At 45.3% G+C, this 57671-nt stretch carries 56 protein-coding genes and 2 riboswitches (2 of these 58 cut by a window edge); of the genes, 16 read left to right on the top strand and 40 right to left on the bottom strand.

Annotated features, from left to right (window positions below; translation table 11 throughout):
* From mqnC to metA, 4 genes are all read right to left on the bottom strand, one after another.
* Positions 1-826: the 5' portion of a cyclic dehypoxanthinyl futalosine synthase gene (gene mqnC, locus AC1DOV_RS12530; protein ID WP_430060069.1), read on the bottom strand. 311 nt of this gene lie to the left of the window's left edge; 826 of the gene's 1137 nt are visible here — the first part of the coding sequence; the start codon lies at positions 824-826; its stop codon lies off the left edge, out of view.
* A 166-nt stretch (positions 827-992) separates the two neighbouring features.
* Positions 993-2159, bottom strand: a complete 1167-nt coding sequence (locus AC1DOV_RS12525; RefSeq protein WP_430060067.1) for a trans-sulfuration enzyme family protein — start codon at positions 2157-2159, stop codon at positions 993-995.
* On the bottom strand, positions 2159-3325 hold the full coding sequence (locus AC1DOV_RS12520) for an aminotransferase class I/II-fold pyridoxal phosphate-dependent enzyme (protein WP_076267588.1): 1167 nt from the start codon (positions 3323-3325) through the stop codon (positions 2159-2161). Before AC1DOV_RS12520 ends, AC1DOV_RS12525 begins: the two co-directional genes overlap by 1 nt.
* A 30-nt stretch (positions 3326-3355) precedes the next feature.
* Positions 3356-4273: a homoserine O-acetyltransferase MetA gene (metA, locus tag AC1DOV_RS12515; RefSeq protein ID WP_339204404.1), complete on the bottom strand. Its 918-nt coding sequence runs from the start codon at positions 4271-4273 to the stop codon at positions 3356-3358.
* Positions 4274-4373: 100 nt separating this feature from the next.
* Positions 4374-4483: riboswitch (SAM riboswitch) on the bottom strand.
* A 307-nt stretch (positions 4484-4790) separates the two neighbouring features.
* Between metA and corA the strand changes: the two genes are divergently transcribed.
* The 5 genes from corA to AC1DOV_RS12490 all read left to right on the top strand — a co-directional run bounded on the left by corA (position 4791) and on the right by AC1DOV_RS12490 (position 9092).
* Positions 4791-5726 (top strand): magnesium/cobalt transporter CorA, encoded by a 936-nt coding sequence (gene corA / locus AC1DOV_RS12510; RefSeq protein ID WP_076267586.1) that lies wholly within the window; start codon positions 4791-4793, stop codon positions 5724-5726.
* Between the two features lie 147 nt (positions 5727-5873).
* On the top strand, positions 5874-6776 hold the full coding sequence (locus AC1DOV_RS12505; protein ID WP_076267585.1) for a LysR family transcriptional regulator: 903 nt from the start codon (positions 5874-5876) through the stop codon (positions 6774-6776).
* A gap of 45 nt (positions 6777-6821) precedes the next feature.
* Positions 6822-7631, top strand: coding sequence for a histidinol-phosphatase (locus tag AC1DOV_RS12500; RefSeq protein ID WP_441876792.1), 810 nt, complete (start codon positions 6822-6824; stop codon positions 7629-7631).
* Positions 7632-7794: 163 nt separating this feature from the next.
* A complete protein-coding gene (locus AC1DOV_RS12495; protein WP_477509000.1) occupies positions 7795-8640 on the top strand; it encodes an EamA family transporter in 846 nt (281 codons plus the stop codon).
* Positions 8641-8783: 143 nt separating this feature from the next.
* Positions 8784-9092, top strand: coding sequence for a winged helix-turn-helix transcriptional regulator (locus tag AC1DOV_RS12490; protein ID WP_076267582.1), 309 nt, complete (start codon positions 8784-8786; stop codon positions 9090-9092).
* 162 nt (positions 9093-9254) lie between these two features.
* Here the strand turns inward: AC1DOV_RS12490 and sdhB are convergent, their stop codons facing one another.
* The 3 genes from sdhB to AC1DOV_RS12475 are packed head-to-tail and all read right to left on the bottom strand — an operon-like array spanning position 9255 to position 12475.
* A complete protein-coding gene (gene sdhB, locus AC1DOV_RS12485; RefSeq protein WP_441908603.1) occupies positions 9255-10019 on the bottom strand; it encodes a succinate dehydrogenase iron-sulfur subunit in 765 nt (254 codons plus the stop codon).
* Positions 10020-10021: 2 nt separating this feature from the next.
* Positions 10022-11779 (bottom strand): succinate dehydrogenase flavoprotein subunit, encoded by a 1758-nt coding sequence (sdhA, locus tag AC1DOV_RS12480; RefSeq protein ID WP_076267580.1) that lies wholly within the window; start codon positions 11777-11779, stop codon positions 10022-10024.
* A 24-nt stretch (positions 11780-11803) separates the two neighbouring features.
* On the bottom strand, positions 11804-12475 hold the full coding sequence (locus AC1DOV_RS12475) for a succinate dehydrogenase cytochrome b558 subunit (RefSeq protein ID WP_441908277.1): 672 nt from the start codon (positions 12473-12475) through the stop codon (positions 11804-11806).
* A gap of 304 nt (positions 12476-12779) precedes the next feature.
* Here AC1DOV_RS12475 and AC1DOV_RS12470 point away from each other — a divergent pair, with 304 nt between their 5' ends.
* Positions 12780-13688, top strand: coding sequence for a LysR family transcriptional regulator (locus tag AC1DOV_RS12470; protein WP_076267578.1), 909 nt, complete (start codon positions 12780-12782; stop codon positions 13686-13688).
* Between the two features lie 101 nt (positions 13689-13789).
* Here AC1DOV_RS12470 and AC1DOV_RS12465 read toward each other — a convergent pair whose 3' ends face one another.
* The gene (locus tag AC1DOV_RS12465; RefSeq protein WP_076267751.1) at positions 13790-14452 is read right to left on the bottom strand and encodes a potassium channel family protein; all 663 of its coding nucleotides are present in this window, start codon (positions 14450-14452) and stop codon (positions 13790-13792) included.
* A gap of 18 nt (positions 14453-14470) precedes the next feature.
* Complete coding sequence (locus AC1DOV_RS12460; protein WP_339204413.1) at positions 14471-15811, bottom strand: TrkH family potassium uptake protein; 1341 nt, start codon at positions 15809-15811, stop codon at positions 14471-14473.
* Between the two features lie 90 nt (positions 15812-15901).
* A riboswitch (cyclic di-AMP (ydaO/yuaA leader) is annotated at positions 15902-16106 on the bottom strand.
* A 245-nt stretch (positions 16107-16351) separates the two neighbouring features.
* Here AC1DOV_RS12460 and AC1DOV_RS12455 point away from each other — a divergent pair.
* Complete coding sequence (locus AC1DOV_RS12455; RefSeq protein WP_477550096.1) at positions 16352-17980, top strand: CPBP family intramembrane glutamic endopeptidase; 1629 nt, start codon at positions 16352-16354, stop codon at positions 17978-17980.
* On the opposite strand, the gene uvrC is transcribed toward AC1DOV_RS12455, so the two are convergent.
* Positions 17946-19850 carry an excinuclease ABC subunit UvrC gene (gene uvrC, locus AC1DOV_RS12450; RefSeq protein ID WP_477550095.1) on the bottom strand — a complete coding sequence of 635 codons (1905 nt, stop codon included), beginning with the start codon at positions 19848-19850 and terminating at the stop codon, positions 17946-17948. The genes AC1DOV_RS12455 and uvrC overlap by 35 nt on opposite strands.
* A gap of 208 nt (positions 19851-20058) precedes the next feature.
* On the opposite strand from uvrC, the gene AC1DOV_RS12445 reads away from it, so the two are divergent.
* Positions 20059-20205, top strand: coding sequence for a YqzM family protein (locus AC1DOV_RS12445; RefSeq protein ID WP_144376731.1), 147 nt, complete (start codon positions 20059-20061; stop codon positions 20203-20205).
* Between the two features lie 77 nt (positions 20206-20282).
* Here the strand turns inward: AC1DOV_RS12445 and AC1DOV_RS12440 are convergent, their stop codons facing one another.
* The 8 genes from AC1DOV_RS12440 to AC1DOV_RS12405 all read right to left on the bottom strand — a co-directional run bounded on the left by AC1DOV_RS12440 (position 20283) and on the right by AC1DOV_RS12405 (position 28858).
* Positions 20283-22217, bottom strand: coding sequence for a dihydroorotate dehydrogenase (locus AC1DOV_RS12440; protein WP_477550094.1), 1935 nt, complete (start codon positions 22215-22217; stop codon positions 20283-20285).
* A gap of 98 nt (positions 22218-22315) precedes the next feature.
* Positions 22316-22558 carry a YezD family protein gene (locus AC1DOV_RS12435; protein ID WP_076267573.1) on the bottom strand — a complete coding sequence of 81 codons (243 nt, stop codon included), beginning with the start codon at positions 22556-22558 and terminating at the stop codon, positions 22316-22318.
* Positions 22559-22582: 24 nt separating this feature from the next.
* Entirely contained in the window at positions 22583-23467 is an 885-nt protein-coding gene (gene cysW / locus AC1DOV_RS12430) for a sulfate ABC transporter permease subunit CysW (RefSeq protein ID WP_339204419.1), read from the bottom strand.
* Between the two features lie 17 nt (positions 23468-23484).
* Complete coding sequence (gene cysT / locus AC1DOV_RS12425; RefSeq protein ID WP_441876767.1) at positions 23485-24318, bottom strand: sulfate ABC transporter permease subunit CysT; 834 nt, start codon at positions 24316-24318, stop codon at positions 23485-23487.
* A 34-nt stretch (positions 24319-24352) separates the two neighbouring features.
* On the bottom strand, positions 24353-25459 hold the full coding sequence (locus AC1DOV_RS12420; protein ID WP_076267570.1) for a sulfate ABC transporter substrate-binding protein: 1107 nt from the start codon (positions 25457-25459) through the stop codon (positions 24353-24355).
* A 389-nt stretch (positions 25460-25848) separates the two neighbouring features.
* Positions 25849-26805, bottom strand: a complete 957-nt coding sequence (gene dnaI / locus AC1DOV_RS12415; RefSeq protein WP_477550226.1) for a primosomal protein DnaI — start codon at positions 26803-26805, stop codon at positions 25849-25851.
* A gap of 21 nt (positions 26806-26826) precedes the next feature.
* A complete protein-coding gene (locus tag AC1DOV_RS12410; protein WP_477550093.1) occupies positions 26827-28359 on the bottom strand; it encodes a replication initiation and membrane attachment family protein in 1533 nt (510 codons plus the stop codon).
* A 208-nt stretch (positions 28360-28567) separates the two neighbouring features.
* Entirely contained in the window at positions 28568-28858 is a 291-nt protein-coding gene (locus AC1DOV_RS12405; protein ID WP_076267568.1) for a YuiB family protein, read from the bottom strand.
* Positions 28859-29022: 164 nt separating this feature from the next.
* On the opposite strand from AC1DOV_RS12405, the gene hemQ reads away from it, so the two are divergent.
* A complete protein-coding gene (gene hemQ, locus AC1DOV_RS12400; RefSeq protein WP_076267749.1) occupies positions 29023-29769 on the top strand; it encodes a hydrogen peroxide-dependent heme synthase in 747 nt (248 codons plus the stop codon).
* 130 nt (positions 29770-29899) lie between these two features.
* Here hemQ and AC1DOV_RS12395 read toward each other — a convergent pair whose 3' ends face one another.
* Together AC1DOV_RS12395 and AC1DOV_RS12390 are read right to left on the bottom strand one after the other, a co-directional pair.
* The gene (locus AC1DOV_RS12395; protein ID WP_475443435.1) at positions 29900-30169 is read right to left on the bottom strand and encodes a hypothetical protein; all 270 of its coding nucleotides are present in this window, start codon (positions 30167-30169) and stop codon (positions 29900-29902) included.
* Entirely contained in the window at positions 30169-31362 is a 1194-nt protein-coding gene (locus tag AC1DOV_RS12390; protein WP_076267566.1) for an NAD(P)/FAD-dependent oxidoreductase, read from the bottom strand. The genes AC1DOV_RS12395 and AC1DOV_RS12390 overlap by 1 nt, the downstream gene beginning before the upstream one ends.
* A 333-nt stretch (positions 31363-31695) precedes the next feature.
* Here AC1DOV_RS12390 and AC1DOV_RS12385 point away from each other — a divergent pair, with 333 nt between their 5' ends.
* Positions 31696-32697, top strand: a complete 1002-nt coding sequence (locus tag AC1DOV_RS12385; RefSeq protein ID WP_076267565.1) for an NAD(P)/FAD-dependent oxidoreductase — start codon at positions 31696-31698, stop codon at positions 32695-32697.
* A 117-nt stretch (positions 32698-32814) separates the two neighbouring features.
* Positions 32815-33054 carry a hypothetical protein gene (locus AC1DOV_RS12380; RefSeq protein WP_441876756.1) on the top strand — a complete coding sequence of 80 codons (240 nt, stop codon included), beginning with the start codon at positions 32815-32817 and terminating at the stop codon, positions 33052-33054.
* A 31-nt stretch (positions 33055-33085) separates the two neighbouring features.
* Here the strand turns inward: AC1DOV_RS12380 and sda are convergent, their stop codons facing one another.
* From sda to AC1DOV_RS12345, 7 genes are all read right to left on the bottom strand, one after another.
* Positions 33086-33229, bottom strand: coding sequence for a sporulation histidine kinase inhibitor Sda (sda, locus tag AC1DOV_RS12375; RefSeq protein ID WP_076267563.1), 144 nt, complete (start codon positions 33227-33229; stop codon positions 33086-33088).
* Positions 33230-33559: 330 nt separating this feature from the next.
* The gene (locus AC1DOV_RS12370) at positions 33560-34390 is read right to left on the bottom strand and encodes a metallophosphoesterase family protein (RefSeq protein ID WP_477550092.1); all 831 of its coding nucleotides are present in this window, start codon (positions 34388-34390) and stop codon (positions 33560-33562) included.
* Positions 34391-34417: 27 nt separating this feature from the next.
* A complete protein-coding gene (locus tag AC1DOV_RS12365) occupies positions 34418-34759 on the bottom strand; it encodes a DMT family transporter (protein WP_076267561.1) in 342 nt (113 codons plus the stop codon).
* Positions 34749-35543, bottom strand: coding sequence for an HAD family hydrolase (locus AC1DOV_RS12360; RefSeq protein ID WP_477550091.1), 795 nt, complete (start codon positions 35541-35543; stop codon positions 34749-34751). Before AC1DOV_RS12360 ends, AC1DOV_RS12365 begins: the two co-directional genes overlap by 11 nt.
* Before the next feature lie 14 nt (positions 35544-35557).
* Positions 35558-36904: an extracellular solute-binding protein gene (locus AC1DOV_RS12355; RefSeq protein WP_477550090.1), complete on the bottom strand. Its 1347-nt coding sequence runs from the start codon at positions 36902-36904 to the stop codon at positions 35558-35560.
* A gap of 53 nt (positions 36905-36957) precedes the next feature.
* Positions 36958-37800, bottom strand: coding sequence for a carbohydrate ABC transporter permease (locus tag AC1DOV_RS12350; protein WP_076267558.1), 843 nt, complete (start codon positions 37798-37800; stop codon positions 36958-36960).
* A gap of 32 nt (positions 37801-37832) precedes the next feature.
* Positions 37833-38702, bottom strand: coding sequence for a carbohydrate ABC transporter permease (locus AC1DOV_RS12345; protein WP_477550089.1), 870 nt, complete (start codon positions 38700-38702; stop codon positions 37833-37835).
* A 248-nt stretch (positions 38703-38950) separates the two neighbouring features.
* Between AC1DOV_RS12345 and AC1DOV_RS12340 the strand changes: the two genes are divergently transcribed.
* Positions 38951-39517: a GbsR/MarR family transcriptional regulator gene (locus AC1DOV_RS12340; RefSeq protein ID WP_477509009.1), complete on the top strand. Its 567-nt coding sequence runs from the start codon at positions 38951-38953 to the stop codon at positions 39515-39517.
* A gap of 159 nt (positions 39518-39676) precedes the next feature.
* On the opposite strand, the gene AC1DOV_RS12335 is transcribed toward AC1DOV_RS12340, so the two are convergent.
* The 4 genes from AC1DOV_RS12335 to AC1DOV_RS12320 form a co-directional block, all read right to left on the bottom strand.
* Positions 39677-40348 (bottom strand): YheC/YheD family protein, encoded by a 672-nt coding sequence (locus AC1DOV_RS12335; protein WP_477527487.1) that lies wholly within the window; start codon positions 40346-40348, stop codon positions 39677-39679.
* 79 nt (positions 40349-40427) lie between these two features.
* On the bottom strand, positions 40428-41015 hold the full coding sequence (locus AC1DOV_RS12330) for an NAD(P)H-dependent oxidoreductase (RefSeq protein WP_441876732.1): 588 nt from the start codon (positions 41013-41015) through the stop codon (positions 40428-40430).
* A gap of 86 nt (positions 41016-41101) precedes the next feature.
* The gene (locus AC1DOV_RS12325; RefSeq protein WP_477509011.1) at positions 41102-41713 is read right to left on the bottom strand and encodes a TetR/AcrR family transcriptional regulator; all 612 of its coding nucleotides are present in this window, start codon (positions 41711-41713) and stop codon (positions 41102-41104) included.
* Between the two features lie 205 nt (positions 41714-41918).
* Positions 41919-44084 (bottom strand): DNA topoisomerase III, encoded by a 2166-nt coding sequence (locus tag AC1DOV_RS12320; RefSeq protein WP_477550225.1) that lies wholly within the window; start codon positions 44082-44084, stop codon positions 41919-41921.
* A 281-nt stretch (positions 44085-44365) separates the two neighbouring features.
* On the opposite strand from AC1DOV_RS12320, the gene AC1DOV_RS12315 reads away from it, so the two are divergent.
* Positions 44366-45514, top strand: coding sequence for a metallophosphoesterase (locus AC1DOV_RS12315; protein WP_477550088.1), 1149 nt, complete (start codon positions 44366-44368; stop codon positions 45512-45514).
* 159 nt (positions 45515-45673) lie between these two features.
* Here the strand turns inward: AC1DOV_RS12315 and AC1DOV_RS12310 are convergent, their stop codons facing one another.
* Positions 45674-46564 carry a YhfM domain-containing protein gene (locus AC1DOV_RS12310; protein ID WP_477527490.1) on the bottom strand — a complete coding sequence of 297 codons (891 nt, stop codon included), beginning with the start codon at positions 46562-46564 and terminating at the stop codon, positions 45674-45676.
* Positions 46565-46663: 99 nt separating this feature from the next.
* Positions 46664-46948, bottom strand: a complete 285-nt coding sequence (locus AC1DOV_RS12305; RefSeq protein ID WP_477509014.1) for an iron chelate uptake ABC transporter family permease subunit — start codon at positions 46946-46948, stop codon at positions 46664-46666.
* Between the two features lie 372 nt (positions 46949-47320).
* On the opposite strand from AC1DOV_RS12305, the gene AC1DOV_RS12300 reads away from it, so the two are divergent.
* Positions 47321-48070, top strand: coding sequence for an MBL fold metallo-hydrolase (locus AC1DOV_RS12300; RefSeq protein WP_477509015.1), 750 nt, complete (start codon positions 47321-47323; stop codon positions 48068-48070).
* Positions 48071-48124: 54 nt separating this feature from the next.
* On the opposite strand, the gene uvrA is transcribed toward AC1DOV_RS12300, so the two are convergent.
* On the bottom strand, positions 48125-50638 hold the full coding sequence (gene uvrA, locus AC1DOV_RS12295; RefSeq protein WP_477550087.1) for an excinuclease ABC subunit UvrA: 2514 nt from the start codon (positions 50636-50638) through the stop codon (positions 48125-48127).
* 204 nt (positions 50639-50842) lie between these two features.
* On the opposite strand from uvrA, the gene AC1DOV_RS12290 reads away from it, so the two are divergent.
* Positions 50843-51547 (top strand): MerR family transcriptional regulator, encoded by a 705-nt coding sequence (locus AC1DOV_RS12290; protein ID WP_477509017.1) that lies wholly within the window; start codon positions 50843-50845, stop codon positions 51545-51547.
* Between the two features lie 3 nt (positions 51548-51550).
* Here AC1DOV_RS12290 and AC1DOV_RS12285 read toward each other — a convergent pair whose 3' ends face one another.
* From AC1DOV_RS12285 to AC1DOV_RS12275, 3 genes are all read right to left on the bottom strand, one after another.
* Entirely contained in the window at positions 51551-51880 is a 330-nt protein-coding gene (locus AC1DOV_RS12285; RefSeq protein WP_477550224.1) for a low molecular weight protein tyrosine phosphatase family protein, read from the bottom strand.
* 33 nt (positions 51881-51913) lie between these two features.
* The gene (locus AC1DOV_RS12280; protein ID WP_477550086.1) at positions 51914-53020 is read right to left on the bottom strand and encodes a hypothetical protein; all 1107 of its coding nucleotides are present in this window, start codon (positions 53018-53020) and stop codon (positions 51914-51916) included.
* A gap of 84 nt (positions 53021-53104) precedes the next feature.
* Positions 53105-54292, bottom strand: a complete 1188-nt coding sequence (locus AC1DOV_RS12275; protein ID WP_477550085.1) for a saccharopine dehydrogenase family protein — start codon at positions 54290-54292, stop codon at positions 53105-53107.
* Between the two features lie 115 nt (positions 54293-54407).
* Here AC1DOV_RS12275 and AC1DOV_RS12270 point away from each other — a divergent pair, with 115 nt between their 5' ends.
* Complete coding sequence (locus AC1DOV_RS12270) at positions 54408-55478, top strand: response regulator transcription factor (RefSeq protein ID WP_477550084.1); 1071 nt, start codon at positions 54408-54410, stop codon at positions 55476-55478.
* A gap of 434 nt (positions 55479-55912) precedes the next feature.
* Here the strand turns inward: AC1DOV_RS12270 and AC1DOV_RS12265 are convergent, their stop codons facing one another.
* From AC1DOV_RS12265 to AC1DOV_RS12255, 3 genes are all read right to left on the bottom strand, one after another.
* On the bottom strand, positions 55913-56329 hold the full coding sequence (locus tag AC1DOV_RS12265) for a VOC family protein (protein WP_076267544.1): 417 nt from the start codon (positions 56327-56329) through the stop codon (positions 55913-55915).
* 145 nt (positions 56330-56474) lie between these two features.
* Entirely contained in the window at positions 56475-56780 is a 306-nt protein-coding gene (locus AC1DOV_RS12260; protein ID WP_477509021.1) for a DUF7667 family protein, read from the bottom strand.
* 165 nt (positions 56781-56945) lie between these two features.
* Positions 56946-57671 carry the 3' end of a glycoside hydrolase family 43 protein gene (locus AC1DOV_RS12255; RefSeq protein WP_477550083.1) on the bottom strand. It continues 1356 nt past the right edge of the window, so 726 of the gene's 2082 nt are visible here — the last part of the coding sequence; its start codon lies beyond the right edge, outside the window — the gene reads right to left on this strand; the stop codon is at positions 56946-56948.

Raw genomic sequence — 57671 nt, 5'->3', positions numbered from 1 at the left:
ATTCCTCTGGCTTTGCTTTCTCAAGCTTCAGGTTTGTATTGTCTGGCTGGAAAGGCCACGAAATAAACGCCAAGAAACCCGTCGAATCATATTTGTTCGCGATGCACTCATCTTGAGCATCACGGATGCGCAGCATATGTAATGCGCGCTCTTCAACGGTCTCGCCAAGACCATAAACCATCGTTGCAGTCGTATTCATACCATGACGGTGTGCAGACTTCATTACATCCATCCAGTCCGTCCAAGAGCCCTTCATGCGGCTGATCTTGCGGCGAGTGCGATCGTCCAAAATTTCAGCGCCGCCGCCAGGCAAAGAATCAAGTCCAGCATCATGCAGTTGTCTAATCACTTCATCGAGAGAAAGGCCATCTGATACAACCTTCATCTTCTGAATTTCCGCTGGAGAGAACGAATGCATCGTTATGCCCGGGTAATGCTGTTTAATTTTGCGAAGCAGATCCAAATAATACGTAAACGGCAAATCTGGATTCGTACCGCCCTGCATCAAAATTTCAGTTCCACCCACATCGATCGTTTCTTGAATTTTGCTCAAAATCGTATCGTCAGGCAGTACATAACCCTCTTTAGAGCCTGGAGCGCGATAAAATGCGCAAAAACGGCAATAAACATCACATACGTTCGTGTAGTTTACATTTCGACCAACAACAAAAGTTGTTATTGGATCTGGATGATGCTTGAGCATGATTTGATTAGCTACATGCCCCATCTTTTCAATCTGATCCGAAGCTAATAATTCCATGCCTTCTTCGAGCGAAACACGCTCGCCGCGCAACGCTTTATCCAAAATATGGTCCAACGTTCCCATTCCGCAAGACCTCCTTATTCCCGTTCTATTTATGCTAACCATCACTTCATCCTAACATAGATCTCTAGTGCAAGTCACCCGCCGTATGATGGCATCTCGCCCTGAAATAAGGAAAAACACGGCATGTTCGTGAGAACATCCGTGCTTTCCTTTCTTTTAGTCCCAATTAGGCACGAAGCGCATTATCCAAATCTTCAATAAGATCCTCAATATCCTCTAGACCAACAGAGTAACGCACCAAGCCGTCCGTAATGCCGCGTGCATGACGCACTTCTCTTGGCATTGCTGCATGCGACATCATAGCTGGGTAAGAAAGAATGCTCTCTACTGCACCTAAGCTGACAGCTACTAAAGGAATTTGAACCTTGCTCAGCAAAGATTTGGCACGCTCTCCACTTCCAACATCGAAGGATACGACAGCTCCATACCCAAGCGACTGCTTCTCATGTATCGCCCGGCCGGGATGATTCTCTAAACCAGGATAATAAACCGCTGTTACTTCCTTATGCTCCGACAACCATTCAGCTAGTCTGCGAGCGCTTTGTTCGCTATATTCCATCCGAGCTTTCAATGTTTTCATGCCGCGCATCAACAGCCATGATTCTTGGGCGCTCAGAACCGTTCCCATTCCGTTTTGAAGCTGTTTCAAACGTTTGCCTAGACCTTCATCTGCGGTAACTGCAAGCCCAGCCAGCACATCGCTGTGGCCGCCTAGAAACTTCGTCGCACTGTGCAAGACGATATCGACGCCATGCTCAATTGGACGCTGATGATACGGAGTCATGAACGTATTATCAAGTAGTGTAAGCAGTCCATGCTCTTTTGCCCAAGCTGTCGTTTCTGCAATATCTGTGATTTTGAGCGTCGGGTTGGAAGGCGTCTCCATAAATACAGCTTTTGTATTTGGCTTAAGCGCCGCCTTAACCGCTTCAAAATCCGTCATATCAACAAAAGTAGACTCAATGCCCAGTCGATCCAAAATCGTCGTCAGCAAGCGGTAAGTTCCGCCGTAGACATCCTCTGTTACGATGACATGCTCACCTGCAGAAAGCAGCAAAAACGTGGTTGAGATTGCAGCCATGCCTGATGCAAAGGCGAATCCGCGAGCACCGCCCTCAAGCAAAGCGATATAATCCTCTAGCGCTTGGCGTGTAGGATTGCCCGAGCGGCTGTAATCATATTGCGGCGGATTGAAAATATCATGATGATGGAACGTTGAAGCTTGATAAATAGGTACGCTTGAAGCTCCTGTATGCTCGTCAATTTCTGCTCCGAAATGCAGCAGCTTCGTTGCAAACCGGCGATCTTGAGGTTGAATTTTGTCGTTGCCCATTAGTTGTTAACCTCCTCAATTTCGCGTTTGGCAGCTTCGAGTGCTTGCGCCAAGTCACTGATCAAATCATCTGCATGCTCAATTCCTACGGAGAAACGAAGCAGACGGTCGTCAACGCCTATCGCTTGACGAATTTCAAGCGGAATATCAGCATGCGTCTGAACCGCTGGGTAGGTCATCAAGGATTCAACTCCGCCCAAGCTCTCAGCAAATGCAATGAGCTTAATGTGACGAAGAATTGGCTCCACATAACGAGCGTCCTTTAATCGGAATGAGAAAATGCCAGTATTGCCGGATGACTGTTTGTTCTGAATTTCATGGCCAGGATGGTGAGGCAATGCCGGATAATAAACATCCTCAACGGCTGAATGCTCAAGCAAATAATTAGCAATTGCGGTAGCATTAAATTGGTGGCGCTCCATACGGAGCGCGAGCGTCTTCATTCCCCTCATTAGAAGCCATGAATCCTGAGGCCCGAGCACCGCTCCAATTGAATTGTGCAGGAAGGCCATCTCATCCGAGAGCTCCTTGCCTTTGGTTACAATAAGACCAGCAAGAACGTCATTGTGACCACCTAAATATTTAGTCGCGCTATGAATGATAATGTCAGCACCCAGTTCTATAGGACGTTGGAAGAAAGGCGTAAGCAGCGTATTGTCTACAATAGTAAGCAAGCCTTTTGACTTCGCCCACGCAGTTACTTTCTCAATATCCGTAATCATCATAAGCGGGTTAGTTGGCGTTTCGATAAGTACTGCTTTTGTGTTCGGCGTCCATAATGCCGCCATCGCATCAATATCGTTGGTATCCACATAAGATGCCGTCACACCAAATCTCGACATGATCCGCTCCAACAAGCGATAAGTACCGCCATATAGATCAAGAGATACGATCAAATGATCGCCCTGACTAAATAAGGCGAATATCGTTTGCAGCGCGGCCATGCCGGAGCTACAGGCAAATGCCGCATCGCCAGCTTCTAATTGTGCAGCCGCTTCTTCTAATACCGCTCTGGTTGGGCTTTTGGTACGCGCATAATCAAATCCTGTACTCTGTCCCAGCTTAGGATGACGAAATGCTGTTGATTGGTACACTGGAAAACTTACCGCTCCAGTTACAGGCTCTTTAATAGATCCAATCTGTGCTAAATGGCTCTCTATCTTCATCTTTATATAGCGCTCCCTTATTATATGGTTTTAAATGCCTCCACCCAAATCATACGGTGTTTGCTGGTAAACATAATAATTAAGCCAGTTCGAGAATAATAGGTTGGCATGCGCACGCCATGTTGATAACGGCGGGTTAGCTGGGTTATCACCTGGGAAATAATTTTTTGGTACATCTATTTGGTGCCCTTTGGCTTGATCGCGATCATATTCATATTTAAGTGAAGTTGGATCATATTCGGAGTGGCCTGTGACGAAAATTTGTCTGCCGTCTTTTGAAGCCACGATGTATACGCCCGAATCCGCTGATTCCGATAAAATATCGAGGGAATCAAGCTTCTCGATGTCCTCGCGGCGTACCTCTGTGTGACGAGACTGCGGCACAAAAAACATTTCATCAAAGCCTCTCAGCAAATTAACATTGCGTTTTTCAATCGTGTGCGGGAACACACCAAACATTTTGCTGTCCAAGCTGTATTTGGGAACATTAAAGTGATGATAGAGCCCAGCTTGTGCGGCCCAACAAATATGGAAAGTTGAAGTTACGCGCCTTGCGCTCCAATCCATAATTTCTTTCAGCTCTTCCCAGTAGTTTACATCCTCGAAAGGCATATGCTCTACCGGCGCGCCTGTAATGATGAGACCATCATAATATTCATCCGAAATTTCATCGAATGTTTTATAGAAAGATTCCAAATGATCGGCTGAGGTGTTTTTTGATGTATGTGTTCTTGGATGCAGCAGTACAACCTCAACTTGTAGCGGCGTATTGCCGATAAGTCTAAGCAGCTGCGTTTCGGTTGTTTCCTTGGTAGGCATTAAGTTCAAAATCGCAATTCTGAGCGGCCTAATATCCTGATGGTAGGCGATGCTCTCATCCATGACGAAAATGTTCTCGTTGTTTAATACCTCTTTGGCTGGTAAATTGTCAGGCACTTTAATTGGCATAGGTATCACTCCTCTAGAAGCAGTATGACCGCTTGAACATGAAAAAGACCCTTTCTGCTGTGAGAAAAGGTCGTATGCTCAGTAAATAAGCCATCCGCCTCTCTCATCTCTCAGAAACATTAAAGTTTCCGCAAGAATTAGCACCGTGCGTTTTACACGCCGGTTGCCGGGCTTCATCGGGCTAGTCCCTCCGCCTGCTCTTGATAAGAAAGTAGTCTATTCAATTTTCCGCGGTTTCATTTCACCTTCACTTTAATGCATTCTGACAATTGCGTCAAGATCCTCTATTCAGATCCTTGACATTTAGGTGAAAAAAACGATTGTTTTTAGGCTTGAATGTAAAGCTGACGCGGGAGTATACTAGACAAGAATTATTTCATTTATTTGACTTATAAAGGGGTGCATATGGACATGGAAGGCGACCGACCGAAGCCTGAAAACGATCGAATACGGTTACTGCCGGCCAAGTCCGATTCAGCCGGCAGTTTCCTCTGAAGAAAGAAAGGAGTGACTCCGGATGAAAATCCGCCTTGTTAGCAATGGCATGTTCACCACTATTGAAGATATTAACGAAACACTTATTCCCTCGAAAGAAGGATTTTACTGGATTGACGCTGATGTGGAGGATCTTGCTATTTTACAGCCCCTATTCAGCATGCACGATCTGGCAGTTGAGGATTGCCTCAGTGAAGAGGAGCAGCGTCCAAAAATTGAAATTTACGAAAGCCATTATTTTATTGTAATCAACAGCATACGATTTGATGACGAAGAAATCTTCCTAAGGGCACTCAATATTTTCCTTGGCCGCCATTTCATTATTACGGTCACCAAGCAAAAAATTAACGAGCTTCGTTCTCTAAAGCCTGTGCTGTGGGAACAAGAGGTTAGCCGGCCCGATTATTTCTTGTATCATCTCGTCGACATTGTTGTCGATAATTATTTCCTCGTTGGCGACCGCATTGATACGCGCATTGAAGCGCTTGAAGAAGATATATTAATGCACACTAAGAAATCGCATTTGAACGAAATCATCGGGCTCCGCGGTGAAATATTGTGGCTGAGGAAAGTGCTCGGTCCACAACGCGACGTCATTGCAACGCTTAACAAAAAAGATCTGAAGCTCATTGATGATCAGCTGCAAAAATATTTCAGCGATATATACGAGAACGCCTTGAAAATTGCCGAGTCCTTCGATACGTACCGCGATCTCATGGGCAACTTACGCGAAGCTTATCAGTCCAGCGTATCCAACCGTGCCAATGAAATCATGCGCGTATTTACAGCAATTACGACTATATTCATGCCGCTGACCTTTATAACCGGCATCTATGGGATGAATTTCGATTTCATTCCAGGCCTTCACCTTCGCTTAGGTTCATACATTTTACTTGGTATCATGCTGCTGCTTGGCATAAGCATGTTTTATATTTTCCGCAAAAAAGAATGGCTCTAGAGACCTGTGCCATATTCATTACAGAGCTGCACTCGTACGGGCAATTTATGCCGAACGAGCTGCAGCCTTTTTGCTGTAATGGCCGCTATCCTTTATAATAGTAGAATATGAGTTTGAGCATTAAGTACCTATGAGAGGGGGATTGACGTGAATATTAGTCAGCTTGAAACACTCCTTACGATATCCAAAACGATGAGCTTCAGGAAAGCTGGCGAGCTGCTGAATCTCACACAGCCTGCTGTTTCGGCACAAATCAAAAGCCTTGAGGATGAATTCAAAACGATTCTCATTAATCGCAATCAGCCAGTTACATTAACGGAACACGGACAAGTTTTTTTGGAGCATGCGGAGCAAGTTCTTTCGATCGTGGAAGAACTGAAGCAGAAGCTTTCCGATATGAACCTTACGCCGCAAGGACACATATTACTCGGAACTACGGCTTCAATAGCGATTCAGATTTTACCGCGCGTGCTATCCTATTTTCAAAACCAATTTCCTTTTATTAAAACAACGATTCATTCCATGCCCTCATCCCAAGTTATGGCCAGTGTCGAGAACGGGTCAGTCGATATAGGGATTACATATCTTTCTGAAAAAAATCCGAACGTTTCCTCCTCCGTCCTTTATTATGATACATTTGAGCTCGTCGTTCCTCCTTCCCATCCCATGAGCAGGTTGACGCATACGACAGTTGATACGCTTAAGGACATTCCAATGATTATGCTTGCTCCAGACACGCTTGGCAGGCGATTTGTCGATCAAATTTTTCGTAAATACAATATTCAACCCAATATCGTAATGGAGGTTTCCAGCAGCGAAGAAGTGAAGCGCATGGTTGAAATTAATTTAGGCGCCGCAGTCGTATCCAAACTTTCGATAGCAAACGAACTCCGTATGGGTACACTAAAAATGATAAAGGTCAACGAGCTTGAAATAAGTCATCCCGTTGGAGTGGTTTATAAATCAGGCCGTTACATCAATACCGCACTGAAGCAATTTTTAAGTGATCTAAAAGGCATGCCTGAGCATCAATTCATTAGCAGCGAGTAGTCGACAAGAAGCTTCCACTAGACAAACAACTAGGAGAGATAAAAAATGAAATTCGATTTACATACCCATCATTTTAGATGTGGCCACGCCGACGGCAATATCGAGGATTATATTTTAGCCGGAATTGAAGCCGGGCTTCAGGTTATCGGCATCTCGGATCACTCCCCCTTCTTTTATCATGAGAATGATCAGCCTTCGCCAGGCATTGCAATGGCAAGAAGCGAATTCACCAATTATGTTAATGAAGTATTGCGGTTGAAGGAGAAATACGCAGGCAAAATCGAGGTTATGCTTGGAGTAGAATCGGATTTCTTCCCTAAATATGTGGACAGCTACAAAAAAGCCTATGACGGCGTGCCCTTCGATTATATCATTGGTTCTGTTCATCAAGTTGGCGACGTCAGCATATTCAATCGCAATCGGTTTAAAAACTTAAATGAACAGCAGCATATTGAAGTGAAGCAAAGCTATTATGATCTTATCAAACAATCTGCACGCAGCGGCATGTTTGATATTTTGGGACATATCGACGCGATGAAGGGGTATTATCCCGCTTTCTCTGATATACCTGCTAATAAAGAAATTGACGATGCTTTGCAGACGATTGCCGAATGCGGCGTTTCCATAGAGATTAATACATCAGGCAGCACCAAAGATGTAGGCGGATGGTATCCATCGGATGCGATCTTAGAGCGAGCACTTCATTTTGGCGTAAATGTAACGTTTGGTTCGGATGCGCATAAGCCAAGCAGAGTTGGCGAAGATTGGGAGCTCGTACAGAAAAGGCTGAAGGAAATTGGCTTCTCACAGTGGGTTTTTTATCGCAAGCGCCAACAAGTTATTGTACCGATATAAGAGCTCATGAGGGGCTTTAGACAAAAAAAGTGGACCTGCACGTCGCAGGTCCCAAAAGGATATATTAAAAAGGGGGTCTTGTTTATTATAATAGCCCACTAATGTAATGAGACGATAACAGAACTATTTCATTTGTGTAACAAATTTGAGGGGTTGGAAAACGATGTGGCTCATTACAGCCATCAGCAGCGCTATTTTATTTGGACTAGCAGGCTGGTGGATGAAAGTATCACAAATGCGGGGCGGCTCTGCAAGAACGCTGCTGCTCGGATTGTATGCTTCTGGAACGTTAGGTTTTGGGGTGCATGCGGCGCTTGAAGGAACGTTTTTCTTTCTTGCTGATCCAAGGGTATGGATTGCAGGCATCATAATAGGAGCAGGCTCAGCATGGGGAAACGCTTTGTTTATGAAAGCATTGCATTTTGGACCCGCCAGCTTGACCTCTCCCCTAACGAATATGAACATTATCTTAGTTGTCGCTTTAGCGACCTTGTGGTACAACGAGCCGCTCAGCGCTTCGGAAGCAATAGGCATTATGCTGCTTCTGCTTGCTGTCGTCTTTATTGCTCATAAACGAAAGGAACCGCTCACGATTATAGAAAAAAGATGGTTCATTCTCGTCTTTTTGGCAGTCGTGCTCTTTGCGCTGCGCAATGGCGGATTAAAGGTCACCGATGAATTGGAACTTCCTAGCGCCCCGATCCTGTTCATCGCTTATGCCCTCTCTCTCTGCTGGTTTCTCATCCCGGTCAAAACGACCGCTGCACGTTCCGCAGAGCGAACTGGGCTTTGGCTCGGTATTGTTGCAGGTCTGTTCTCATACGGAGGATTGCAGCTTTATGCAGTCGCGATTGCTACTGGACAAGCGAATCTTGCAGCGCCTATCTTTGCTACGAACAGTCTTGTCGTAGCAGCTGGCGCTATTATATTTTATAAAGAGAAGTTGACGATCCTGCAGTGGACAGCCTTTGCTTGTACCATTCTTGGGTTAATTGTGATTCGATTGTAATTCGCGAACGCTTTTCCTGTATTTTCCTAACTTTAATATAGTAAATATAATATACGATCAAACAATCGCATTCCCACTGAAATTAACTTACTTTTAGTTTGTTCGTATGGTACAATAGTATTACAAAAAGCGGGGTGATACGGTTGGATTATTCGACAATGTGCCCAAAGTATGAAGCCGCAGCCGACATTTTAGGCAAGAAGTGGACTGGCAGAATTATTCGGGTATTGCTTGGAGGACCAAAAAGGTTCAAAGAGATTAAGGAACAAATTCCCGAAATGAGCGACAAAATGCTAACGGACCGGATGAAAGAGCTTGAAACATTAACGATTATCAAACGTCAAGTTTATCCAGAAATGCCTGTACGTATTGAATATGAGCTAACCGACAAGGGCAGGGAGCTTCAGCCAGTCATTGAGTCCATTCAAACTTGGGGCGAACAATGGATGTAAGATAAAAAACCGCTTAGGCGGTTTTTTTTATTGCCTTCTCTTCTTTTATCTGGAATTGACAAAGGATTATTTATCTACTATCATTGATAATAATAATCAATATCACAATATGCAAATAAAAAACCCCCGATCAGATCGAGGGTTTCCTATAAATCAATTGGACTACATGCCAAGCCATTTTTTGAATAGATGTTTGGTTGTATCTTTATTGATTGCTGCGATTGAAGTCGTAAGCGGAATGCCCTTCGGACATGCGCGAACACAGTTTTGCGAGTTGCCGCAGCCTTCGATGCCGCCATCTGTCATCAGTGCATCCAGACGTTCTTCCTTATTCATCTCACCTGTTGGATGAGCATTAAACAAACGAACCTGTGAAATTGCAGCAGGACCGATGAAGCTGTTCCGATCATTTACGTTCGGGCACGCTTCAAGGCAAACACCGCAAGTCATACATTTGGAAAGCTCATAAGCCCATTGACGCTTCGTTTCTGCCATCCGCGGTCCAGGACCCAGATCATACGTTCCGTCGATTGGAATCCATGCCTTAACGCGTTTCAAGGCGCCAAACATGCGCTCACGGTTAATAACAAGGTCACGAACTACTGGGAATGTTTTCATTGGTTCAAGACGAATCGGCTGCTCAAGCTTATCGATCAAAGCGCTACACGCTTGACGAGGCTTGCCGTTGATGACCATTGAACATGCGCCGCATACTTCTTCCAAGCAGTTGGAATCCCAGCATACAGGAGCCGTGCTTGCTCCATCTGCCTTTTTCGGATTACGTTGAATTTCCATCAAACCGCTAATTACGTTCATATTAGCGCGGTAAGGAATTTCAAACTCTTCCGTATATGGTTGGGACTCAGGAGTATCTTGGCGAGTGATGATAAACTTAACCGATTTTGTAGCTACAGTCGTTTCAGCCATCATTATTCTCCTTTCTTCTTGTCGCTCGAGTAATCACGTTTACGCGGCTTGATCAAGCTTACGTCGATATCCTCGTAAGAAATTTGTGGACCTTCCTTCGTCCATTTCGCAATCGTCGATTTCATGAAATGCTCGTCGTCGCGTTCTTGGAAGTCTGGTTTATAATGAGCGCCACGGCTTTCGTTGCGCAGTAATGCGCCTAGCGTCATTGCTTCAGAAAGCTCAAGCATGTTCCAAAGCTGACGAGTAAAGGCAACGCCTGCATTGTTCCATTGCGCAGTATCGTTAATGTTGATATTCGCATAACGCTGCTTCAGCTCTTTGATCTTGTGGATCGTTTGCTCCAGCTTGTCATTAAAGCGAACAACCGTCATATTGTTCGTCATCCATTCGCCTAGCTCTTTGTGAATGACATATGCATTTTCAGTACCCTTCATATTAACGATGCTGTTGTACTTGTCCGTTTGACGCTTGTTCTCGCGGTCAAATACGGAGGAAGCTACATCTTCAGCTGATTTCTTCAAGCCTTTGATATACTCAACAGCTTTTGGTCCAGCTACCATACCGCCGTAAATAGCGGATAGCAGAGAGTTGGCGCCAAGTCGATTCGCACCATGATATTGATACTCGCACTCACCGGCTGCAAACAGACCAGGAATGTTTGTCATTTGATTGTAGTCAACCCACATGCCGCCCATTGAATAGTGAACCGCTGGGAAGATTTTCATCGGGATTTTCCGTGGATCGTCGCCCATGAATTTCTCATAGATTTCAATGATACCGCCGAGCTTAACATCAAGCTCCTTCGGATCTTTGTGAGACAAATCAAGGTAAACCATGTTTTCTTGGTTGATACCAAGCTTCTGATCTACGCACACGCTGAAAATTTCACGAGTCGCAATATCACGAGGAACAAGGTTTCCGTAAGCAGGGTATTTTTCTTCTAGGAAGTACCAAGGCTTACCGTCTTTGTACGTCCAAATCCGTCCGCCTTCACCACGCGCTGATTCCGACATCAAGCGGAGCTTGTCATCGCCTGGAATAGCTGTTGGGTGAATTTGAATGAACTCGCCGTTTGCGTAGTTAACGCCCTGCTGGTAAACTGCGCTGGCAGCTGTGCCGGTGTTGATAACAGAGTTCGTTGTTTTGCCGAAAATAATACCAGGACCGCCTGATGCAAGAATAACTGCATCTGCACGAACCGTGTGAACTTCCATCGAGCGAAGATCCTGTGCCGAAACACCGCGGCAAATGCCGTCATCGTCAACAACAGCGCCAAGGAATTCCCAGTGCTCGAATTTGTTAACTAGTCCAGCTGCTTCCCAGCGACGAACTTGCTCATCCAGTGCATAAAGCAGCTGTTGACCTGTCGTTGCGCCTGCAAATGCTGTACGGGAATGCTTCGTGCCGCCGAAGCGACGGAAATCCAGCAAGCCTTCGGATGTACGGCTGAACATAACGCCCATCCGGTCCATCAAGTGAATAATGCCTGGTGCCGCATCACACATTGCTTTAACTGGCGGTTGGTTGGCGAGGAAATCTCCGCCGTATACGGTATCGTCGAAATGCTCCCATGGAGAATCGCCTTCTCCTTTTGTATTAACAGCGCCATTGATGCCGCCCTGTGCACATACTGAGTGGGAACGTTTGACCGGTACTAGTGAAAACAGATCAACGTGAACGCCAGCTTCTGCTGCTTTGATGGTAGCCATCAAGCCTGCAAGACCGCCGCCTACGATGATAATTTTATTTTTAGCCATAACGTTTCGCTCCTTGTCTACAAACTAACCGATATTCGTAAGTGCCAATGCAGCACTTGCAGCTTCTTTGAATTGATCTCCGCTGAATGCAATAAGCGAAAGAATAAACAATGCTGATACGACTACAAAAACGCCCATGCAAATATATGAAGAGATGCGTTGAGCTTTCGGGCCAATCGTAATGCCCCAGCTGATCAGAAACGCCCAAAGGCCGTTGCTGAAGTGGAAAACAGCTGCTAATACACCAATAACATAAAGTACGAAGTAAGTAGGGTTGCTCGCAATTTGATTCATCGTTGATCCCAGTTCCTCATGGGTGATGTGGCCGAGATAAACCTGAATCCGAGTTTGATATACGTGCCAGAAAACGAATACAAAAGTAATTACCCCAGTTACCCGTTGAGCGGTAAACGCCCAGTTCCGGCCGTACTTAAAACGTCCCGTATTCGTGTTCGATTGGTAAGCGACATACAAGCCGTAAATACCATGAAACAATAGCGGGAGGTAAATGCCGAAAATCTCGAGCAGCGGCAGCACGGGCATGCTGTTAATGAGAGTTACGCCTTTGTCAAAGCCTTCAGGCCCGCGTTCAAACGCCTGGTAGTTAGTCAGACCATGCACGACGATAAATCCGCCGAGTGGAATGATCCCGAGAAGCGAGTGAAGCTTGCGCGAGAAATACGAATTTCCTTTCATGTCATTCCTTCTCCTTTCAAAACTGTGAGTGCTAGCATGCTTTTTCTTAAAATATAAGAATGTATCGGTTTCCCCTTTATACATTGCTTATATTCCAGCGCAAACGAGGTGCTGTGCAGCCAATGGTTGTCATCAGCAGTTTACGCTTGGCAAATCATTCTACATTGTAACCCCAGCATGTATGTCCGTCAACAAAACTCGACACATATTAGCCACACTTCCCATCCTACTCCTTTTAAGCTTATAATGGAATTGCTTATTTTTTATAATTTCTTATAACAAAATGACATAAGGGGTTTCATTCATGAATGAAGAGATGCATGTCTTCACCGTTATTGTGGAACAGTCCAGTATGAACAAGGCTTCCGCCTTGCTAAACCTGTCTCAGCCTGCACTTTCTCGTAAAATTGCCAAGCTTGAGCAGGACCTGGGCTCTCCTTTGTTTCATCGCATCGGAAAGCGGCTGGAGCTTACTCGAATTGGGCAATTGACCTATGAATATGCTTTGGAGCTTCGCCAGCTTCATCGCAAATATTTGCAAACCGTCTCCGAGTTCACCTCAGCTGGACATACGACCCTTACTATTGGCGCAAGCTTGACGACGCTTCAAACGACTTTGCCCGATCTCATTCAAAGCTTAACTTCAACTCATCCGGAGATCGACATTAAAGCGATTACCGGCAAGACGCATGAAATCGTATCGCTCGTACGAGATCACAAAGCCGATATCGGCATTGTCGCCTCTAGTATTGAGGATTCAACGCTGCGGTGTATTCCGCTGTTTGAGGATCATCTATCGCTCGTGGTGCCTCGTAATCAGGTCATTACCGATAAAGGCACGCTGGGTATACAGGATGTGACCGGCATGCCGATGATCTTGTTCTCCAAAGGCACTTGGTACAGGTTGTTGACCGACGAGCTGTTTGACAAATATCATCTTCAGCCGGATGTGCGAATGGAAATTGATTCGTTTGAAGCTATCCTTCGGTTGCTGCATACTTGCCGTGCTGCGACGCTCCTGCCTCAATCGTATATGCGCAATCAACTGCTTGAAGACAATGATCTTACCGTCATTCCCATTCGAGAACTTGAGGATACAAAGCGTACCACCTCGCTCATTCATGCGGATTCGGCCGCCCTCAGCCCGTCCGTTCGTCTATGGATCAACGAGCTTGCAGCAGGCTTCCCCAGCAAAAAGGACAGCAGCTTTTAAAATAGCTGCTGTCCTTCAGCATTTCCAATATTACACTTCCAAATCCATTTCAGCCTAATCTGCTTTTTCTAATAATAAGCCTCTTCCACTACATTAAACAATTAACGGATAACGGATGCTTCGAAGTCTTCTATTTGCTCATTTGTTCCTATAATAACCATGACATCACGAAGTGAAAGGACATCCGTTGCTGTCGGTGCGATGATGATGCCATTGGGCTTATTTATGGCTACGATGCTGCATCCAAATCTAGCTCGCGGATTAAGATCATGCAATGACTTGCCATCCAAGCATTGCGGTACGGCAAGCTCGGCAATCGTATACTCTTTGGAAAGCTCGATATAATCTAATAGATTTGGGGATACAAGCTGATGCGCAACTCGAATACCCATATCGCGCTCAGGATAGACCACGCGGTCAACACCGATTTTCTCAAGCACCCGGCCATGCAGTTCAGTCAAAGCTTTCGCTACAACTTGCTTCACTTCCAAATCCTTAAGCAGTATGGTTGTCAAAATGCTGGATTGAATGTCATCGCCAATCGCGACAACTCCGCAATCAAAGTTTCTTACACCCAAGGAGCGCAGCGCTTCTTCATCCGTACAATCAGCTGATACTGCATAGGTTAGAATACCGCTCATGTCCTGAACGGCTTCCTCATCCTTATCTATTCCAAGCACCTCATGGCCAAGCTGGACGAGTTCGCGCCCTAAGCTCGAACCAAATCTCCCTAAGCCGATGATGACAAATTGTTTCTTTTTAATTCCCACTTGCAAAGTCTCCTATCCAATCGTAATTTTGCCTTCTGGATGCCGATAAAGCTCTTTCTCTGTACGAGGCCCAAGCGCGTATGCGAGCGTCAGGGGTCCAAGTCTTCCGGCAAACATGGTTAATGCAATGACTATTTTCCCAACAAGACTCAGCTCTGGCGTAACACCAACGGATAATCCTACTGTTCCAAATGCTGATGTCGCTTCAAACAATAGCTTTATAAAAGCTTGATCCTCCGTCATCGACAAGATCATCGTTACAATAATGACAAGCGATAAAGAGATCAAAGTAATCGTGAGTGCTTTAAAAATTCTGTCTTTGCCTAATCTGTAACGGAAAAGAACGATGTCCTCTCGTCCTCTAATCATTGCAAATACAGCGCCGACCAGCGTTGCAAAGGTTGTTGTTTTGATGCCGCCGCCCGTCGAGCCGGGCGAGGCGCCAATAAACATTAATATAATGGTGAAAAACATCGTCGCTTGCCGGATAGCCGTATAATCAAGCGTATTGGCTCCTGCCGTCCGCGGCGTTACCGACTGGAAGAACGAGGACAAAATTTTCCCGCCCCAGTCCAGAGAGCCCAGTGTCTTCGAATTCGAGAATTCAAAAATAAATATGACGAGTGTCCCTACTGCAATAAGTGTTCCTGTCATAGATAGCACGACCTTGCTGTGCAGCGACAGCTTGCGGTTTTTGCGGAACTCCATCAGGTCCGACATAACGACAAAGCCAAGTCCGCCCGAAATGATCAGCATCATAGCTGCAATATTGACGACTGGATCAGAAACGTATAAGGTCAAGCTGCGATAGTTCCCAAAAATATCAAAACCAGCATTGTTAAACAATGAAACCGCATGAAAGGCTCCAAAATAAATCGCTTTGCCCAGCGGCATATCAAATGCAAACCTCGAAGCAAACAACGCAGCGCCAATAAGCTCTATTGTCAATGAATACACAATAACGCGTCTAATCAAACGCACGATGCCTTCCATGCTCGACTGGTTCATGGATTCCTGCAGCAAAAGCCGCTCACGCAGCGAAATCCTCTTGCGAAGTACGAGCGCTACCAGCGTCGCCATCGTCATAAATCCGAGTCCGCCAAGCTGGAACAGGCACATTAATATGATTTGACCCCATATAGAGAAATAAGTTCCGGTATCAACGACAACTAACCCTGTTACACAGGTTGCCGAAGTTGCCGTAAACAGCGCATCTATAAAAGGCAATCTCTCACCGCTTACCGATGCAAAAGGCATGGATAATAATAAGGCACCCAGCAATATAATAAGAGCGAATCCACTTACCAAAATACGCGGGGGTGACCACTTCAAAACATTCCAACTAACCTTCATTCATTTCCCTTCTTTTTGATTATGTCATATTGTCATTTATTGTTTTTAAGCATAAAAAAAAGCACTGGAAACTCAAGTGCTCGTGCGATGAGTCCTGTTCCAATACGCCTTCGAGGTTAGCTGACGGATTCGGGCCTGGACAGGCAGCCCTATTCAGCGGAAGAAGACGATGCTTCACCGCTAAAATTCACCCCATGCTATCTAATGTTGAACTGCTTTGCTTTCAGCAGGCTCATCCATTTAGACAACTTTATGGTTCCCCCGATTTCCTTAGGAAATTCGGCTATGCTATGCAATTAGTATGACGATAACGATTATAATCCCTAAGCACTCCTGATATAAAGGTGACGTTTATGACAAACAGGACGATATTAGCTCAAATTAGGGCAATGGGACGAACCAGCACATAGCTAGCTTGCTGGACATCGTTATTTCGCATTTTTTTGAAAACAAACGGTCATTTTCATTGGATAATTTAGGGATTCATATGTTAAGGTAATAAAATGAGCTATTTATTATGAAGACAGTTGAGGTGAAACTATGATTGATTCTATTAAACCCAATGAATGGAAACGATTTATATGGGCAGCAGTTGCTTGCTTTATTATTTATGGGGCCGTACAAATCGTTCCAATGATTACGGCTATCTCATCTGGCGAAATGAATACCAAGGTCATTGCGAAATCAGCGGCGGAGGATAAGGCGTCTGCATTTGTTGAAAAAGAAACAGGCTTGAAGGTGAAATCGGCTAAAGCCGTACATCAAACCGATAAAATTATGAATGGCTACTTATCTAAATATGAGCTAGTCAAAGCATATACGGATAAATATGACCCCATGTTTCCTACAGATACGTTTCAGGTTGATCTTAAATTCGTAGGCGGCGGCAGCGGATATGTTTATCTACATATGCATAGCGGGAAAGTCGTAGCTTGGAACTTGAAGCTTGAGGGGGAACAGCTATCAGATGCAGATAAAGCAAAAGAAGCTATTGCCTTTCTAACTGCAGGAAATTTCAGCGGAACTGAATTCATAGGCGGGCAAATATTGCCTAATGGCGATTGGCAGCCCAAGCCTCCTGCAGGTTATTCCATTAAAAATGCTCATCTTAACGTATTGGTTAACGCTCTTGTCGTGAATGACCGTACGATCATTACTAAATATAAACCGGTATTCGAGGCACCATCCGATTACATAAACTATGTAGAGAAACAAGATAAAATAGCTGGATACCTTACCTCTATCGGTTATCTGTTCATGAGCTTCGTTTTATTCGTCTTAGCTATTATTTACTCCGTTTTGTATCGAAAACATACATCCTTTAAATACGGAATCGTATTAACGATCATTTATTTAATTACTTATACGATCATGAATTTAAACGTTCTGGATGGTATCCGGGCTACGCTCGGCGAGACGGATATGGCAGGCGCTACCGTTTCGATCACTGCCATCGTAAGTGTTCTGCTAGCGATTCCTATGGCAGGTTCCATTTATGTATCCATTGTTGCCGGAGACGGCCTCTGGAAGGCGCAGGGCCGCGCTTTATGGCCGCGCTTTGGTCAGAGAGGGTATGGCGATTATGTTTGGCGCAGCGTCGGCTTGTCCTATTTATTCGCGATCATCTTATTTGCAATTCAATCGGTTATCTTTATCGCCTTGAAGCTGTCCATTGGCACTTGGGAAACATCAGATGCCTCTCAATCCCCATACAATATGGGTGTTCTTTGGCTGATGCCCGTGCTTGCTTGGGCTGCCGCAATTGGCGAAGAAGCCGTATTCCGCTTCTTCGGTATTGGACTATTTCGCAGGTGGTTTAAAAACACGTTTGCCGCAGCACTGCTGCCTACCTTCTTCTGGGCGCTCGGCCATGTGATGTATCCTTTTTATCCGTCCACGACGAGATTGTTTGAGCTGATGATTATCGGGCTTTTGTTCAGCTTTATCTTCGTCAGATACGGCTTCATTACAGCCATGTTCACCCATGCCATCTTCAACAGCGTTGCAGTTGGCCTATCCTTGCTCACTATTGGAACAGCACCGAACATAATCTCGGCTATTTTCTTCTCCGTGCTTCCGGTACTGATTGCATTTGTTCTAAAATATTTAAGTCACAAAAAAGAGAAGAAGCAGTCTATGACGACGACTCCTCCCCTAGAGCAGCTATAATTTGCGAAGCTAATTTATCACCAATAGATAGAGGCCGGAAGTCTTCGACTGAGGCCTCTTTTATTTTTTTGATCGAGCCAAAATGCTTGAGCAGCAGCTTGCGTCGTTTCTCGCCAATGCCCGGAATCGAATCAAGCTTCGACTCCACCATGGATTTGGCGCGCTGCTCGCGGTGGAATGTAATCGCAAATCGATGCACCTCATCTTGAATGCGCTGCAGCAAATAAAACTCCTGGCTGTCCCTTGGCAAAGGAACAATCTCCGCAGGATCTCCAGTCATAAGCTGCGCTGTCTTATGCTTTGCATCCTTCACAAGACCGCAAACCGGGATGTATAACCCAAGCTCATTCTCAAGCACGTCGAGCGCCGCTGATATTTGCCCTTTGCCTCCATCGACTACAATCAGATCCGGCGGAGCTAATTCCTCTTTCACCACACGCTCGTAGCGGCGCCGTATGACCTCGCGCATCGTTTCGTAGTCATCTGGACCTTGTACTGTCTTAACCTTGTATTTACGGTACTCCTTGCGGTCTGGCTTGCCGTCCGTAAAGACAACCATAGCCGAAACTGGATTCGTACCTTGAATATTGGAGTTATCAAATGCCTCGATTCGGCGTACTTCATCCAGTCCTAGCCATCCTGCAAGCGACTCTGACGCTTTAACGCTTCGTTCCTCATCTCGTTCGATGAGTCTGAATTTCTCGTCCAGCATCACCCTTGCATTATCGATAGCCATCGTTACGACCTCGCTCTTGCGTCCGCGCTGCGGCATAAGCACCTTAACTCTCAGCCAGCTGTGCAAGGATGCAATGACATCGTCAGCGTGCGTAGCGGCTGCCTCATCAACTGCTGCCACTCCGCCCGCTGATTCCACCGCTTCCAGCTCAGGCGGTATTGGCAGCAGGATTTGCTTAGGCAATGCCGGATTATCGCTATAATACTGCGTAACGAATGTCATGAAATCATCATACTCTTCCCCGTAATAAGGAAAAGTTGTGCCGTGCCGCTCAATGAGCTTCCCTTGGCGCATGTACAATATTTGAACGCACATCCAGCCCTTATCTACTGCAAAACCAAAAATATCACGGTCAAGCGCATCGGACATCGTAATCTTCTGCTTCTCCATGACCGCATCGATTGCAATAAGCTGATCCCGAAGCTCCTTCGCCCGTTCAAATTCGAGCTTCTCGGCTGCTTCCTCCATCTTGCGCTGCAGCTCATTTTTCACGACATCTTGACCGCCGTTCAAAAACTTTGAAATTTCTTGAATCATCCGATCATATTCGCTCTGCTGTACATCAAATTCACACGGTGCAATACATTGTCCTAGATGATAATACAAGCACACCTTATCTGGAAGTGTCTTGCACTTGCGAAGTGGATATAGCCGGTCCAGAAGCTTCTTTGTCTGCTGAGCGGCATAAGCATTCGGGTAAGGGCCAAAGTACTTGCCCTTGTCTTTAATGATACGTCTTGTGACCTCGAGCTTCGGATGTTTCTCGTTCGTAATTTTGATATAGGGGAACGTTTTATCATCCTTTAACAGGACGTTATATCTTGGATGGTATTGTTTAATTAAGTTGCATTCTAAAATGAGTGCTTCCATATTGCTAGAGGTTACAATGAATTCAAAATCGCGAATTTCAGATACGAGCCGCTGCGTCTTGCCGTTGTGGCTGCCGTTAAAATAAGAACGCACGCGATTTTTGAGCACTTTTGCCTTGCCTACATAAATGATGACGCCTTCGCTGTTTTTCATGAGGTAACAGCCTGATTGATCCGGGAGCAAAGCTAGTTTGTTCCGTATCGTCTCTTTTGCCTCTGCAAGCTGCTGCTCTGCCTGCTCCCGATCCGTTTGCTGATGATCCATGCTCTCGCCTCCGACTGCCAAATGATTCTGTTCATATTTTATCATAACTCGGCTATACTTTGTTTTACAATTGTCACCGGTTCTGGCTTTACAACTGTTTATCTGTTTGAGTATACTAATATAAGTTGAATAAACCGATACTACATAAAGACGACCGTAAATTGGTTGTTACTTACGCAATCGGTCTTTTTCAAGGAGGACGTCAACGATGGAAAACGTAAGAGACCCGCGCGAGCATTTTAACGAAGAGCCTCGCCATGACTTGATGGACGTCGTGTTCGGCTTTGGCGGCATGCTCGGTTTAATGACCGTCATTTTCGCTGTTGCTGTAATCGTGAAATTCATCATTTCATAAGAAAAAGGAGCAGCGAGCTGCTCCTTTTTTTTGTTGCCTATCAACGATAGGCAGCTGATTAATCAGATATAATTCCGCTATGCTTGTTGCTTTCTCATTAAATAAGGATACAAGAAAATAAGTCCCAGTATATAAAGCAATAACGCAAACAACGCAGGTGAAAGATGCAAAAAATCGATATAACCGATGGATAGATGAACACTTAAGCCCGCATAGAAGCCCGGTACTCCGCCAAGCAGCAGCGTCCACCATATCCAGCGCGATCCCTGCTGGATTCCCCATAGCGCAATAATAAGAATGGCCAGCGCAGCACAGAACAACGCTCCGCCAAATCCTGCTCTATCATGGGCTATTAACGGGATGAGTTTCAAGTTCGCCCCATTCAGCTCGTTATGCGTCGTATTCAAATAAACCAAATCCGATTGTACGAACACCTCTGTAATCCCAACGCCTGCGATCGTTAAACCGCCTACAGCCAGTGCGAATCCCAAAACAACAAAACAAAATTGTCCATACATCGCCAAACGCCATAATAGATCATTGCGAACATTAACTGGCAAGCGATAGGGCTGATCCGGATTTCTACGCATGGATAGCAGAAACATCGGGAACAGAACAGCAGCAGCAAGCGCATGCAGCGGGTCGAAATAACCGTATCCAAGAAATAAGAAAAAGCTTAAAAACCCAACAATACCCGACGTCATCAGAGCCGTTCGAGCCCAGTGCAGACTATGCTTTAATCCATGTCTAGCCAGCTGAACATACAATATGCCGATTGTAATCATCGTACCGGAAAGCGTAATTCGGTCATGAGACATAAAATGCAGCAAATGATGGTTGACTTGCTTCAGCTCGTCCAACGTCATGTCTATAAAATTCAAGTCATAGGACAGCAGCACCGTAGTCGCAGCAATAATCCAAGACAATATCCCGCCAATAATCATGCCGATTCCAAGCAGGAGCATCCAGCCCCAATGCTTCCAGAATGATGGAGTCACTTGCGCAGGAAGATCTCGGACCTGCTCATAAATGACAGCTTCATTAATCCGTTTTGGCAGACCAGGCCCTGCATAAATCAGCCCGCTGTGAAGTAGAACGGCGTTAGCGCCTGCTTTCAGCAAATCTAACGCATCCTGCGGCTCATGCACGCCCCCGCCCGCTTTGATTAGCAAGTGGGAACAGCATTCCTTTCGCAGCAGCTTTATTTTGGCCAAAGTAAGCGCCTTGGCCTCTTTACCCACGCTTGCGCCATAGCCCTCGTTGTTATCTTCGCAAATTGCTTCTCCAATGACTACGCCTCTCCATACACCTTCTGCTGCCTGGAGCAGGGAGACCAAGCTGTCATTAGAAAAGTCAGGCGAAACATAAATAAACAAAGGTTTATTAGCATGCGGTTGTGCAGAAGCGTATCCGGCTATGCCTTTCAAAATAGTGAGGGCTTCTTCGAGGCTCCTTGATGAATGCAGGACATCAACATAAAAACCAGCCGCACCCGCTGCATTTAGCTGCACCAGCATGCTTTTAAGTTCGATTAGAGCCTGCTCGCAAGAAGCATGCGGCATTGGAGCAATTCTTGCCAGCTGCGGCAACGAATGTCCGGGCTTTCCCATACGCTCAGCATATTGCTCTACACCGTCGTTTTCATAATAATCTGGATATCGAATGGTTTCATTTAGGATGTCATTCGTTATAGGCTTATCACTCTTAATTTGCTTGACGGTGATTGGACCATGCTCGATAAAACCGATTCCAAACTGAGCCAGCGCTTTATGCGCCACTCCTTGCGGGTCTAGACCGCCTGACAATCCCACACTTGTAGTTAAGGAAATGCCTGCTAGCTTCTGCTCCAAGTAAGGTGATGGCTCCATATGCCCAAGTGTACGAATGACAAAAGTACCGCCTGGGATGCTGCTCAGCGTTCCCATTGCTTTTAGAGTCAGTGTTCTGCTGAGCCTAGAAGGAAGCCTGAATAAAAGAGGTCGAAACAAGGACTGATAGGACCAATCCGGCATTAATATTCTCCTTATGGATACTTTTCTTCCAGTATACAACAAACCCAATGCCTGCGCGGCATTGGGTTTGTTGTATTTTTATCGAATCTATTAGGGAGCTACTGCACAATTCTAAGCGCTTCACCCGTTGATGAATTGTCCCGCTGCTTCGATTGCTGTGAAGATTCGGACGGAACCTGCTGCTTCTGAGAGGGACCATCATAACGTGTTCTTTCCGTCCGGTCGATCTGTACAATTCTTCCATCATGAACAGTGATCGTTACATGCCCATAATTAAGACCCGTTACTTGTTCAGAAATACGCTCCAGCCATTGCGCATCTAACTCTAGCGGTTTTGCCATTTCAAACCCCTCCATTATTGTCATTTATTCAGCTTTCTCCGCTGGCTTCTGCGTGCCAGACTTCCACTCTACAATGCTCTTCACGATCATCGTTACGACCGCTAGCATGACGAGCAAAGAAGCAACGGCGAATGAGGCCGAAAATTGATATTCGTTGTACAAAATCTCAATATGCAGCGGCAGCGTATTCGTTTCTCCGCGGATATGGCCGGATACGACAGATACAGCGCCGAACTCGCCCATTGCTCGTGCATTACACAAAATAACGCCATACAATAGCCCCCACTTGATGTTTGGCAAAGTAACCTTCCAAAAGATCTGCCAGCCTTTAGCGCCTAAGCTTGCAGCTGCTTCCTCCTCTTGGACGCCCTGCGCCTGCATCAACGGAATAAGCTCGCGAGCAACAAAGGGGACCGTAACAAACACGGTTGCAAGTACGATTCCAGGAACTGCAAATATAATTTGGATGCCACGCTCATCGAGCCAAGGACCAAAAAAGCCCTGTGCGCCAAATAACAGCACATAGATCAATCCAGAAATGACTGGCGACACAGCAAACGGCAAATCGATTAACGTAATTAAAATATTTTTACCGCGAAAGCGAAATTTACTGATCGCCCAGGCCGCAGCAATACCAAAGACCGTATTCACAGGAACTGCGATTAATGCAACGATAAGCGTGAGCTTAAGCGCTGACAAAGCATCCGGCTCCGTAATTGAATCAATGTATACGCCTACACCTTTTTTTAATGCTTCAACAAATACCGATGCCAGCGGCAGCAGGACAACTAATCCAAGAAACAGCATCGCAATGATAATAAGCAGCCATTTGACGGGACCTGATTCTGTAATATGCCTCGGACGTTTGGAAGCTTCTGCATTCGTGTGTACTGTAATTGCTCCAGCCATTTGTATGAGCTCCCTTCTTAGTCTGATACTGTGCGGCGATTCATTCGCCACTGCAGTAAATTAATGACTAGCAGCATCAGGAAGGATACAACGAGCATTACGAGTGCAATGGCAGTAGCGCCAGCGTAATCGTATTGCTCCAGCTTCGTCATGATGAGCAGTGGAGTTATTTCTGTTTTCAGCGGCATATTGCCCGATATGAACACGACCGAGCCATATTCTCCGATACCTCTTGCAAAGGCTAGAGCAAAACCAGTTAATAGTGCTGGCAACAGCTCAGGCAAGATGACCTTCCAAAAGGTTCTTAAACGATAGGCTCCGAGCATAACTGCCGCTTCTTCCGTTTCTTTCTCCATATCCTGCAGCACTGGCTGTACCGTACGAACAACAAACGGAAGTCCAATAAATATTAATGCAATGGTAATACCGAGCGGGGAGTAAGCAACCTTGACACCGAGCGGTGCGAGCAATGAGCCAATCCAACCATTCGGTGCATAGATCGCAGTTAAAGCAATGCCAGCCACAGCAGTTGGCAGTGCAAATGGCAGATCCACTAAACTGTCGACGATTTTTTTGCCTGGAAACTGATAACGAACGAGCACCCAAGCGATTAATAGGCCAAATACCGCATTAACAAGTCCGGCAAAAAATGCGGTTAGAAAGCTGACTCGATAAGATGCAACGACACGAGCATTCGTAACCGTGCTCCAGAATTCAGACCAGCTGAGCTCTGCCGTTTTGAAAAAAACGGCAGTCAGCGGAATCAATACAATAATGCTGAGGTAAAACAATGTGAATCCAAGCGACAAACCAAAACCCGGCAGTACGTTACGGGGCTTGGAACCTTTCATGTGAAGTCAGCTCCAATCTTGTTTATGCTTTGCATTATGAGCCTGGTGTGTAAATTTTGTCGAAAATGCCACCGTCTGCAAAGTGTTTGGTTTGCGCTTCTTTCCAGCCGCCAAAATCTTTATCAATCGTGAGCAATTCTAGAGTTTTGAATTGATCTGCATATTTTGCAGCGACTGTCTCCGAAATTGGGCGGTAGTAGTTTTTTGCTGCAATTTCTTGGCCTTCTTCTGTGTAAAGGTATTTCAAGTAAGCTTCCGCTACTTCACGAGTTCCGCGCTCGTCTACCACTTTATCAACTACAGCAACTGGAGGTTCAGCAAGAATACTTAAAGAAGGATATACGATTTCGAATTTGTCTGGACCAAGCTCATTGATCGATAGGAAAGCCTCATTCTCCCAAGCAAGCAGTACATCGCCAATGCCGCGTTCTACAAACGTTGTTGTTGATCCGCGTGCACCGGAATCCAGTACAGGTACATGCTTAAATAATTGTGTAACAAACTCCTGTGCTTTCGCTTCGTCATTTCCATTTTGCTTAAGCGCATAACCCCATGCAGCAAGATAGTTCCAGCGAGCTCCGCCAGATGTTTTAGGATTTGGAGTAATAACTTCAACTTTGTCCTTGATTAGATCGTTCCAATCCTTAATGCCCTTTGGATTTCCTTTACGAACTAGAAATACGATTGTTGATGTATAAGGAGCGCTGTTGTGCTCAAACTTTGATTGCCAATCCGCATTAATTAGCCCTGGCTCAACGATTGCATCGATGTCATAACCAAGTGCAAGTGTTACAACATCCGCCTTCAGGCCATCAATAACTGCGCGGCCTTGTTTACCAGACCCGCCATGCGATTGTTTAATCGTCACGTCTTGACCTGTTTCCGCTTTCCAATGTTTCGAGAATGCCGCGTTAAATGCTACATAAAGCTCACGAGTAGGATCGTAGGATACATTCAAAAGCTCAACTGGCGGTTTTGGTTTATCCGTAGGTGCGTCTGTTGCAGCTGTATTAGTTGCCTCGTTAGTAGGCTTATTCGTTTCTTTGTTTGTTTTGTTGTTGCCGCCTTGACCGCAAGCAGCCAATACAAGCACTAATGCCAATAGAATAACAACGGAACGAACATGAGTAATTTTCTTCATCTTTCCATACACCCCTTTTTTTAAATTAACAGGTTTTCAGAAACATTTATGAAGTTTACTTCCTGTGAGGATGTTTCTCCTGGATAGGTGTTTGCTCCGGTTCGTCCGGTCGGAAAACATTATTCCTACCTGCTTAGTTGGTTATGGGAGAATCTTACCAGCGAGCCCCACTTTCTGTCAATACTTAATTTCAAATAATTGATAAGTCCTATAAGAAAGCTTTATATGCTAGCAGAACGAACGACACAGTATAAAAACAGCACTCATTCTGAATACGCTTTCAACCATACTGAGATAAAGCTTGATGCCGCTGCCAGCTTTAAACAAAAATAAAAGCTTTGGTCAACAAATTCCTGGAATAGGAATCCGTTAACCAAAGCTTTAATCAATTACTTTTGTCCGCGCTTGTTTTCACCGGTAACCATAACGACTTCAACGTAAGGCCGTATACGGTCCATTATACGCTGTCCCTTATGCAGCTCATCGCCATCCTTGCTCGTGAAGCTAAAATGCCTCTCTAGCGCCTCCAGCTCGTAGTTGGAGGTGTAGAACGTTGGCTTGCGCTGCATCCGATAATTCAAGATCGCGCCAAGTACATGATCGCGAACCCATGGATTTAAATTTTCCGCGCCCATATCATCAAAGATAAGCAGGTCGGTTTCCTTCATCATCTCGACCGTTTCCTTCAGCTTGCCAGGCTCATGCATGAGCGTCTTCAGATCTTCTACAAAGTCAGGCATGTAGACGATCACACCGGAATATCCAGCCTTCGCAAGCTCATGAAGCAAATAACACATTAAAAATGTTTTGCCTGTACCAAATCGGCCTGCCAAATACAAGCCTTCCTCCTGCAAGCCATGCTCTTTCGTGCGATCGATATATTTCTGAACCTGCCCAACCGCCTTTGCACGCTCAAGATCTCTCGTAATAATCTCAGCTGACGAGTAGCCGCGCTGCAGCGCCTTCTCGTCTATGTAGAAGCTTCTGATCCGGCTTCTAATCTGATCCTCATTCTGACGAGCGTTAAATTTCTTGCATGCTACCTTACGGTCATTTAACTGCGTTAGTCCATTCACCGTATCAGAACTAAGCAGCGTATAGTGGCCTTCAAAATCATTCGGGCAATTGTCTAAGCCCGGACAATTGGTACAGTTCCTATATTCCGTCACATATTGATAAACCCGATTCAAATTAAGACGGATCGTCTGTTCATCCAAATCCGGGTATTTAACGCGAAGCTTCTCAACAAGCGGTTCTGCAAGCAGCTCAGTCAGCTTATGCTCCGCCTTTTCCGTAAAGGCTTTGCCGGAAGGCCAAGCCTTCAGCAATTCGCCCATCGACTCCATCATCTGCTTACACCGCCTTTATCATTTACCGTCTAATTTCCGAGCCAGCTTCAACAGCTCTTCAAGCTCATCGGCCGAAACTGCCGAAGCCGATTGATCTTCCTGTACGATTGGAATAGAAGGCTTACGGGATGTGCCCCTGCTGCTGCCTCCGCTTCTGGAGCCGCCTTTCGAGCCGTTATAGCCTCCGCCAGCGTAACTGGTCGCAGCTTCCTTGCGGCGCTCCTTATCCTGCTCCACCTGCGCTTGCTCTCGCACATAAAGCACAGCTTTCTCGAATGTATCGATTTGTTTCACAAGCATGTTCGATGCTACGGCGTCCAAAAATGTTTTTGTCACCCGCTGCGCATCGTTAGCTCCAATAACATAATGTATAAGTACGTTTATAACGGGGGCAGCTAATTTATAATTGAGGTCGATGCGTTCAAACACACGTTCAATCCAATCCGGTACTGCTCCGGGGAAAAAGCGCTGAAGAAACCGTGTATGTGGTTCATTTCGCATCAGCATATTATACTGCTGAACATCACAGCGGCCGCTAAGCTGATTTGGAACTTGCAAATAATGCTGCTCCTGCACTTCGTATTCCTCGGTCAATTCATCAGGATCAACCGTCTCCTCGTCCGCAACAACTTGCGTGCGTGACAGCGCTCGCTGCCGTTCGCCTTCCCGCTTCTTGTCCTGCCTATAAAATTGATTAGCCCGCAGTTGAAGCTCGTCAACATTAAGTGTGCCGCTCTCTCCAAAAATGCCATCCTCATCAAGCAAACGACATATATCCACTACAGCCAAATTATATTTGTAAGCTACATAGTTTACCTGCGAGAGTTGTTCTTCATCACTTCGCAGCCGCTCCACGAACCGCCGATTTGCGGAATTACGAGGAAAACGCAAAATAATTTCTCCATAAGGTATGCCTGCTGTTGCTTGTGCCGGCCTAGCGGCTGATTGCCGCGATGGCGCAACCTCTGTCAACGCTTGCTCAAGCTCATTGTCTACGGACTGCATATTAAGCTTAAACAGCTCATAGAAAGGCACGGATATATTTTCTTTCGTTAACTTCGCTCCTGCCAGCTCATCCGGTTCATTAGCGCCAAATGATTCTCGAAGCGAGATTACCGCATACTTGCCAACCTTATCGCGCAAGAGCATCGTTAAATGCATGTTGCGAAAAAATTCGACTGGCGACAACGGCTGTGACATCTCGTATTCATAAATAACATCTGCATTATCAGGAACGCCTAAACGTGACGTTTGCAGCAATCCAACAGCCTCCAGCTTCGAAGCCTGTTCGATAAGATGCTTGCGTCCGCGCTCGTTCATCTCCAGCCCTAAGCCAAGAAACAGCTTGCGCTGCGGCTCAATCGAAGAGTAGCCCGAGGTGCCTTCGGCAATGCCATGATACAGCTGCTGGTAAAATGCGACGGCAAATGCGCCAATCATCGGCTGATAGATTAGCGACAGCATTTTGTAGTCGAGGCTGCTTAACGAAAAATCGCGAAAAATGTAATATCGGTGGTGTTCCGTGTACTGCAATATATTATTGATGCGCATAGCATCAGCTCCATCCTTCACTAACATTCTATCATTTTAACATAAAAACCGATGTTCAGGACGAGTCGGAAAATAGAAAAATCCCCCGAAGGAGGGATTTTTTTTTCAAATATAAGAAGGCATATCATTCGTTCCTTCTGCTTATCTTATATTTCTCCGTCAAAGCTGCTTCAGCATCCAGTGGACGCTGAAGGCGTTTTTGCTTGGCTTAAAACATTTTGTAGCCGCCCTTGCGCAGCGCCTGAATCGCCCATCCGCTTACGTATGCGCCGATTAGCGCTCCAATTACCGGTATGTAATCAAAAACCGTGTAGTGAGCAAAGTTTTCAATCGTCGTTGACGCCGACTGATCCCACGGAGCCCAAATGCCTAATACAATTAATGCGATAACAAATAAATATATCGGGAACCACGTTGTTTTTAACAACATATTCAAAATAAAGCCAATGCCGAACATCATAACTAAAAACAGCACGGTTGCAATAATTAATTGAAGCATCCAAACTTCCCCTTTCACACTCTCGTTTATTAGTTTAATTAATGGTTAGATGGAAGTCAATTATATGAGGACAAATGTCACAAGACCGCCATTTGCTCACTCCGCCCTCCTTACGATACAATGATTAGAGCATCATTATGGAGCTTGAAGGGAGCATTTATACGATGAGTGAAGCAGCACAAACATTAGAAGGCTGGTACGCGCTGCATGATTTCCGCAGTGTGGATTGGACCGCTTGGCGCTTAGCCGATGAAAGTGAACGCAGCCGCGCGCTGGACGAGCTGCAAACGTTTTTGCAGCAATGGACCACAGTGGAGGAAAATAAAGAAGGCAGTACAGCCGTTTATTCAATCGTTGGTCAAAAAGCAGACTTCGTATTCATGCATTTGCGTGAAACACTAGAGGAGCTTAACGAACTTGAAACGGCGTTTAACAAAACAACGTTCGCAAGCTTTACATATCCGGTATTTTCATATGTCAGCATTGTAGAGCTGAGCAACTACATGGCACAACCGGGCTCTGATCCGATGCAAAACCCGGATATTATCGCTCGATTGAAACCGACTCTGCCAAAAGCAAACCACATCTGCTTCTATCCGATGAACAAGCGCCGAGATGGACAAGACAACTGGTATATGCTCGCAATGGACGAGCGTAAAACGTTGATGCGCAGCCACGGGATGATCGGTCGTCAATACGCTGGCAAAGTTAAACAAATCATTACTGGCTCTGTCGGCTTCGACAACTGGGAATGGGGCGTTACACTGTTCGCCGACGATGCGTTGCAATTCAAGAAGCTGATTTATGAAATGCGCTTTGATGAAGTGAGCGCTCGTTACGCTGACTTCGGCGATTTTTATGTCGGCAATTTCTTGAACGCAGAAAAATTCCAAGCTTTGCTGAAAATATAATAGAAAGAAAGCCCAAGCCTCTTCTTCAAATGGCTTGGGCTTCTTTTTTTTCCGAGAGAATCAACTGAATGAAAAAGGCTTCCGCCTTGGAGCAATTTCGTTGCTACTCCAATGAGCGAAAGCCTTTATTTTAATTATCGTCGTCGTCTTCGTCATTATTTTCAAGACCAAGCCGCTTCGCTTCCAAATACTCTTGCGTAGCTCGGTCACGAGCGCGGCCTTTGTCCTTCAACCGCTCGATCGCCGGCTGAATAAGGAGGTCAACTTCCTTTTGCACCGTATAGGCCAAGTCGTATCGTGTTTGCGATTCTAAGAAGGAGCCTACTTCCATCAATGCATTGTAACGATCCAGCTCATCTCTGGTCAGCAATCCGCGGACTTGTACGCTGCAATGTCTCATTATAGAAACTTCCCTTTGCGAAGTACAAGCGAAATGCCGCCGATGATGAACAGGTAACGAAGGTCGATCGCTTTTTTCAGCCAAGCGGCTACGCGGCCTTTATATTTTTTGCCAAAAGCTACTCCGATTGCTTCGCCTTTGCCAAGTGATGCTACCGTTCCTTTGTTGCTGAACGTGAAGCTCTTCGGCGGTTGATTGCGAATGGAAGCGACAAGGTTATGTGCGCATACGACACCTTGCTGCATTGCAATTTGAGCAGTCGGCGGATAAGGACGGCCTTCTGGATTAAACATCAGCGAGTTGTCGCCAACGATATAAATGTTCTCATTGCTCGGCGAGCGAAGGAATTCATCCACCTTCACGCGTCCGCGCATCGTTTCGAAGCCAGCTTCCTCAATGAGGCGATTGCCGCGAATACCGCCAGTCCAGATCACGGTAGCCGACTTAATTTCTTCGCCTTCGCCAACGATTACACCCTCTGGCGAGCACTCCTTAATGGCTGTGCCAATACGGAACGTTACACCCTTCTTGGTCAGCACATCCATCCCATACTCTACGAGCTCAGGATCAAAGCCTGGCAGCGCCGTTGGTGCTGCTTCGATGTTGTAGATTTTTACAAGCGCAGGATCTACGTCAAATTGCTTGCACAGCTCAGGAATACGGTCGGAGAGTTCTCCAACAAACTCGATTCCCGTAAAGCCTGCACCGCCAACAACAAACGTCAAATAATCCGTACGATGCGGTTCACGTTTGAAGCGCGCGAATTGGTACTCGATATGCTCGCGAATCAAACGAACAGAGTTGATGCTGCGGATATTCATTGCATGTTCGCCTAAGCCTGGAATTCCGAAAGTCTCAGGCTCACCTCCAAGACCAATGACCAAATAATCATAAGACAAAGTACCGTCTTCAAGAATCACTTTTTTATCTTGCGGACGAATTTGAACGACCGTTGATTTCACGAAGTCGATTTTAAATTCATCGATCAATTTCGAAATGCTCACCCGTGCATTTTCCGGATTATCCGTGCCTGCCGCTGGCATATGAAGATGTGTTGTAATATAGTGGTAATCATGTTTATTAACTAACGTAACGTCAGCTTCATTGTAATTTAATTCTTTTTGCAGTCGAAGTGCGGTCAAAATGCCGCCGTACCCTGCGCCAAGAATAACGATTTTAGGTATGTTACTCATCGTTTAATCCCATCCATTCCTTATTTATCTTTGTATTTATACTTTGTGAAAAATTACACATGCTAAACCGAATATTTATAATGATGAGTTCAGTGTGTTCTAATTAAAGTGCTTTTATCAATGAGCCTGTGGCATTAAACCGACAACTTTCGACGTTTTATGCAACCACTCCCATGCATAACATACATCAGAAATTCTACAGAGTTTTCGGGCAAAGTTCAAGGGCAAAATATACGAAATTGTTTAGAACTCTATACAAATTAAATATTTCCTTCTTATATCTGGAAAGTTTATAATTGAAGTCGTAAAGCTTATAACGTGGAGGTGGCTACAATGTCAAACCCTGAATCAGCAGTAGATCCCGTCGATATTTTAATCATCGGAGGCGGGCCTGCAGGAATGTTTGCTGCTTTCTATGGCGGTATGCGCCAAGCTTCAGTTAAGCTCATTGAAAGCATGCCCCAGCTAGGCGGTCAGCTTGCAGCGCTTTATCCTGAAAAATACATTTATGATGTTGCTGGATTTCCTAAGGTAACGGCACAAGAACTAGTTGACCGTCTACGAGAGCAGCTTACTCATTTTCAGCAGGAAATCTGCCTTGAGGAAAAGGTATTAAACGTAAACAAGCTTGATGAACGTCTCTTTGAAATTATAACAGACAAAACAAAACATTATGCTAAAGCGGTCATTATTACTGCCGGTGTTGGTGCATTTGAGCCGCGAAGGCTTGAATTGCCTGAGGCCGCTGGATTTGAGAAGAAAAACCTTCATTATTTTGTGGGTGATTTGCAGCGTTTTCAGGGGAAAAAGGTGTTGATAAGCGGCGGCGGTGACTCAGCCGTTGACTGGTCGCTCATGCTGGAGCCCATTGCTGAGAGCGTTACGCTAATTCATCGTCGTGACAAATTCAGAGCGCATGAGCATAGCGTTGAGAATTTAATGAATTCGAAAGTTAACATCCTTACACCAAAAGAAATTACAGCGCTTCATGGTGAGGAGAGCATTACGAAAGTCACGTTATCCGACGTCAAAACATTAGAGACAATTGAACTTGAAGTCGATGCCGTCATCGTCAACTTTGGTTTTATTTCCTCACTCGGTCCGATTGCTGACTGGGGTATTCAAATTCAAGGCGGGTCGATTATCGTTGATACCCGTATGGAAACGAATATTGCTGGAATCTTTGCAGCCGGCGATGTGACTACTTATCCCGGTAAGCTTAAGCTGATCGCTGTTGGTTTCGGAGAAGCCCCTACTGCTATTAACAACGCTAAGGTTTATGTTGATCCCGGAGCAAAGCTCTCCCCAGGACATAGCAGCAACATGAAGCTTTAGCGCATTTATATTGATCATAACGGTAAAAAAATAAACATAAGGGTATCCTAACCTTGGCTTAGCTCATTCATACACCTATTGCATTCATATGCACGGTGAGCCTAGGAGGATACCCTTATGTTTTGTCCTGTTTGTAATGGCTTTCAATATTTGCATGTTCGCTGCTCCTCTTGCGATAGCGCAGTTATCGATTGCGGTCGTGCATCTGATCTGACGAGCCCTTACGCTCCCTATGAACAGATCGAAGACGAGCCGCTCATAAATAGTGTGCATGTGCAAAACTCTTTATCTTGCAAGCATCTTGTATATTGTCAGGCCTGCAAGCTTACTGCCGAGGTTTGGGTGAAGGAAATGTAGTCGCTCTGCTATCTTGAAAAATCGCGACTTTTTATGCTGTAATTTTGATGTTTTCTGGTTTGAGTCGTCTGCGTGTCATTTCGATGGCTAACATTCGAATAAACTCGGGTTCCAATTCAAACTGCACAGCTGCATAATAAGTGTCTACTAACATTTCGTCAGACAGTAGCTCCATACTACACACCCTTTCTTCCATACTTTGGTTACTACATTTTCATAGTAGCATGGCACTATTAGAAGGACAACAGTCCCGGTTATACACAAGATGTTGTGGATACGATGTGAATAGCATGTGTATATACGTCGAATTTTAAGCATTATCAAGGTGGATAATGTGGATAGAGTTATCCACAGGTCTTTTTTACATCCTCTCAATAAAAAACTTTAATCGCTTTATATGAATCTATTAATGGAATATATTGAAACCTCTCCCTATTTCCTACACTAGCCCACATACAATCACATAAAAAAAGCCCCAATGGGGGCTCATATGAGAAATGATTCCTTACCAATTCAATTCATACTGCTCGTTTTCGATCCATGAGGAAGTCGTATAGTCTCTGCCGCGCACAATAATCTTATTTGCGTACACATCAACCTGATAACCTTGGCTGCCCTCTTTGTACTCATCCTCATTCGTCCATAAATAAGCGACCGATGCCGTATTAAATATGGTCGCCGTTTCACCTTTTCCTTCAAAGCAGGTATGTCCCGCTTCCAGCTCCCAATGGGTATGTCCGTTAAACATGATGGTCTGAGGATGCTTTTTCAGTATTGCTTTCAATTCTTTGTCCTGAGTCACACCATACCAGCCCTGCTCCTCGAGCGAGCCGGCAACCGTATCCTTCAGCGGCTGATGCAGGAACAAAAATACCGGCTTTGATGCTGATGCCTGCTCACCAAGACGCTCATCAAGCCAGTCAAGCTGCTCTGTACTCAAATAGGCGAAATCCTTTAATCCTTGCTCCGAGCCAAGAAAAATAAAATGATAGCCCTCCAGCCATCTATCATAATATGGACCTTTCATGCCGGTGCTAGATTCATAGAGTTTAAGCTGATTGCTCCATTCACCTAAAAAAATATCATGATTACCATACGTAAGCAGCATCTCTGGCAGTCCTGCTTTGTTTGCTTCCCAAATGCGGGTAAACTCCTCATATTCAGGTCGGAGTCCATGATCCGTCACGTCTCCAACATGCATTATGCCTATACTGTTAGAGGCATGTGCCGCAATATCAAGAAGCGCTTGCTCGAAATGCTTATTGTGAATATGTTCCCGGTCATTCGTAACATGGGTGTCCGTAATGACTTGAAAACTAATAATTGGAGACAGCATTTTATTTTTCTCCCTTTCTGCTTGCATTTAATGGTTTTTTACACTCATATTCAAGCCCACTACTCCAACAACGATAACAGCGATCCAGAGCAATGAGGTAATAGGCAGCTTTTCATGAAAAATCGTAACGCTGACAATCGTAATGAGAATAATGCCAATACCTGACCAGATCGCATAAGCAACGCTCACATTCATATAAGACAGAGCGAAGTTTAGCATCGTGAAGCTGACACCATAAAACAAAAACATGAGTACAGAGGGCCAAAATCGTGAAAAGCCCGCTGAATATTTCATAGAAACGGTTCCCGACAGCTCTAATACGATAGCGAGAAGAAGAAATGTCCATCCCCAGCCCATTTCACTCTTCATTCACTCGTCTCCTAATCGTTAGCTCGCTATAAGAAGCAATAACTTCATCTGCATTAGGAAGCGCCTTGTGGACGCGAGATCCTTCGGCAACGTCTGCAATACCAACTTTTACACAAGCTCCAGCTACAAGTCCCATCCGCATATCTCCATTAGTGTCGCCTATAATCGCAGCCTCCGAACAATCCAATCCAAGCTTATGGCAGGCCAGCTGCATCATATCCGGAAACGGCTTGCCTCGCTCAACCAAATCAGTGCCGATTACGACATCAAAATAATTGCGAATTCCAAGCCACTCCAAATGTTTATTTGCAGCCTCCGTTTCATCAGCAGTGACAACGCCAAGCCTAATGCCATGCTCTCTGCAGCTATCCAGAAAATCAATGCTTCCAGGCAGCGGGAGAGCTGGGCGCGAGAGCTCCAGCTCAATATCCGCTTGCTTCTTGCAATGCTGAACAAGCTCCATCGCTTCGGCCCACGATACGCCTTGGCTGTACAACGGCCAAGCAAGCACTGCATACAAGTCATTCATCGTGCCCATAGCAAGCGGGCCATTTCGATCATAATCGATGATCTTGTAGTCAGCATCATGTTTCGTGCCCCAAAGGCTAGGAATTCGATCAAGCTGAAAAGGAATTCCACGGTGCTCTAGCTGATTCTTTAGCTCAATGAATATGAACTCGCTCCAGCTGCCCCACATCCCGATGAAATCCAGCAGCGTTCCATCCTTGTCAAACAAGATGCCTGACACCTTGTATGCTCGATTATTTATTATTAAGTCAGGCATATTCGCCATTCCTCCTATTTTAATCTGTCGAGCTCCTTCTGTGCTGCTTCCTTCGCTTCCTTGAGCGCTTTCTCAGCAGAAACATTTCCGATTTGCACTTTATCAGCTGCAATCTTAAGCGCATCGTTTATTTTGCCGCCTGTCGGGTCCTGGAATGGCGCAGATGCATGAGCTGCCTGCATAAGCGGCACTTTAATTTGAGGGTTTTTCTCGCTGAATGCTTTGTATTCCTCGTCCTCAAGTGCGGATGAGCGAACTGCGATATAGCCCGTACCAATCGACCATGATGCGGTATTTTTCGTTTCAGAGAAGAACGTAAGCCATTTGTATGCCGCCTCTTTTTGTTCTTCACTAACGCCAGCTGGAATGCCTGCCATAATTGCACTTGCAACAGGTTTGCCTGCACCTATGCCGTCCCAGCCCGGTTGCTCCATTGCCCCAACGATATTGAAATCAAGATCACCTTGATCGCCGCTTGAGCCCGTATAGCCTGCAGCTTGTCCCTTCATAACATCGTCGATCGTTTTGTACCAATATTCCCATCCTTGGCCGCCGGAGTGGATCGTCATCACTTTATCTTCATGAATCCATTTGCGGAACATCTCCCATGTCTCTACCCATTCCGGAGAGTCAATCATCACAGTTTTGCCATCATCACTTAGAACGGTACCGCCTTTGCCTAATACAGCATCCATCATATTTTCCATGCCCCACATTGGCTCCCAGCCATAGAAGCTTGTTTTTCCATTCGCTTTAACCGCCATCTTCGACGCCGAAGCAGCTAAGCTTTCCCATGTCTTAAAATCTTCTGTTGTAAGTCCGCTCTTCTCAAGTGCATCCTTGCGATAATACATGACCTGCGTCGTGCCATACATCGGAAGGAAATATTGTTTGCCGTCCAGCTGTCCTTGCTCAAGAAATGTTTGTACAAAGTCTTCTTTATTGAAAGAAGAGTCAGCACCAATTAATTCGCTCATGTCAGCGAATAATCCTTTTTTTGCCCAGTTCATATTAGAGGAAAGAACAGCAGCAGGCGCTTGCTTCGCTGCAATCGCAGCTTGGAGCTTCTGCTCGGTTTCGGAGTAATCCGCTTGGGCGATCCCTTTCACGATTACCTCCTGCTGCGAGTTGTTGAATAAGTCGATTTTTTCCTTCATCGTTTCGCCAAGCTTGCCGCCAAGCCCATACCAGAACTCAATCGTAACTGGCTCTTTAGGAGCAGGAGCTTCGCTTGCCTCATTGGTTGGATCTGCATTAGCTCCATTATTCGTTTTCGTATTTCCTGCTGTTTGTCCACACGCTGCCAGTACCGCAAAACTGGTTACCATCATCAGAGCTAAACCTTGCTTCATTTTCAACATTGTAATTGATTCCTCCACTCGATTTGTATAAAACAACAAGCAAAGCCTATTTTCTACCCTTTGTTCACGCCAACTGACATATTGAAGCTTTTCATAATCGTCTTCTGCGCAAAAAGAAACAGCACAAGCAGCGGGATAATCGTAAAAGAACTTGCCGCCATAATAAGCGGCCACTTCAAGCCATAGGCTCCTCCTTCCACAAAGAAGCTTCTAAGGCCAGCCGAGACTAGCTGCAGATTCGGATTTTTCGTGATCAGCATCGGCCAAAAATAGTTATTATAATGTTCAATGAACGTAATAAGAGCGAGCACAATAAAGGAGGAACGCGTCACCGGAATAAGAATCGACCATAAAATCCGCATGGATGACGCACCATCGATTTGCCCTGCCTCTACCAGTTCATGCGACACCTGTAAAAAAGCTTGTCTGATCAAAAAAATGGAAAAGACGCTGACGCAGTTGGATAAAATGAGGCCAGCATAGGAATCGAGCAGGTGGAGCTTGGCCAAAATCATATAGCTCGGCAAGTAAACCGCTGTGCTAGGAATCATATAACCAAGCATTATGATTGCTGTGATGGCTTTTTTCAATCGAAATCGCATATGCGTCAAAGCATAAGCCATCATCGCAGAATTCAGTGCCTGCAGCAGAACAATGACTGAAGCTACGAGAATGCTATTCGTTAAATACCGCCAGAAAGGCGCTTCTAGCCAAGCAGCCAAAAAGTTGCTCCACTGAGGAGAACTTGGCCAAAAGGTCGGCGGGAATTGCCATATTTCATCATTTGTTTTGAGCGCGCTTGTAATCATCCAATAGAATGGAAAGGCCATAACGGCACTGAAGAGCAGCAATAACAAATGCCTGATCGTACGTCGAAAAACATTTTGAGCTTGCATAACAATCTTTCTCCTCTCCATGCGGTTGACGATTATGAGCTGTAATGAACGGTTTTACGGCTGATGGCAAAGGATACGATCGATAGCACCATACAGATAGCTACGAGCACAACCGCCACAGAGGAAGCTTCTCCGATATCAAACGACTCAAAAGCCGATTGATAATACATATATAGAAGCGTTCTTGTTGAACCGGCCGGGCCACCCTGCGTTAACACGTTAATTTGATCATAAGCTTGCAGCGCCGATATCGTTTGTACAATAAAAAGAAAAAAGGTCGTTGGCGATATTAGCGGAATCGTAATATATCGAAGCTTGCTCCAGCTTCCCGCTCCGTCCAGCTCTCCAGCCTGCAATAGCTCTCGCGGCAAATTTTGCAAGGCGACTAAGAAAAACACCATCGACCAGCCCATCAGCTTCCAGATGGTAACGATCAGCACCCCTGCAAGCGCCCATCTCGTATCTTGAAGCCAGCCAATTCCGTCAAAGCCGAACCATCTCAGCACCGTATTGGCCATTCCTACTTTAGGTTCGAATATCCAAGACCATACAATAGATACAGCAATCGTTGGTGTAACCCAAGGAGAGAACAATAACGTCCGGTATATAACCGAGCCCTTCATCTTCCGGTTAAGCAACAACGCTAGCGCGAGTCCAAAAGCCATCACCGGTAGCACACTACCAAGACAAAAGAGGAGTGTTACGCCAAGGGATTGATAGAATGCTGAATTATTGAACAAATAAATATAGTTTTCAAAACCTACAAATGTTTTAACGGGACTCATAAAATCCCAATCCGTAAAGCTCAAATAAAAAATAGTTCCCAGCGGGATCAACCAAAATACAATCAATGGAATCATAGCCGGCAGCGTGAACAATAGAGCCTTCCATTCCTTAGCCATATCGCGTTTTATCATCTCCTGTTTATCGTTCAATTTTTTCTTAATGTTTGCTATAATTATCATTAATAACTCATTTTCACCTCTATTGTTCAAAAATTATTGTACACTCAGTTTAGAACAGCCACATTATCTGAACGTTAACGTCTGATAAAGATCTTGTAAAAGAGTTGTTTTCCTGAAAGATTCACTTTCAACTAATATTGTTGCTGTATAATGAATCATAAAATCTTAATCTTGTAGGTGATGTTGTGAAAAGAGCTTCCACCAGCGATCAGAATAGTTTGCCCACGACTCAGGAGCAAATAAGAGGAAAGATAATAGACGCTATTGCCCAGACGATGGATTTATATGGTGCTAATTATTCATTCGGACAGCTTTACGGCATCATGTTTTTTGAAGATAAACCGATGACACTTGAAGAAATGAAGCAGCAAATGAATATGAGCAAAAGCAATATGAGCTATGCCGTTCGATCCTTGATGGATTCAAAGATGATAATGAAATTGGATGAAAAACTGGAACGCAAAGATTTATATGTAGCGGAGACTGACTTTTTCCAAGCCTTCCAAAACTTCTTTGCTGCTAAGCTGCAGCGCGAGATCGATGTCATGCTCGGTGCAATAAATGAGGTTATTCCTCCGTTGTCTGAAATCATCTTAGATATTGATACGGAGGCTGAGGAGCGGCTCCTATGCCTAAAGGACTTGAACAAACTGCGCCACGGTATTGAGTATTACAGCTGGCTTCAGCAATTCGTCGACGGGCTTCGTAACGGAGAGTTTTTCCGCCAAAATGAGACCAAGCCCGATCTTTAGCTATGAATAAAGCAAAAACGGCTTCGGCACCCTCTGGATGCTGAAGCCGCTTTGACGGAGAAATATAAGAGAAGTATGAGAAAATAATCTACTTTCTTATATTGAACAAAAGGATGCTAAGAAGTGATTTCCACTTCTACGCATCCTTTTGTTTGCCTGTTATTGCGGCCTTGTATTCACTTCAAATATCCATATTTTACCTTGTTTATCAATACCGTAATCAAACCCTAACTGGCCAATTCCGGGGTACTTGGCTTCAAGCACATTTGTCGATAATACGGTAAGCTCACGCATCTTCCGCTTCTTTTCCCCTACCTGTGCTGAAGATAGGGATCTGCTAATCCCGTCTGCTGCTGAAACCAATGTGCCGCCTCGGCATAAATTAGTTACGAACAGCCCTTTTCTAGCAATTCGCCCTACAATTGCACGATAGACCCAGCCGTTATCCGTCTTCACATATTTTACTCGGTAATCAATAGGCCTGCCGTCCACCGTTGCCAAATATATCCCTTTTTGAATAATATAAGCACGGCCTTTACGTTGATTGTTAAGCGATCCTACTAAAGCCGCAAAACTAGCGAATCGTTTCGTCTGCGAATAATAAGTATAGGTATACCCATCGCCGTATCGCGTAACCTTTATAACGCCGTGTCCGCCAGCACCGACTACTGGCTTAACAACAACCATTTGATGTGTATCCAACATGCTTCTGAGGTTATTGGCCGTAAATCTCCTAGTTGGAGGAATATGCGGTGCGATGCTGGAATGAGAGAGCAGTATTGCCGTCTTAGCCCATTTGCTAGCTAATTGCCTACCCTGATTATCACCCAATGAAATCTTTCCCCTTTCCTACCTCTTCATCCATAGCATATGACAGAACACTATCTGTCTCTTGGATGAATGACATAGGTTAGGAGCCTTTATTACCAAGCTTACCAACAATCGCTAGCCATTTGCCTCGTTTCGTATCCGTAGAACCTTTTACTGGACCAATATTCGTAATCCGTACTGGATTAATTCCACAAAATTGAAGTGTTGCTTTCTTCATTGCGCGATGCCCTGGCTGACCGTATACAAAGCGGTTGTACCATACTGGTGTATCCAGTGTAACGATCAAGCGAGCTGTTTTGCCAGACAACAGCTTATCCCAAAATATAGAGCCTTCACGATATTTAAAAGCGAAACCTGGCAGCAGCACCCGATCCAAAAAACCTTTGAGCAAAGCCGGCAGCGTCCCCCACCAAGTCGGATAAATAAAGACGAGATGATCCGCCCACTTCATCGATGCTTGAGCTTCTAGCAAATCCGGTTCAAGCTCTGTACGCTTCGCATAGCCGAAGGCAAGATTAGGATTAAAGCTTAGCTCATGCAGCTGTATGATTCGAACCTCAGCGCCCCCCTGCACCGCGCCGTCAGCATAAGCCTTTGCCAAAGAGCTGCAATAGCTGGTAGGGTTGGGATTTCCTTGAATGATAAGTATTTTTTTGTTTGAGCTCACTTTGGCTCCACCACCGTTTCAGTTAATAAAATAATTGCAAGAAATCTAATCATCGGTACTTATCCTTGTCGTGATTCTCTTTGACACTATTCAGAAGTTCCGTCTTGTAAAATGAGCAGCATAAATGTATAAAAATCTTCTTTCTCGAATGCACGAGCTGGTGATGAAAGCGTGTCGGCTAACATAATGTTCCGAACGCACATGCCGTATGAAAGCATTACGCCTTGCTCCGCTGCTTTACGCGCATCCACGGTTTGAGCAATGAGACCCTCTTTTTGTCCGCTTTCTATCCACTCTAGCAAGGTCGCTGTTGAACGCTCGTGAAATTGCTGCAGAACACTTGCAATACCTGGCTTATCCTTCTGACTAAGCAGATAAGTTAAGATTTGATTAGCTACACTATCCTTCTGCTGAAGCTGATCAAGCCCCTCAGTAATAGCAAGCAATGGAGCTGTAAGACTGCAGCTTTTCTCTATCGTAAGCAGGAAGGAATCATTAATGAGCTCCACTTGCGAAGACAATATAAGTCCAAAAAGCTCTTCTTTGCTTTTTACATAATGATAGATGGCACCTTTGGACAATCCGGTACTAAGCATAATTTGCTGCAATGTGGTATGTCGGCAGCCTTTTTCCTGAATGAGCTGCTCTGCTGTTTCCAACAATAATTTATAACTCGCATTTGCAGTGTAATCTACCATAAGCAGCCTCCTTTATTATTACTTGTTTATTATTAGTTGCAATCGACGATAACTTATTTAGATGGCCAGCAGACCGTCGGTCGGTTTGTTGATGTCTTTATAATACAGACCGCTGGTCGGTTTGTAAAGTGGTATTTTATTTTTTCTTTTCACAAAAAAAACCGGCAAGCAGCCCTTTATGGGTTGCTTGCCGGTTTTCTCTAATTTATTTGCCTGATTGTTTTTCGAGTGCTGCCTTAAGCTTATCTGCCAAGCTATTGGACATCGACGTATTATCGCTATACTGTTCAATCAGTTTCTGGTTTTGCTTGCGATTCACTTTGCCGCTTTGCTTATCGCCAAGCATTTCTATGACATTGCATGGTTTGCATTGTGCAAATTTCCCTGCTTTGCCGTCTTTAATCTCCATTTTCTTATGGCATTGCGGGCAGCGCTTATTGGAGAGCATTGTCTCTGCTGAACGGCGATAGCCGCACTCACGATCTGAGCAGACGAGCGATTTGCCTCGTTTTCCGTTAATTTCGAGCAACGGCTTCTCGCATTCAGGACAGCGTGAATGGGTCAAATTATGCGGTTTATATTCCTTCGTCTCAGCAATAACCTCAGAAACCCATTTCGCAGCCTGCTGTCTAACATTTTTCATAAAGGCAGCCGGGTCGCCTTTACCTTTCGCAATGCGCTCCAGCTCCTGCTCCCATTTTGCTGTTAAATCAGGACTTCTAAGCTCGTTTACTACGAGTTCAATCAGCTGCTTTCCTTTACCCGTTGGCATCAGCTTGTTTTGCGTCCGAGTTATCGTATCTGTTCCGAGCAGCTTTTCAATAATATCAGCTCTTGTTGCCGGTGTTCCAAGACTGTGCTTCTCCATGCGAGTAAGTAGTGTCGCTTCTGTATAGCGTGCTGGCGGCATTGTACGAAGCTCGCGTACCTTTTCCTGCTTCACAGGAAGCGATTGTCCGATGGATAGCGGCGGAAGCAGCTGAGCAGGCTGTCCGTCGGATTTCCCTTGACCTGAGCCCGCACCGTCGTCGTCATCCTCATCTTGAACGGAAGAATAAGCATCTGATTGATAAATTTCCTTCCAGCCCTTTTCTTTCTCGATCTTCCCTTTTGCGTATAACATATCCTTGCCTACAGCAAGCACGACACTCGTCTCATCGTAACGATAAGGTCCATAAAATAATGAAATAAACCGTTTTACGATTAAATCGTATAATCGGCGCTCATCATTGCTTAGAGCAGACAAGTTTACGAATTGTTCTGTAGGAATAATAGCATGATGATCTGTTACTTTACTGTCGTCCACAATTCGCTTCGTTATCGGAAGCTGCATTCTGACAAGCTTGCGAGCCAGCTGTGTGTAGGGGCCAACAGCGATACTCTCTAAACGTCCCTTTAAGGTAGGAACCATATCGCTCGACAAATATCTGGAATCTGTACGCGGATACGTAACCAGCTTATGCTGCTCGTAAAGCTTCTGAAGCACGTTGGACGTTTGTTTGGCCGAGAAGCCCAGACGTTTATTTGCATCCCGCTGCAGCTCCGTAAGGTCATAGGCCTGAGGATGCGGCTCCGATTTCTCCAAGGTGCGAAGCTTGCTTACCTTTGCAGTTCCCTGCTTAATACGAGCGGCGATCGCATCAGCATCAGCACGGCTCCATACTCTTCCATCATGTGCATCCTGCTCCCGCCAATGCGCAGAGAATGAGCCAAAATCAGCGGACACATTCCAATATGGCTGCGATTGAAACGATTGTATTTCTTGTTCCCGCTCCATCAGCATGGCAAGCGTTGGCGTTTGCACGCGTCCAGCTGCTAGCTGTGCGTTGTATTTGGTCGTTAATGCTCTCGTCACGTTTAATCCAATCAACCAATCCGCTTCTGCTCGGCAAACGGCCGAAGCATACAAATTGTTATAGTCCTTGCCTGGCTTCAAGGTGTTGAAGCCGTCCTTTATCGCTTTGTCCGTCTGAGATGAAATCCAAAGACGCTTAAACGGCTTACGCCAATGAACAAGCTCCATAATCCAACGAGCGACTAACTCGCCTTCTCGGCCAGCATCCGTAGCGATGATAAGCTCACTAATATCTTGCCGTTTACAAAGCTGAGCTACTGTACGATATTGCTGTGATGTTTCCTTCATAATTTTTAAATTCATTTTTGGCGGAAGCAGCGGCAAATCTTCCAAATTCCAAGTTTTATATTTCGGATCGTAATCCTCAGGTTCAGCCAGTGTCACCAAATGACCCAGCGCCCAAGTTACAACATATTTAGGGCCTTCCATGTAGCCTTTATGTTTCTGTCCGCAGCCGAGTACACGGGCTATCTCCTTCGCCACACTCGGTTTTTCTGCCAGTACAAGCGATTTCATTCGGATTATTCGCTCCATTCCATTTAGATGCCTCATTCGCATCAATCATTATGACGAAACGATACCATAGGCTCGCAGCCTGCGCAACGCCTGCAGCCTTAACCCACAGCATGCTGTAAAACGTTTATGCATCGATTTCGCATCCTTCCTATCGTATTGAAACACTTGGCGATTAGCAATCTATTCCTGCTATTCTTGTGAATTTTACTGCTATATTCTCGGTGTGATATAGTAGGTTCAGCTTATAAGAAAGCAGATTAAGAGCTAGGGAGCGTTGATGGATGAAGCTGCGTGTTGTTGCTATTGTTTTTGGTGTTTTGCTCTTATACAGCGGCATTTCCTTCTATATTGGCTGGAATGGGTGGCTGTTGTTATCTCATTTATTTCATTTCGAAAATGCGACAGTGTATACGATCATTGCTAGTATCATTGCATTTTCGTACATTATCGGCCGGCTCGCTTACCGTGCGCCTTTTAAACCGGTTGCCGAGGTATTGAAGCTGATTGGTTCCTACTGGTTTGCCGTATTGGAATACGCCGTAATCATCTTGCCACCTGCCAATGTTGTTGCCCTTATCTTAAAAGCAGCTGGCGCTGAAAAATCAATCTATATTGTCGGTGTAGGCGGACTGACCTTGCTTATTATGGCTGTACTCCTTATCCGCGGTTCATGGAATGCATGGAGCCCAATTGTTCGAACCTATCACGTTCAAGTGCCAAAACCTGCTGGAAAATTGAAGAAGCTGCGCATCGCCATGGCTTCTGATCTTCATTTGGGAACAATCGTAGGCAATCGGCATTTAGTTAGGCTGGTGAGCAAGGTTAAAGAAATTAAGCCAGATCTCATCTTGCTTCCTGGCGATATTCTTGATGATGATATTGAGCCTTTTCTTCGCAAAAACATGTCAACTGAACTTGGCAAGCTCAAAGCGCCACTAGGCGTTTACGCCGTAACTGGAAATCATGAATACATTGGCCGAAAAGTGCCGGAATTTATTGCGGCAATGGATGCAATCGGCATTCGTGTACTTATGGACGAGACGGCGCTCATTGCTGACAGCTTCTATGTCATCGGTCGTAAAGATAAGGCGGCTGCGGGATTCAGCGGCAAGGGAAGACTCCCTATACAGGATCTGATTGCTCCTCTAGATCAATCTAGGCCGCTAATCATGCTCGATCATCAGCCTTCCGACATCGCAAGCGCAGCAGATAACGGCATCGATATCTCCGTATCCGGCCACACCCATCGCGGCCAGATGATGCCTAATCATCTGATTACGAGAAAGCTGTTTGAGCTCGATTGGGGTTATTTAAAAAAAGGCGGACTGCATGCCATCGTATCATCAGGCTTCGGAACTTGGGGGCCGCCGGTACGAATTGGCAGCCGGTCTGAGGTCATTCATATCGAGGTAGAATTCACAACCGTTTAAAAGGTTAACGAAAATAGCGGCAGCAATGATGTAAACCACTCTCATTTCCGGCTAACCAGCCTATGACGAGGGTATACACACAATTGCTGCCGCTATTTTTATATCTTTATTGTAGACTCCGAGTTGCAGCTTTGGCGGTGTGAATCCGCTAATTAACGATTAATCTACATCAGCTATGCGCCATTCAGCACCTTTTTCCTTGCTCTTATGGAACACATACACTGAGCTTCCACCGCTGTCTTCATTGTTCCTGATCTCCGAAACTTGAACGACAGCCTCAAACAACGACTTTTGCTCTTTAATAGCTATTGGTTGTTCGACCTTTATGCTTGTAATTGTGAATCCGGTAATGCCACTTGAATCTTCGCGTGACTTGCGTGCACTTTCCGTGTACAAGTTTAAAAAATCATCCCATTTTTTCTCATGCATATACTTTATTCGCAAATTAATTAGCTCGATAAGCGGCTTCTCTTCTTCCGTGAAAGCTGAGCTTTCCAAATACGCTGGCTCGAGTACTTCGTTATTCGGCGACTCAGACGACTGCATAGGAATGGGAGTGGAAGACTCGATTATAGGTGATGGCGACATGCTCTGTGTATTCTGCTGTTCTCCGTCTACTTGCTCGTCTGCTCCTTCTTTGCCAGAACCACTCACCGAATACGCATCTTCCAGCAAAGTCCAAATCTTCTTCGTGGATGATTTCCCTAATCGATAAAGCGTTCCAGTATCACCTGGCTTCATGAAATTCCCATGCTCGCTGCTCTTCGATATCCAAAGCAGGTAACGCGAGTCCCCTAAGATTACAGAATAGGGTGGTGCCGCGATATCGACCTTTCCCTTCATCTGCTTACCAAATCGGAATGCATATTCGAATGCTCGAATCGACTCTCGATCCTCCCACACCACTTGCGAGGTCGGCTCTGCCTGCTCGAAATCAAGCATGCGCTGGACGGTAACCTGATTCTCGTTTACCCGAAACAAAAACATCAAAATTGCAGCAGCCACAACTACGACGCCAATCAGAATGATGTAGCCACGCTTCAAATGCACACTTCCTTTCTCCAAAAAAATTCAACCATTGCTACCTGTTACTTCGTGTCCGATATAATAAATAGATAAATCGAGTGCGATAACCATTAAGACGAAGGTTCATGGTAAAAGGTTCCATACATAGGTCCAGGTTGTGTCATAAACTGTTCCGGTCAACCAAATATAGGAGTATCTGGAATAATAGGCAGGGCTAAACACAAGCATAAATGTCGTCATCGCCGACAACAAGGAAGCCACACCTATGCCGACTAATACGAGGCGAAAGGGATTTACACCTTTTTTCCAAGCAATTAAATAAATCATCATTCGGCAAATGATCATGGCCGAGCAGGACGCAAGAAAAAAGCTTGCTTCGGTTACAAAACAAGGAAAATGGGTAATCATAAGACTGCTGCCAAATAATTGCCGCCTTTATGGAAATAGTGAACATACCTTTACGGAGTTATTTTACGATCGCTTGCAGTTCCAATGTGATGAGCGCATCACGCATCCCATTTACAAAAACAATGCGCTTGAGCACATTATCCCGATTCTAGAGAATGGGACCCTTGGGGCCCCATTGGGCGTGAATATATGATTCGTGAGATGAAACGTTATTTCATCAAAAACGCTACTAATGCATATTGACAAATAATTATTTTTGTGGTATAATATAATATTTTACTATTTACATACATTTTAACTACTGGTACGATGTTACTTGAAATGAGCAACTCACCTGCAGCAAAAACTTCTAAACAGTAGCGGAGGGTTAAAATGAACATTGCAAGCGGAGTTAATATGATGCCGATATCAGCGGTCATGATGGGTCGAATGGAAACAATTTATCCCACTTTAATTTGGGATAACGACACCGTGATCTTAGTGGATACTGGCTATCCGGGGCAGCTGCCATTAATAAAGGAGCAAATGGAGCGTGCTGGACTTGCGTTTGAGCGTCTTAACAAAATCATTATTACCCATCAAGACCTTGACCACATTGGAAGCTTGCCTGCGATTTTGCAGGAATTGCCTCATAAGGCGGAGGTGCTTGCGGACAAAGTAGAGGCTCCTTACATTCAAGGTGAAGCACATTTGCTCAAAGTTACACCAGAATCGATTGAGCAAGCTGTCCAAGCCTTGCCGGCAGAGGTGCCTGAGGAATGGCGAGCCGCATTCAGGAAGACGCTTGAAAATCCGCCTAAAGCGAATGTCGATGTTATCATTACGGATGGGCAACAATTGCCGTATTGCGGAGGAATTATCGTCATTGGCACACCTGGGCATACGCCCGGACATCTTAGCCTTTATCATACTGCTAGCAAAACGTTAATTGCAGCTGATGCTCTAATCGTTGAAAACGACCAGCTGCTAGGACCGACCCCACATTATTGTCTCGATCCGGATACCGCAAAAAAATCCATCAAAAAATTAACGCAATACGACATAAACACAGTCATCTGCTACCATGGCGGGTTATATTCTGATCATGTGAATGAGCGAATTTTAGAGCTCGCTGCCGAATAGCGAATAAGGGAGCTGCCAACGCAATCGACGTTGACAGCTCCCTTTTATATATTCCTACAATCCGCCAGCCAGCGCTTTTTTCAAAAACTGTCCTGTATAGGAAGCAGCAATAGACGCTACTTGCTCTGGCGTTCCTGCTGCGACAAGATTGCCGCCTGCTGCACCTCCCTCGGGCCCTATATCGATGACCCAATCGGATTCCCGGATAATTTCCAAGCTATGCTCAACCAGAATGACCGTATTGCCGGCATCCACTAATTTATTGAGTAGAGCAAGCAGCTGTTCAACGTCCGCTAGATGCAAGCCCGTTGTTGGCTCATCCAGCAAATAAAGGGTATGTTTGTTCGATCTCTTGTTCAGCTCCTTCGCCAGCTTAATTCGCTGACCTTCTCCGCCGGACAACGTTTTTACCGACTGTCCCCATTGCAGATAACCTAACCCTACTTCACACAGCAGCTCGGTCATGCTCGCAATTTTTGCTTTATTTTTAAACACAGCTCGGCTCTCTTCAACCGTCATATTAAGCAAATCCGATATCGAATAACCCTCGTAAGTGACTCTCAATACTTCATCTTTGAATCGTTTTCCTTTGCAAGCCGTGCAGCGAATTTCAAGATTAGGGAGAAAACTCATGTCTACCGATAATACGCCAAGTCCTTGGCAAGTCTCGCAGCGTCCCCCTGGTGTATTGAATGAAAAATGCTTCGAGGTAAGCTGATTGCGCTTCGCTTCTGGCAGCCCTGCATATAAATTTCGCAGCTGTGTAAATACTTCTGTATAAGTCGCAATATTTGAGCGCTGCATACGACCTAATGGTGACTGATCGACCGTAATTTGATTTCCGATATGCTCAAAGCCCGCAATGCTGTCGCAGCCCGCAATACGTCGTTTCCCCTGCCCTCCCTCCGCAAGCAAATCAAATAACAAGGTAGATTTGCCTGAGCCAGACACTCCCGTCACCGAGATGAGACAGCCAAGCGGAAAAGCAACATCAAACCCTTTCAAATTACGAGCATGTGCATGGACAATCGACAGCTGTTTACCGTCGCCTGACCTTCTTGTCCGTACCGCCGCTGGCAAGCTTTCCTGACGCAAATAGGTACCTGTAACGGAACTCTCACTTGCGATCAGCTCCTCCAAGCTGCCTTCGCCAACGACCGTCCCACCTAAATATCCTGCTCCTGGACCGATATCGATAATATGATCTGCAGCTCTCATGACCTCAATATCATGCTCAATAACGAGTACCGTGTTGCCCAAATCACGCAGCTGCATGAGAACGCGAAGCAAACCTGCTGTATCGCGTGGATGTAGACCTGTTGTTGGCTCATCCAATATATAGAGCACACCAGTAAGTCCAGACCCAAGGAGTGACGCTAATCGCAGACGCTGAGCTTCCCCGCCTGACAGGGAAACGGTCTGTCGGTCCAGAGATAAATAACTAAGGCCAACATCGATGATTCTCTCCAAACGTATCGGCATATCGGTCATGACAGGCGCAAGCAGCGGCCGTCCCTGAGGAGGCACAGCATCCTGAAGCTGCTTGGTCCAAGTAAGCAAATCCTCCAATGACCAAGTGGATACTTCTGATATCGAAGCCCCTGCCACTAAAGCTGACCGGCTTTCTTTTTTTAGACGCATGCCCTTGCAATCCGTACACCCATCTTGCTTAAAATAATCGTTTTCCTTTTCTGCTGCCCCTTGCTCGCTTTCCTTCTCTTTATACCTTCTCCACATTCCAGTTACAATGCCTTCAAACTTGCCTTTTCCGACTGTTTTTGGCGGCGCTGCAAGAGGAAAATGCCTCATGAATGCATCGCTCTCCACGCCGTAATAAAGCAGATCACGCTGGATTTCCGTATAATCCTTTAATGGCAGGTCGAGATCAAATGTAAATCCATAATGGTCTCCTGCACCCTTTAAAATGACAGCATAATATTCGAGTTGTACTTCGTACAGGCAAGTCACACAGCCGCCGCGGAAACTCAGCTCTTGATTGAATACCGCTTCTAAGTCAAGCGTGGCAACATGTCCTAACCCACTGCAGGTTTCGCAGGCTCCCTCCGGCTTATTGAAAGAAAAATGAGCCATTCCGAGCTTCTCATGTTCCTTATTGCAGCCCAGGCATACGATCGTCTGGCGTCCCTCCTCTTCCTCTGCAGCTGCGATATCATTCTCTTCATCGAATACAGGCGGTATAGTTGTACCGCAGCTGCTGCATACACGGCTGCTAAGCCTGGAGTAGACAAAACGCAAATACGTATAAATATCTGTAACCGTACCAACCGTAGAACGCGGATTGCGATTGGTGACGTGCTGACCGATGCTGATGGAAGGAGAAAGTCCAGCTATCGATTCCACCTTCGGCTTGCTTATGGAATCCGATACCATCCCCATTGACTCCATATACTGCCTCTGACATTCCCTTTGCAGCGTGTCCATGGCAAGCGTTGATTTGCCGGAGCCTGAGGGCCCTGTCAACACAACCAATTTGTATTTGGGGATTGAGAGTGAAATGTTTTTCAAGTTATTTTCGCGTGCACCTGTAATGACTATCGTATCGTTCATGCATGTCCTCCTCATTGACAATAAATTTTTGGGGTAAGCAACGCTTCGCCTATTTAGAGCGCTTTTCCAGCATTTATTCCAGCATACTACATTGATGCAAGTGTGAAGGTTACGCAAATAAACACCCTATTTAAACCTGTTTCGTTGACAAAAAGGTTCCCATGGTTGTTTAATGTTTTTAGAAAATGTTCGGAGGTGTTTTTTGTGATTATTCGACCGATTGATATTGCCAGGAGATTAAATATTAGTACTAACGCGTTGAGGCACTACGAGGATTGGGGCATCATTCCACCGGTTGAACGAGGGACAAACGGTTATCGCATATATACAGCAGAACACGTCGCTTACTTTGAGTGCATAAGAGCGATGAATGAAGGTTTTGGAATGACGCTTACCAAAGAAGTGATGATTAAACTGATCCAAGGCGAGATTGATGAGGCGTTATGGCTTGTAAACCGTGCACAGGCAGAGCTTCACCGTGACAAAACGATCGCCGATAAAACGATTCTTGCGCTGGAGACAGATGAGATTCATTTGCTGCATAGAGCAAGGAAAAGAAAAGGGATGACCATTGGGGAAGTATCCGAGGCAACAACCATACCAAGCTCCGCTATTCGTCACTGGGAGAAGATGGGTCTCCTTATTGTTAATCGCAACAAGGAAAATGGCTACCGCATCTTCAGTCCAGCAAACCTGCGTCAAATCTTAATTATTCGCACCTTCAAGGCGGCGGTATGGTCGCTTGAGATCATTCAGCAGGTGCTGAAAGAGGTTAACGATAACCAGGTAGAAAATGCGATAAAAATAGCGCGTGAATCGATGCAATTTCTAAATCGAGTCAATAGAAACCAACTGCTCGGAGCCCATTCTTTGTATAAGCTTCTACTCGCCATCGAACAAAAGCATTAATCATTAGCCCAGATCGCTGAGATAGGAAGCTGCATTTGATCGAAGTAGATCGATTAAATCTTCGTTCATGTATTCGAATTCATCTGGTATATGAAGACAGATTAGCTGCTTGCCCGAAAGCTCATGGCCAAACTTGCTTTGCAGCCTTCGAATATGTTTTTTCTCCATTGCAAAAATATAATCAGCCCAGCCAATATGACCTGCTGTCACCTTAATCCGGGCATTCTCTTCCGTACCAGCGAACCTCACCTCATGGCCGCCAACACCTTGAAAAATCGTTTCCGCAGTCAAGCTTCGCCACTTGTTTCTGCTGCATACAAACAATAGATTTATCGAGAACACACTCCTCATTCATTTTTAATTTTATTATTCAACCAGTTCAAGCAAATTACTCAGTTCATGATATAACTCCAGCTCCGACAATACGCGCTTGCAGCGTCTGAGCATCCGTCTGTCTTCCAAAATTAATTTCTTGTGCTGCGCATCACGAAGGAAAGCAAGCTTTCTCTCCGGGGTTGCCTCTTCAACCATTGCATCGAGCGCCCGCCTATCATCCCAATCAATAGAGAGCGGCCCTTCAGCGATATAATCAACCTGACCCAAAAGCGGTGCAACACCAATCGAATCCAGCGTTTGCATGCAAATCGCTTGCGCCCTTTCCTCACGTACACTTTGTATATACTGTTCCAAGTCAGTAATTTCACGCAGTCCAAAAAGCTCTTTCAGCCTTTGCAGCGCCGCTGAATGCTCATCCGCCAAGCTTTCATTTTTCTGCTCTCGCATCTTTTTAAAGAAATCATCAAATGTCGCAGGGTTATTATACAGTAGACTTCTATCCGTAATAATAAGACGAAGGAAATCCGTAATATTTTTGGAAACAAGCCATATTTCCGAGTCAAAATCCATTGGCGATACGACAGCTATATAAGCTTGCTCCAAATCTTTGACAGCTCCGAAATCCGTTACAAAACAATAATGAATGCCATCACAACCAGAGCTGGCGAAAGGAATAAAATCGGGCGGCGTACATGGATAGCGGAAGTCATATTTTTGCATGATAAGCCCCAGCTCTAGATCCATTGCTCTTCCGAGTTCAGTCTCCAGCTCGTACAGCTGATTAATCGCCTGCGGCACCTCATAGTTGCCATATTGCCGATGAATACGCGGCTTATCCCATTTTTGTTCAGTTTCGATGATAGGCCCAAACGATGTTTTCGATGGCAAATTTGCCCTATCGATGCTGGCATAAGCTTGAATGATATCCGGTACGTATTCACGAGTCAGTTTATGGCCGGACAGAATTTGGTACAGCTGCGTAAGGTCATCTTCTTCCCACGCCGACAAGCTCTCCAACGATATGCCGCCCTTATGACCGGATAAACGCAGAATAATCGCATCAAACTGTGCGCGGTTATCCTCCTTTACGAACGCATATTCTTCCAAAATGAAAGCAATCATTGATTGTTTATCCATGCTCAGCTCCATCTCCCTATCGTAAATCCGATTCAGTATTTTAGGCATTTAATGCTAATTATACCAAATGAATCAGCTGAAAAACTACATATTCATCCTAGTCCAGCTCTCGATATTGGAAATAGCAGCGATTGAAAGCTTGTTCTCGTCCTCTTTTAAACGCAGCTCAAGCTTTGTTTCATAGAGATCGAGCTCAAATAATTGCTCAATATGATAAACTCCTTTTGGCAGATTCGAGCTGTATACAGCCATGGCAACCGCAATTGCCGTTTGTGCTGTAATTTCAGCCTCCTCTGTACCCTGCAGCCCATATTCGATTAACGTCTCTGCTCCTGATTTAACACCGTAACCTGTCATTTTTACCGCGTAACAAGCAGAACCGACTCGAAGCTTACCAAGCAATTGAATCACCAAACTTCTCATCGGTTTTAATCGCAGCAGACGATCGAATCCTAATCCCTTAAAGAGTGCTATCGTGCTGGTGACGATCCGCGAATCAAAGCATAACCTCGTAGATACTGATGGTACGCCTAATGTATGAGGTAGTGTTTCTTGGTCGGAAAAAGGGAAGCGATAGGCTGTTCGGACTTTTAAATCAGCGCCAAAATCTGTTTTAAGCCCTTCCGTAAAGCTGCTGACTCTTCGTGCGCTGCCTGATTCCGTAATATGAAATGACCGTGAGAGACTATCGACTGTCCATTCGATAGCTGCTTTGCCATGCGCGTCTCCAAGACCCAGCATAATGCCGATATCAATCCGTTGCACTTCATCCATCGACTGCACGGCCTTAAGCGCCAGCAGATTCGTCAGGCCTGGCGCCAGCCCGACGCTTAATACAGCGGTACCTTGCTGATCGTTCACGCTTTTATTCAATTGCTCCATCGCTGCAAAAAAAGCACCATTTGCCGATACGTCTACATAGTCCGCGCCAGCGAGCAAACAAGCTTCCGCAAAGGCAGTATCCATCTGATCCAAACACATCACAACAAGCTTTACTCGTTCAAGCTGGTGTTCCTTAAGCGGTTCTTCCACTGAAATCCGAAGCGGCTTTACCTTCCCGCCACCGCTCTGGCAAAATTGTTCCGCTCGCGCTAGACTTCTGCCTGCCGCATACACGTTGCCTGGATAATGAATCGCAAGCTGATTGCATATTTTCCCGCCCACATGGCCGTAACCTCCTACTACAATGATGTCTGTTTTCATAGCTGTCCCCTTATCCTCTCTTAAATCAACATAGCCGTCTAATATATAAGCAGCAGCAAAGCTGTTCATCGTCCCATCCATTATGTAAAATGAATTAAGAATTATTCTCAATTATAGTGGAGATAAAATAAACAACCATCCCATAAATGTGGGATTCCGAATACAGAAATGAAGGAGACTGTGTATGTCTTTAACCATAGATAAGGTCAAACAGCGATTAAATAAGTTGTCTGTTGCCTCAATAACATCACAGGCTTATCGCGAAGCGGCCTTATCCATCATCAGAGAAGCCGTGCCTTATGCTGGAGCCTGCTGTACTTCTGTTGATCCGATGACTCTGCTCTCAATCGGGGCGACAACAGATGAGGCTGTGGAAGCGATTCATCATCAATTATTTGAATATGAATATTTGCATGAGGATTACAACAGCTATGAGCAGTTAGCCCAAGCAGAAATGGCAGCAGCCTCCTTAAGCGAAGCCACTGAGGGCTACTTGGGGCGAAGCGGTCGTTACCACGAGGTTCTGCTGCCTGCTGGATTCGGAGACGAGCTGCGTGCAGCTTTGCTTTATGAGGGTTCATGCTGGGGATATTTGACGTTGTTCCGTAAGTCAGGAGAGCCTTTTTTCCTTGAGTCGGAAATTTTGCTTATCGTCGCTGTCGCTCCGATTTTAGCCAAAGCATTAAAAAAATACGCTTTGGAGCTTCCGTCGACCGATGGTGTTGCAGGCTTAGAGGAGCCTGGCTTCTTGGTGCTGTCCGAGCAGCTTCAATTCAATTCCTCCAATGATGCTGCCCGCCGCTGGCTTTCCGCCTTAAGAGGCTTAGAGCAAATAGAAGGCGATACACTGCCAAGACCAATCAGAGCTGTTTGCTCTCGGGCGCTGGCGAAGTCAGCCTTTTCATCGGATGAAACAAAGTCAGCAAAAGTATGTATTCGGATGCCGAGCGGTCATTATTTATCCTTGCTTGCGAGCAGGCTGAATGGGACAAATGGTTTGACCCAGCTTGCGGTATTTATCGAGCCAGCTAAATCATCCGATATTGTTCCGCTTATATCAGAGGCATACGCCCTTTCTTCTCGCGAGAAGGAGGTTATAGAGCGGATCATCAAAGCATTTTCAACTAAAGAAATTGCTAAGTCTCTTCATATTTCTGCCTATACCGTTCAAGACCATTTAAAGTCGATTTTCACCAAAACCGGCGTAAACAGCCGGCGTGAGCTTTTATGGGAACTGTTTTCCCGTCATAACTAATAACCAGAGGTTGATGTCATCTTCAAGGGGTCTTACAAACTGGGAACGAGATGCTGGCTAACCCTCCCCAGATCACAGCTCTAACGAACTGTATCATTCTTATTGTGAACAAAATGCCATGTTTTGAATTTTAACGAACCCCATTAATGTTATAGCATGCTGTATTGGATGTCCTGAGCTGTTTTTCTCGAAATAAGGACGCTGGAGTTCGCTACATTTTCATTTCAAGACAAATGGTTTAAATAAGAGCTGCTGGGTTCGTTAACTGAAAATAGTGGTGCAATCCAAATGGCAGGTGAACGAAGCCCCAGCAGAGCAGCGCTTTGGGATTCACGCAGTCTAAGCTCGATTAACAAAACAAAGCAGGGGCTGTCCAAAACGCAGATAAATCTACGTTTAAGACAACCCCTGCATTACTTGCCTATTGCACCAGATTACCCTTGTTCGATCACACTTGGGTCCATATACACTAGTTCCCATAGATGATTATTTATATCTTGAAAGCTCCAGTTATACATAAATCCATGGTCGATTGGATCTTTAGCAGGTTTACCGCCAGCTTCCAAAGCCTTATTCACAATCTCATCCACTTGCTCTTTGCTTTCGGCGGATAATGTCAATATGACCTCAGCTGTTTTTGATGGATCTGCAATTTCTTTATCAATAAACGTTTGGAAGTACTGCTCAACCAGCAGCATAGCAAAAATATTAGGTCCGATGATCATACAGGTAGCTTTCTCATCCGTAAATTGGGGGTTGAACTCAAACCCTAATTTAGTAAAAAAATCGACTGTCTTATTCAAATCTTTAATCGGTAAATTCACAAAGATATTTGCGGACTGAAAAGCCATAACCTATCACCTCATAATTAGAATGCCCTACATGTAAAACATCACTATCATAATAACCTATATTCTAGCTTTATTACTAGTGAATGATAGTTTGTCGATTGTTTTTTTCATACCAATACTCGCACATTAATAAGCCGTTTCTTGCTTACTTCTCCGTTTTGCCTTCAAAAAACAAAGGACGCTTGCATTCATTAGTTCTCTCCAGCTTGTCAATTTCGACTGCGATTTCCTGAAGCCAAACCTCATCACCAGTCATGCTCGCCATATAGCCAAAATTATATTGTTCGGCAAGTCTTTGTGCGTACTTGGCATTCAATTTCATGCAGGCGTTTAGCTCTGAGCTTTCTTGCTCCGTTAAGCTCCGTTTCTCCTGCAGCAGCCACAGCTCAGCAAGGCGCCAATGAACATTCATCATATCGATCATTCCCATCGTTCTATTAATGACCTTCACCTCTATTCTTTCCCAGTCGTAGCCAAAATAATCTCCTTGCTATTAAAACTCACAAAAAATTAGTAGATTTGCTATAAAAAAAGAAGAGCCCGTCCCTATAGGTCATTGGCGACCTAGAGAAACAGACCCATTATTTCATTAATCCATTATGACAACATTCACTTATTAAAGTATCGTATACCGCGTTTCACGGAATGAAGCTTCACCTGCGCCCACCAGACCAGGCAAGCCTGCAAGGCTGGATACAGCACCTGCAAATACGACTTGATCGTCCAGTCGAATGGTCAAGCAGCCGTTAACGACCGTACTCGAAAGCGTATGCCAGACCGTCCAATCGAAGTCTGCCGCATCTAGAGCAACGCTGGATAAAACAGATGTCTCTCCATCAATACATAACGATACGGTTACAGAACCGGCTGTACGATTCAACACGGCTTCAACCGAGTTGCGCTCATCCGTATAAGCGGCATAGACGCCATATTCGGAACCATGCTTCACGAGAATATCGGTATCAAAACAGTAAGCCTCGCCTGAGGCAGCATCACCTAGTTTGTCCAATAACCAAGCTGTACGCAGCCCTTGCTTGCTGCGGCAGTGAAGCTCGCCGCCGCTGACACGGCAGATGCCATCGCCGCTCGTCCGCTCAAGCTGCTCAGCAAATGCAGTGCTGCTCGCATCCGTTAACGCCAAATGGCGCGTAACCTCAAAACCTGCGAAGGAAGCAGCTGTATAGCGCGTTTGCAAACCTACGCTGCCGCTGGCAATCGGGAATCGCTTATCTATAACGGTAACCTCATCAAGCTGAATACGATAGTTGTCTCCCGTTTTCTCCACACGCAGCAAATGGTATACGGCGAAGTTAAAGCTCTCTGGCAAAGCATGCTCCATAGC

The sequence above is a fragment of the Paenibacillus sp. 01T47 genome (assembly GCF_056398245.1).
This window is presented reverse-complemented; position numbering and strand designations above follow the sequence as displayed.

What these genes read in the sequence shown, in the direction of transcription:
- AC1DOV_RS12525 (WP_430060067.1), bottom strand. Translation starts at nt 2,159, where the DNA reads ATGGGCAACGACAAAATTCAACCTCAAGATCGCCGGTTTGCAACGAAG.
- AC1DOV_RS12520 (WP_076267588.1), bottom strand. Translation starts at nt 3,325, where the DNA reads ATGAAGATAGAGAGCCATTTAGCACAGATTGGATCTATTAAAGAGCCT.
- metA (WP_339204404.1), bottom strand. Translation starts at nt 4,273, where the DNA reads ATGCCAATTAAAGTGCCTGACAATTTACCAGCCAAAGAGGTATTAAAC.
- corA (WP_076267586.1), top strand. Translation starts at nt 4,791, where the DNA reads ATGAAAATCCGCCTTGTTAGCAATGGCATGTTCACCACTATTGAAGAT.
- AC1DOV_RS12500 (WP_441876792.1), top strand. Translation starts at nt 6,822, where the DNA reads ATGAAATTCGATTTACATACCCATCATTTTAGATGTGGCCACGCCGAC.
- AC1DOV_RS12495 (WP_477509000.1), top strand. Translation starts at nt 7,795, where the DNA reads ATGTGGCTCATTACAGCCATCAGCAGCGCTATTTTATTTGGACTAGCA.
- sdhB (WP_441908603.1), bottom strand. Translation starts at nt 10,019, where the DNA reads ATGGCTGAAACGACTGTAGCTACAAAATCGGTTAAGTTTATCATCACT.
- sdhA (WP_076267580.1), bottom strand. Translation starts at nt 11,779, where the DNA reads ATGGCTAAAAATAAAATTATCATCGTAGGCGGCGGTCTTGCAGGCTTG.
- AC1DOV_RS12475 (WP_441908277.1), bottom strand. Translation starts at nt 12,475, where the DNA reads ATGAAAGGAAATTCGTATTTCTCGCGCAAGCTTCACTCGCTTCTCGGG.
- AC1DOV_RS12470 (WP_076267578.1), top strand. Translation starts at nt 12,780, where the DNA reads ATGAATGAAGAGATGCATGTCTTCACCGTTATTGTGGAACAGTCCAGT.
- AC1DOV_RS12460 (WP_339204413.1), bottom strand. Translation starts at nt 15,811, where the DNA reads ATGAAGGTTAGTTGGAATGTTTTGAAGTGGTCACCCCCGCGTATTTTG.
- AC1DOV_RS12455 (WP_477550096.1), top strand. Translation starts at nt 16,352, where the DNA reads ATGATTGATTCTATTAAACCCAATGAATGGAAACGATTTATATGGGCA.
- uvrC (WP_477550095.1), bottom strand. Translation starts at nt 19,850, where the DNA reads ATGGATCATCAGCAAACGGATCGGGAGCAGGCAGAGCAGCAGCTTGCA.
- AC1DOV_RS12445 (WP_144376731.1), top strand. Translation starts at nt 20,059, where the DNA reads ATGGAAAACGTAAGAGACCCGCGCGAGCATTTTAACGAAGAGCCTCGC.
- AC1DOV_RS12440 (WP_477550094.1), bottom strand. Translation starts at nt 22,217, where the DNA reads ATGCCGGATTGGTCCTATCAGTCCTTGTTTCGACCTCTTTTATTCAGG.
- AC1DOV_RS12435 (WP_076267573.1), bottom strand. Translation starts at nt 22,558, where the DNA reads ATGGCAAAACCGCTAGAGTTAGATGCGCAATGGCTGGAGCGTATTTCT.
- cysW (WP_339204419.1), bottom strand. Translation starts at nt 23,467, where the DNA reads ATGGCTGGAGCAATTACAGTACACACGAATGCAGAAGCTTCCAAACGT.
- cysT (WP_441876767.1), bottom strand. Translation starts at nt 24,318, where the DNA reads ATGAAAGGTTCCAAGCCCCGTAACGTACTGCCGGGTTTTGGTTTGTCG.
- AC1DOV_RS12420 (WP_076267570.1), bottom strand. Translation starts at nt 25,459, where the DNA reads ATGAAGAAAATTACTCATGTTCGTTCCGTTGTTATTCTATTGGCATTA.
- dnaI (WP_477550226.1), bottom strand. Translation starts at nt 26,805, where the DNA reads ATGGAGTCGATGGGCGAATTGCTGAAGGCTTGGCCTTCCGGCAAAGCC.
- AC1DOV_RS12410 (WP_477550093.1), bottom strand. Translation starts at nt 28,359, where the DNA reads ATGCGCATCAATAATATATTGCAGTACACGGAACACCACCGATATTAC.
- AC1DOV_RS12405 (WP_076267568.1), bottom strand. Translation starts at nt 28,858, where the DNA reads ATGCTTCAATTAATTATTGCAACCGTGCTGTTTTTAGTTATGATGTTC.
- hemQ (WP_076267749.1), top strand. Translation starts at nt 29,023, where the DNA reads ATGAGTGAAGCAGCACAAACATTAGAAGGCTGGTACGCGCTGCATGAT.
- AC1DOV_RS12395 (WP_475443435.1), bottom strand. Translation starts at nt 30,169, where the DNA reads ATGAGACATTGCAGCGTACAAGTCCGCGGATTGCTGACCAGAGATGAG.
- AC1DOV_RS12390 (WP_076267566.1), bottom strand. Translation starts at nt 31,362, where the DNA reads ATGAGTAACATACCTAAAATCGTTATTCTTGGCGCAGGGTACGGCGGC.
- AC1DOV_RS12385 (WP_076267565.1), top strand. Translation starts at nt 31,696, where the DNA reads ATGTCAAACCCTGAATCAGCAGTAGATCCCGTCGATATTTTAATCATC.
- AC1DOV_RS12380 (WP_441876756.1), top strand. Translation starts at nt 32,815, where the DNA reads ATGTTTTGTCCTGTTTGTAATGGCTTTCAATATTTGCATGTTCGCTGC.
- sda (WP_076267563.1), bottom strand. Translation starts at nt 33,229, where the DNA reads ATGGAGCTACTGTCTGACGAAATGTTAGTAGACACTTATTATGCAGCT.
- AC1DOV_RS12370 (WP_477550092.1), bottom strand. Translation starts at nt 34,390, where the DNA reads ATGCTGTCTCCAATTATTAGTTTTCAAGTCATTACGGACACCCATGTT.
- AC1DOV_RS12365 (WP_076267561.1), bottom strand. Translation starts at nt 34,759, where the DNA reads ATGAAGAGTGAAATGGGCTGGGGATGGACATTTCTTCTTCTCGCTATC.
- AC1DOV_RS12360 (WP_477550091.1), bottom strand. Translation starts at nt 35,543, where the DNA reads ATGCCTGACTTAATAATAAATAATCGAGCATACAAGGTGTCAGGCATC.
- AC1DOV_RS12355 (WP_477550090.1), bottom strand. Translation starts at nt 36,904, where the DNA reads ATGTTGAAAATGAAGCAAGGTTTAGCTCTGATGATGGTAACCAGTTTT.
- AC1DOV_RS12350 (WP_076267558.1), bottom strand. Translation starts at nt 37,800, where the DNA reads ATGCAAGCTCAAAATGTTTTTCGACGTACGATCAGGCATTTGTTATTG.
- AC1DOV_RS12345 (WP_477550089.1), bottom strand. Translation starts at nt 38,702, where the DNA reads ATGGCTAAGGAATGGAAGGCTCTATTGTTCACGCTGCCGGCTATGATT.
- AC1DOV_RS12325 (WP_477509011.1), bottom strand. Translation starts at nt 41,713, where the DNA reads ATGGTAGATTACACTGCAAATGCGAGTTATAAATTATTGTTGGAAACA.
- AC1DOV_RS12320 (WP_477550225.1), bottom strand. Translation starts at nt 44,084, where the DNA reads ATGAAATCGCTTGTACTGGCAGAAAAACCGAGTGTGGCGAAGGAGATA.
- AC1DOV_RS12315 (WP_477550088.1), top strand. Translation starts at nt 44,366, where the DNA reads ATGAAGCTGCGTGTTGTTGCTATTGTTTTTGGTGTTTTGCTCTTATAC.
- AC1DOV_RS12305 (WP_477509014.1), bottom strand. Translation starts at nt 46,948, where the DNA reads ATGATTACCCATTTTCCTTGTTTTGTAACCGAAGCAAGCTTTTTTCTT.
- AC1DOV_RS12300 (WP_477509015.1), top strand. Translation starts at nt 47,321, where the DNA reads ATGAACATTGCAAGCGGAGTTAATATGATGCCGATATCAGCGGTCATG.
- uvrA (WP_477550087.1), bottom strand. Translation starts at nt 50,638, where the DNA reads ATGAACGATACGATAGTCATTACAGGTGCACGCGAAAATAACTTGAAA.
- AC1DOV_RS12280 (WP_477550086.1), bottom strand. Translation starts at nt 53,020, where the DNA reads ATGGATAAACAATCAATGATTGCTTTCATTTTGGAAGAATATGCGTTC.
- AC1DOV_RS12275 (WP_477550085.1), bottom strand. Translation starts at nt 54,292, where the DNA reads ATGAACAGCTTTGCTGCTGCTTATATATTAGACGGCTATGTTGATTTA.
- AC1DOV_RS12270 (WP_477550084.1), top strand. Translation starts at nt 54,408, where the DNA reads ATGTCTTTAACCATAGATAAGGTCAAACAGCGATTAAATAAGTTGTCT.
- AC1DOV_RS12265 (WP_076267544.1), bottom strand. Translation starts at nt 56,329, where the DNA reads ATGGCTTTTCAGTCCGCAAATATCTTTGTGAATTTACCGATTAAAGAT.